50 protein-coding genes and 1 tRNA gene are annotated in these 57,671 nt (G+C 45.4%); 21 read left to right on the forward strand and 30 right to left on the reverse strand.

Going from position 1 to position 57,671, the window contains the following annotated elements; translation table 11 throughout:
* Positions 1-38: 38 nt before the first annotated feature.
* The 8 genes from ACFI6L_RS05390 to ACFI6L_RS05425 form a co-directional block, all read right to left on the reverse strand.
* A tRNA-Leu gene (locus ACFI6L_RS05390) sits at positions 39-125 on the reverse strand.
* A gap of 160 nt (positions 126-285) precedes the next feature.
* Positions 286-1,419 (reverse strand): HupE/UreJ family protein, encoded by a 1,134-nt coding sequence (locus tag ACFI6L_RS05395; RefSeq protein WP_462573605.1) that lies wholly within the window; start codon positions 1,417-1,419, stop codon positions 286-288.
* Positions 1,412-2,482 (reverse strand): hypothetical protein, encoded by a 1,071-nt coding sequence (locus tag ACFI6L_RS05400; RefSeq protein WP_305763698.1) that lies wholly within the window; start codon positions 2,480-2,482, stop codon positions 1,412-1,414. The genes ACFI6L_RS05395 and ACFI6L_RS05400 overlap by 8 nt, the downstream gene beginning before the upstream one ends.
* A 62-nt stretch (positions 2,483-2,544) precedes the next feature.
* Complete coding sequence (locus ACFI6L_RS05405; protein ID WP_283622779.1) at positions 2,545-3,123, reverse strand: Ig-like domain-containing protein; 579 nt, start codon at positions 3,121-3,123, stop codon at positions 2,545-2,547.
* Between the two features lie 11 nt (positions 3,124-3,134).
* The gene (locus ACFI6L_RS05410; RefSeq protein WP_014980197.1) at positions 3,135-4,727 is read right to left on the reverse strand and encodes a DUF4331 domain-containing protein; all 1,593 of its coding nucleotides are present in this window, start codon (positions 4,725-4,727) and stop codon (positions 3,135-3,137) included.
* 153 nt (positions 4,728-4,880) lie between these two features.
* Positions 4,881-5,618: an anti-sigma factor gene (locus tag ACFI6L_RS05415; protein WP_462573563.1), complete on the reverse strand. Its 738-nt coding sequence runs from the start codon at positions 5,616-5,618 to the stop codon at positions 4,881-4,883.
* The gene (locus ACFI6L_RS05420) at positions 5,615-6,148 is read right to left on the reverse strand and encodes a sigma-70 family RNA polymerase sigma factor (RefSeq protein ID WP_338852220.1); all 534 of its coding nucleotides are present in this window, start codon (positions 6,146-6,148) and stop codon (positions 5,615-5,617) included. The genes ACFI6L_RS05415 and ACFI6L_RS05420 overlap by 4 nt, the downstream gene beginning before the upstream one ends.
* Before the next feature lie 152 nt (positions 6,149-6,300).
* A complete protein-coding gene (locus ACFI6L_RS05425; RefSeq protein WP_462573606.1) occupies positions 6,301-8,376 on the reverse strand; it encodes a TonB-dependent receptor in 2,076 nt (691 codons plus the stop codon).
* Between the two features lie 175 nt (positions 8,377-8,551).
* Here ACFI6L_RS05425 and ACFI6L_RS05430 point away from each other — a divergent pair, with 175 nt between their 5' ends.
* A complete protein-coding gene (locus tag ACFI6L_RS05430; protein WP_462573564.1) occupies positions 8,552-9,136 on the forward strand; it encodes an RDD family protein in 585 nt (194 codons plus the stop codon).
* 98 nt (positions 9,137-9,234) lie between these two features.
* Here the strand turns inward: ACFI6L_RS05430 and lptG are convergent, their stop codons facing one another.
* Together lptG and lptF are read right to left on the reverse strand one after the other, a co-directional pair.
* Positions 9,235-10,296, reverse strand: a complete 1,062-nt coding sequence (lptG, locus tag ACFI6L_RS05435; protein WP_014977294.1) for an LPS export ABC transporter permease LptG — start codon at positions 10,294-10,296, stop codon at positions 9,235-9,237.
* Positions 10,297-11,397, reverse strand: a complete 1,101-nt coding sequence (gene lptF / locus ACFI6L_RS05440; protein WP_049588260.1) for an LPS export ABC transporter permease LptF — start codon at positions 11,395-11,397, stop codon at positions 10,297-10,299.
* 263 nt (positions 11,398-11,660) lie between these two features.
* Here lptF and pepA point away from each other — a divergent pair, with 263 nt between their 5' ends.
* The 3 genes from pepA to ACFI6L_RS05455 are packed head-to-tail and all read left to right on the forward strand — an operon-like array spanning position 11,661 to position 16,405.
* Positions 11,661-13,166: a leucyl aminopeptidase gene (gene pepA / locus ACFI6L_RS05445; protein WP_014950602.1), complete on the forward strand. Its 1,506-nt coding sequence runs from the start codon at positions 11,661-11,663 to the stop codon at positions 13,164-13,166.
* A 6-nt stretch (positions 13,167-13,172) separates the two neighbouring features.
* Entirely contained in the window at positions 13,173-13,595 is a 423-nt protein-coding gene (locus ACFI6L_RS05450) for a DNA polymerase III subunit chi (protein WP_462573565.1), read from the forward strand.
* Positions 13,596-13,630: 35 nt separating this feature from the next.
* Entirely contained in the window at positions 13,631-16,405 is a 2,775-nt protein-coding gene (locus ACFI6L_RS05455) for a valine--tRNA ligase (RefSeq protein WP_462573566.1), read from the forward strand.
* Positions 16,406-16,618: 213 nt separating this feature from the next.
* Here the strand turns inward: ACFI6L_RS05455 and ACFI6L_RS05460 are convergent, their stop codons facing one another.
* Both ACFI6L_RS05460 and ACFI6L_RS05465 read right to left on the reverse strand, forming a co-directional pair.
* On the reverse strand, positions 16,619-19,291 hold the full coding sequence (locus ACFI6L_RS05460; RefSeq protein ID WP_462573567.1) for a hybrid sensor histidine kinase/response regulator: 2,673 nt from the start codon (positions 19,289-19,291) through the stop codon (positions 16,619-16,621).
* 55 nt (positions 19,292-19,346) lie between these two features.
* Complete coding sequence (locus ACFI6L_RS05465; RefSeq protein ID WP_462573568.1) at positions 19,347-20,630, reverse strand: ABC transporter substrate-binding protein; 1,284 nt, start codon at positions 20,628-20,630, stop codon at positions 19,347-19,349.
* A 187-nt stretch (positions 20,631-20,817) separates the two neighbouring features.
* Here ACFI6L_RS05465 and ACFI6L_RS05470 point away from each other — a divergent pair, with 187 nt between their 5' ends.
* A complete protein-coding gene (locus tag ACFI6L_RS05470) occupies positions 20,818-21,666 on the forward strand; it encodes an SPFH domain-containing protein (protein ID WP_014950598.1) in 849 nt (282 codons plus the stop codon).
* 71 nt (positions 21,667-21,737) lie between these two features.
* Positions 21,738-21,947: a type II toxin-antitoxin system antitoxin gene (locus ACFI6L_RS05475; protein ID WP_014950597.1), complete on the forward strand. Its 210-nt coding sequence runs from the start codon at positions 21,738-21,740 to the stop codon at positions 21,945-21,947.
* A gap of 119 nt (positions 21,948-22,066) precedes the next feature.
* On the opposite strand, the gene ACFI6L_RS05480 is transcribed toward ACFI6L_RS05475, so the two are convergent.
* From ACFI6L_RS05480 to ACFI6L_RS05495, 4 genes are all read right to left on the reverse strand, one after another.
* Positions 22,067-23,542 (reverse strand): sensor domain-containing diguanylate cyclase, encoded by a 1,476-nt coding sequence (locus ACFI6L_RS05480; RefSeq protein ID WP_462573569.1) that lies wholly within the window; start codon positions 23,540-23,542, stop codon positions 22,067-22,069.
* Positions 23,543-23,709: 167 nt separating this feature from the next.
* The gene (locus tag ACFI6L_RS05485; RefSeq protein WP_283620299.1) at positions 23,710-24,525 is read right to left on the reverse strand and encodes a choice-of-anchor H family protein; all 816 of its coding nucleotides are present in this window, start codon (positions 24,523-24,525) and stop codon (positions 23,710-23,712) included.
* 116 nt (positions 24,526-24,641) lie between these two features.
* Positions 24,642-25,040 (reverse strand): ribonuclease E inhibitor RraB, encoded by a 399-nt coding sequence (gene rraB / locus ACFI6L_RS05490; RefSeq protein ID WP_014950594.1) that lies wholly within the window; start codon positions 25,038-25,040, stop codon positions 24,642-24,644.
* Positions 25,041-25,072: 32 nt separating this feature from the next.
* Positions 25,073-25,798, reverse strand: coding sequence for a 1-acylglycerol-3-phosphate O-acyltransferase (locus ACFI6L_RS05495; protein WP_014950593.1), 726 nt, complete (start codon positions 25,796-25,798; stop codon positions 25,073-25,075).
* Between the two features lie 205 nt (positions 25,799-26,003).
* On the opposite strand from ACFI6L_RS05495, the gene ACFI6L_RS05500 reads away from it, so the two are divergent.
* The gene (locus ACFI6L_RS05500) at positions 26,004-27,143 is read left to right on the forward strand and encodes an HD-GYP domain-containing protein (RefSeq protein ID WP_075176830.1); all 1,140 of its coding nucleotides are present in this window, start codon (positions 26,004-26,006) and stop codon (positions 27,141-27,143) included.
* 62 nt (positions 27,144-27,205) lie between these two features.
* Here the strand turns inward: ACFI6L_RS05500 and glnG are convergent, their stop codons facing one another.
* The 4 genes from glnG to glnA form a co-directional block, all read right to left on the reverse strand.
* Positions 27,206-28,615, reverse strand: coding sequence for a nitrogen regulation protein NR(I) (glnG, locus tag ACFI6L_RS05505; protein ID WP_014977284.1), 1,410 nt, complete (start codon positions 28,613-28,615; stop codon positions 27,206-27,208).
* Positions 28,605-29,690 (reverse strand): nitrogen regulation protein NR(II), encoded by a 1,086-nt coding sequence (gene glnL / locus ACFI6L_RS05510; protein ID WP_014950590.1) that lies wholly within the window; start codon positions 29,688-29,690, stop codon positions 28,605-28,607. Before glnL ends, glnG begins: the two co-directional genes overlap by 11 nt.
* A gap of 130 nt (positions 29,691-29,820) precedes the next feature.
* A complete protein-coding gene (locus ACFI6L_RS05515) occupies positions 29,821-30,447 on the reverse strand; it encodes a hypothetical protein (RefSeq protein WP_014950589.1) in 627 nt (208 codons plus the stop codon).
* 239 nt (positions 30,448-30,686) lie between these two features.
* Complete coding sequence (gene glnA / locus ACFI6L_RS05520; RefSeq protein WP_462573570.1) at positions 30,687-32,096, reverse strand: glutamate--ammonia ligase; 1,410 nt, start codon at positions 32,094-32,096, stop codon at positions 30,687-30,689.
* Between the two features lie 457 nt (positions 32,097-32,553).
* On the opposite strand from glnA, the gene typA reads away from it, so the two are divergent.
* From typA to ACFI6L_RS05535, 3 genes are all read left to right on the forward strand, one after another.
* The gene (gene typA, locus ACFI6L_RS05525; RefSeq protein WP_014950587.1) at positions 32,554-34,386 is read left to right on the forward strand and encodes a translational GTPase TypA; all 1,833 of its coding nucleotides are present in this window, start codon (positions 32,554-32,556) and stop codon (positions 34,384-34,386) included.
* A gap of 361 nt (positions 34,387-34,747) precedes the next feature.
* On the forward strand, positions 34,748-35,125 hold the full coding sequence (locus ACFI6L_RS05530; RefSeq protein WP_014950586.1) for a response regulator: 378 nt from the start codon (positions 34,748-34,750) through the stop codon (positions 35,123-35,125).
* Positions 35,126-35,388: 263 nt separating this feature from the next.
* Positions 35,389-36,564 (forward strand): MalY/PatB family protein, encoded by a 1,176-nt coding sequence (locus ACFI6L_RS05535; RefSeq protein WP_462557681.1) that lies wholly within the window; start codon positions 35,389-35,391, stop codon positions 36,562-36,564.
* 215 nt (positions 36,565-36,779) lie between these two features.
* Here the strand turns inward: ACFI6L_RS05535 and ACFI6L_RS05540 are convergent, their stop codons facing one another.
* Positions 36,780-37,976 carry an Nramp family divalent metal transporter gene (locus ACFI6L_RS05540; RefSeq protein ID WP_014977280.1) on the reverse strand — a complete coding sequence of 399 codons (1,197 nt, stop codon included), beginning with the start codon at positions 37,974-37,976 and terminating at the stop codon, positions 36,780-36,782.
* 254 nt (positions 37,977-38,230) lie between these two features.
* Between ACFI6L_RS05540 and ACFI6L_RS05545 the strand changes: the two genes are divergently transcribed.
* Entirely contained in the window at positions 38,231-38,932 is a 702-nt protein-coding gene (locus ACFI6L_RS05545) for a UPF0149 family protein (RefSeq protein ID WP_014977279.1), read from the forward strand.
* A 60-nt stretch (positions 38,933-38,992) separates the two neighbouring features.
* On the opposite strand, the gene ACFI6L_RS05550 is transcribed toward ACFI6L_RS05545, so the two are convergent.
* The 3 genes from ACFI6L_RS05550 to ACFI6L_RS05560 form a co-directional block, all read right to left on the reverse strand.
* On the reverse strand, positions 38,993-39,184 hold the full coding sequence (locus ACFI6L_RS05550; protein WP_014950582.1) for a hypothetical protein: 192 nt from the start codon (positions 39,182-39,184) through the stop codon (positions 38,993-38,995).
* Positions 39,185-39,380: 196 nt separating this feature from the next.
* Positions 39,381-39,809, reverse strand: coding sequence for a CopD family protein (locus tag ACFI6L_RS05555; protein WP_462573571.1), 429 nt, complete (start codon positions 39,807-39,809; stop codon positions 39,381-39,383).
* Between the two features lies 1 nt (position 39,810).
* Positions 39,811-41,487 (reverse strand): chloride channel protein, encoded by a 1,677-nt coding sequence (locus ACFI6L_RS05560; protein WP_039235311.1) that lies wholly within the window; start codon positions 41,485-41,487, stop codon positions 39,811-39,813.
* A gap of 106 nt (positions 41,488-41,593) precedes the next feature.
* Here ACFI6L_RS05560 and ACFI6L_RS05565 point away from each other — a divergent pair, with 106 nt between their 5' ends.
* On the forward strand, positions 41,594-42,301 hold the full coding sequence (locus ACFI6L_RS05565) for a DUF6776 family protein (RefSeq protein WP_039226369.1): 708 nt from the start codon (positions 41,594-41,596) through the stop codon (positions 42,299-42,301).
* A 58-nt stretch (positions 42,302-42,359) separates the two neighbouring features.
* Here the strand turns inward: ACFI6L_RS05565 and ACFI6L_RS05570 are convergent, their stop codons facing one another.
* Together ACFI6L_RS05570 and azu are read right to left on the reverse strand one after the other, a co-directional pair.
* The gene (locus ACFI6L_RS05570) at positions 42,360-43,595 is read right to left on the reverse strand and encodes a putative manganese transporter (protein ID WP_156086867.1); all 1,236 of its coding nucleotides are present in this window, start codon (positions 43,593-43,595) and stop codon (positions 42,360-42,362) included.
* A 342-nt stretch (positions 43,596-43,937) separates the two neighbouring features.
* Positions 43,938-44,387 carry an azurin gene (azu, locus tag ACFI6L_RS05575; RefSeq protein ID WP_014950577.1) on the reverse strand — a complete coding sequence of 150 codons (450 nt, stop codon included), beginning with the start codon at positions 44,385-44,387 and terminating at the stop codon, positions 43,938-43,940.
* A gap of 190 nt (positions 44,388-44,577) precedes the next feature.
* Here azu and ACFI6L_RS05580 point away from each other — a divergent pair, with 190 nt between their 5' ends.
* From ACFI6L_RS05580 to minE, 5 genes are all read left to right on the forward strand, one after another.
* On the forward strand, positions 44,578-44,916 hold the full coding sequence (locus tag ACFI6L_RS05580) for a hypothetical protein (RefSeq protein WP_014980170.1): 339 nt from the start codon (positions 44,578-44,580) through the stop codon (positions 44,914-44,916).
* A 153-nt stretch (positions 44,917-45,069) separates the two neighbouring features.
* Positions 45,070-46,443, forward strand: coding sequence for a class II fumarate hydratase (locus ACFI6L_RS05585; RefSeq protein WP_462573572.1), 1,374 nt, complete (start codon positions 45,070-45,072; stop codon positions 46,441-46,443).
* A gap of 352 nt (positions 46,444-46,795) precedes the next feature.
* Positions 46,796-47,578: a septum site-determining protein MinC gene (gene minC, locus ACFI6L_RS05590; RefSeq protein WP_427270562.1), complete on the forward strand. Its 783-nt coding sequence runs from the start codon at positions 46,796-46,798 to the stop codon at positions 47,576-47,578.
* 30 nt (positions 47,579-47,608) lie between these two features.
* The gene (gene minD / locus ACFI6L_RS05595; RefSeq protein WP_061486478.1) at positions 47,609-48,418 is read left to right on the forward strand and encodes a septum site-determining protein MinD; all 810 of its coding nucleotides are present in this window, start codon (positions 47,609-47,611) and stop codon (positions 48,416-48,418) included.
* Entirely contained in the window at positions 48,418-48,678 is a 261-nt protein-coding gene (gene minE / locus ACFI6L_RS05600) for a cell division topological specificity factor MinE (protein ID WP_014950572.1), read from the forward strand. Before minD ends, minE begins: the two co-directional genes overlap by 1 nt.
* Before the next feature lie 48 nt (positions 48,679-48,726).
* On the opposite strand, the gene ACFI6L_RS05605 is transcribed toward minE, so the two are convergent.
* Positions 48,727-49,560 carry a polyphosphate kinase 2 family protein gene (locus ACFI6L_RS05605; RefSeq protein ID WP_462573573.1) on the reverse strand — a complete coding sequence of 278 codons (834 nt, stop codon included), beginning with the start codon at positions 49,558-49,560 and terminating at the stop codon, positions 48,727-48,729.
* 248 nt (positions 49,561-49,808) lie between these two features.
* On the opposite strand from ACFI6L_RS05605, the gene erpA reads away from it, so the two are divergent.
* Both erpA and ACFI6L_RS05615 read left to right on the forward strand, forming a co-directional pair.
* Positions 49,809-50,153 (forward strand): iron-sulfur cluster insertion protein ErpA, encoded by a 345-nt coding sequence (erpA, locus tag ACFI6L_RS05610; protein ID WP_014950570.1) that lies wholly within the window; start codon positions 49,809-49,811, stop codon positions 50,151-50,153.
* A 191-nt stretch (positions 50,154-50,344) separates the two neighbouring features.
* On the forward strand, positions 50,345-50,917 hold the full coding sequence (locus ACFI6L_RS05615) for a glutathione S-transferase family protein (protein WP_239241709.1): 573 nt from the start codon (positions 50,345-50,347) through the stop codon (positions 50,915-50,917).
* 72 nt (positions 50,918-50,989) lie between these two features.
* Here ACFI6L_RS05615 and ACFI6L_RS05620 read toward each other — a convergent pair whose 3' ends face one another.
* Positions 50,990-51,982, reverse strand: coding sequence for a D-2-hydroxyacid dehydrogenase (locus tag ACFI6L_RS05620; RefSeq protein WP_462573574.1), 993 nt, complete (start codon positions 51,980-51,982; stop codon positions 50,990-50,992).
* Between the two features lie 155 nt (positions 51,983-52,137).
* Between ACFI6L_RS05620 and ACFI6L_RS05625 the strand changes: the two genes are divergently transcribed.
* The gene (locus tag ACFI6L_RS05625) at positions 52,138-53,949 is read left to right on the forward strand and encodes a trans-sulfuration enzyme family protein (RefSeq protein WP_462573575.1); all 1,812 of its coding nucleotides are present in this window, start codon (positions 52,138-52,140) and stop codon (positions 53,947-53,949) included.
* 201 nt (positions 53,950-54,150) lie between these two features.
* Positions 54,151-54,597: an SRPBCC family protein gene (locus tag ACFI6L_RS05630; protein ID WP_014950566.1), complete on the forward strand. Its 447-nt coding sequence runs from the start codon at positions 54,151-54,153 to the stop codon at positions 54,595-54,597.
* Positions 54,598-54,697: 100 nt separating this feature from the next.
* On the opposite strand, the gene ACFI6L_RS05635 is transcribed toward ACFI6L_RS05630, so the two are convergent.
* Positions 54,698-55,819, reverse strand: a complete 1,122-nt coding sequence (locus ACFI6L_RS05635; RefSeq protein WP_014950565.1) for an alkene reductase — start codon at positions 55,817-55,819, stop codon at positions 54,698-54,700.
* Between the two features lie 211 nt (positions 55,820-56,030).
* A complete protein-coding gene (locus ACFI6L_RS05640; RefSeq protein ID WP_014977269.1) occupies positions 56,031-57,350 on the reverse strand; it encodes a carbohydrate porin in 1,320 nt (439 codons plus the stop codon).
* Between the last annotated feature and the right edge of the window lie 321 nt (positions 57,351-57,671).

Genomic DNA, 57,671 nt, shown 5'->3' on the forward strand with positions numbered 1-57,671 from the left:
TAAAAGTCGGTTTCAGTATCTACTTCAACAAGAAGAGATGGTACCAGTGGGCGGACTTGAACCGCCACGCTATCGCTAGCAACGGATTTTGAATCCGTCATGTCTACCAATTCCATCACACTGGCATTGTGTATGGTTATCAACGTGGTGTTGATGCATGGCATTATAGCGATGCGGCGCGCCTATACAACAACTTTTTAAGCTTTTTGTGATTAAGTGCCGAAAGATTGTTCAAAAGCGTATTTTGCTTTATCTATTTCTTATTAATCAACAGAACGCACACTTTTACCAACGCTGAAGCGTCCAATTAATCGCTACTACCGCGATTACTGACGACGCAATTGGCATTATGGCTTTTGAATATAACCTTACGTTTCTAAGTAAGATGAGTAAGGGCAATAGCAGCGTAACTATGGCAAGTTGGCCCAGCTCTACCCCTATATTAAAAGCGAATACATTCATTACCAAGCTGCCCGACTGGGCGTTAAGGTCGCCAAACACGCTCGCAAATCCCATTCCATGGAGTAGGCCGAACCCAAAGGTAATAAATCCTAAACGCATGACGATAGGGTACACATTGTTAAGCGCAGTTATAGCCACTGATATAGCAATGCCTAGCTCAACAATACGGCTATCTAGCGTAATAAAATCCAGTGCTGTGGCAGTTAATGTAATCGAGTGCGCTAACGTAAACGTGCTTACTAATATCACCGTACTTTTTATAATGTGCCTTTTGCTTTCCTCTTTCACCCAGCTCTTATTTTCCCTGTAAAGATTAACGGTGAGCAACGTAGCAACCAAAAAAAGTATATGGTCTAGTCCAATGAAAATGTGCCAAATTCCCTGATAAACCATCTCCCCAAACTGCGAAATCCAGCTGTTTCCTGTAGCAGAAGCAGTGATAAAAGAGCGTTCATCGCTTAGTACATAAACACTTGTGTGGTCGTTTAACGTTACCGTTGTGAGTAGCTTGTGGGTGGGAAAATCGCTAATTATGCCAGTGTATTGTATCGATACTTCGTTTACATATACGCAGTTTACCGACAGCGGGTATACCAGTAATGACTCTGCAGATATATCTCGTATAGAAGGGGGAGCAATACTAACTGTACATCGCGTTTCGCTATCTCGAATCACTAGGTGGTTTTGGATATAGTCGTTTGCCATAGTGTGGTTTCTGTTGACTTCACCCCAGGTCAAATTACCGTCATTATTACTATCTAGCCCTGCTGCTTGTCCTATATCTTCAGGCTTTAGCAAAAGCTCGCCAGACAAAGTGTTATTTGAATCGTTTTTAAGCGTTAAGTAGCCGTTACTCAGTTCGTGTGAATGCGTGAAAACGCTGAAGGCGGCGAAGATGAAAAATGTGATAAATTTAATCATGACTCGTTTACTGAAGGGGTTGAGAACATTAGGCATTGGTCGATACTTCATTAGCCTGTCGAGCGCGCTCTAGGAGGTTTTTGTCATCCAATGACTGTGCGTATTGCCAGTTTATTTCGGCAAATTTAAGCGCCAGTGGGTAATCAGGTTCAATCTCTAAAAAGTAAGTGGCGACCTGTGCGGCGTGAGAACTGTCTTCTCGCCACACTCGAATTTCCATGTTCTTAGCAAGTTGAGTTTGCACTTCAGAGCGCACAATACCTTGCGCTCGTTCCGCAATTGCCCATTTAAGTAGTAAGCCATCGTCGGCTGTCAATATATCGGGTACGGAGTTGCTAAACCCAGAACTCACTGCCTTATAGTTATTCAACGCAAAATGTGCGTCGGCCCAAACTAACATGGCGCTTATAGGTAGCTTTTCGAATTCTGTTTGTGACAAATGCTCAAGCGCGGCTTCAGCGTTACCAAGTTGAAGCGACATGTCTGCAAGTACTTCATAAAACCACTGGCGCTCCGCAGGCCTCACTGTACTCGTGTAGGTCTCAAAAGCGCTAAGCTTTTTTAAAAATTTTACGTCTTTATTTTGTGAAAAATCAGCGTTAACCATACACGTGAAAGCGATTAAAAAACTTGTTTGCCCTACCAGCTTTTCACAGTTTTCTTTCGCCTTTTTAGCGTTACCTTGCTGAACGTTTATGTCTGCCAACAATAACTGTGCAGCTGGAGAGCGAAAGCGGGCTATTTTATTAAGGTGTTGCTTGGCTTGTTCGAACTTATGAATGCCTTGAAGTAGTCGAGCTTCTAAAACAACTAAACGCTCTTTTTGACCTGCGTTCAACGAATCGAATTTTTGTCGCATTATGTTCGTGAACCTAACAATACGCTCTCTCTCATCACCTTTTGCTTGAAGGTATCTACTTGAAGTTAAAATTTTTTCCGCTTCGTCGATACTTGCTATGGATAGCTGTTGAGGCTGCCAAGTTGCGATGACCGTATCATAATTGAGTTTTTCAGACTGAGCAGATACCGAACAGACTGTTAGGGCTGACAATACGCTCATTATAGGGAGTATGAGAGTACTGCTTCTCATCAACTTCATCAGAACTTCCTTTATAAAAGCCGTCCTTGGCTTTACGGTTGACACTGTGTACTGACCGTTCGTTATTGACCAATCAATAAATCATCGAACGTGGTGTCGTCAGCATCTTGGGTGAACTCGCGCCCGTTAATTGGCAGCGGTTCATCGGTCGGTGCTTGATTAAAGGCATCACGGGTATAGCTAGAGAACGATACCTGCTGTGCCTCAATCGTAACGCTAACGGTGGCCGTAACTTCTGGATTTACGCCGTCAGAAACGGTGAAGGTGAAGCTATCGCTACCCGTTACCTGAGCGTTAGGTGTGTACGTAAAGCTGCCATCAGCATTAACTTCTGCATTACCTAACGTACCGTTTTCACCAAGCCCGAAGGTGAGTGCATCACCATCGGCATCGGTTGCTGTCAACGTGCCATCAAACGCAATATCTGCTTGCGTCGTTAGCATTTCATCAACGGCTACGGGCGCTACATTTTCTTCTGGCGCTTGATAATCGTTATCGTCATCACTATCGAAACAACCAGTTAGCGCTAGCACCAATCCAGAAATGACCCACAACTTATGTTTCTGCAAAGGGGCTTGAGCCGACTTCATAGACGCGGGGGCATTTGGATTCTTGTTAAATAACCTAATCTTCATAGACATGATGGATCTCCTTATTCAGAGCCAGCAAGTGGTGTTTTTAGGTACGGAAATGATGAATCAATCATGCTTGCATCTACAGGTGCACCATCAGTGAAAGGCACATTACCCACGCTGGCGTCCTCTGGTGTACAAAGGCCAAGGTCTGTATCTTCACCTGCTACCGGGATGGGGTAGCACAAACGGCCCATGACTACGCGAAGGGCGATATCAACTACGTCATCACCAGGGCGGCGACCGTTAGGGAAACCCGCTAAGTCATCGCCTGCCACACCAAATGCTGACTGTGATTCGGCTGGTGTTGCTGGGATCCCAGTGTTTAGGCGCAGCATTTCTGATGCTGTAACCGTTGCTTGCTGGTTAACGCCTGGGAAACCTGTAAGAAACGCTGTTACTAAGTCCATACGCGGGAAGTTAGTCGGCGCAAGGGTCTCAATATCCGTACCCAGCGTAGTATTCACTGCATCTTTAAACAGAATGTTCAGTAGTTCTGGCAAAGAAGGGTGGGTTACATAATCAGCGAATTGACCGTCTGCACTTGGGTGAGAAGTAGAGAATTTGTCTTTATCGCCAATACCGATAACAAGCTCATTTACTAGCGGGCTACCTAAACGAGATACTTGAGTCATCGCACCACCATTAGTCTCAGGTTTCGCAAAAGTAGCATCTGGGTTTAGGATACGCGCTTGCGGCAAGCTTGCCGTGGTCCAGCTACCAATTACGCCATTACCTTCACCGGTAACACACGCCTTGGGTACTTCAATAGATAACGCTGTCACGTTTTTATCGGCTAAGTCATCATTCATGGCACTTTGCGTTATACCGCCAGGAAAACCTTCACCATCGCCTGCGCCCGGTGCGCTGTCGCCCTCAACAGGTACATAATTTACCAAGTCGAATGTTTTGCCTAAGTTAACCACGAAGGGGTCTTTACGCTGACCAACAAATACTTTGGCCATGTCATCGCACCCAGGGATGCTGAACGAATAAATAAAGCTTTCAGCATAGCGTGCGTATTCCGCTTCACTGGTAAACGTTTTATTACCAATGTAATCAAGCGGCTTTTTAAACATATCGCCCATGGCGGGAGTAAGAGTAGTGCGCGTGCCTGTCTGCATGTCGCCACTTACCATAGTAAGGCTGTACATTTCTGAGAAGTTTGCTGCGCTTGAATCGTCTGCGCTGATACCGCCTACATTCTTAAGCGGTACTTTCACCATTTTCTGTTCGCCTTCAGGGCCTATAGGCAAGGCGATACCTTCGTTATCGGCAGCAAGCATATTGTTAAACTTAAAAACAAAGCTTAAGTCTTCAACCGCGTCGCCATCACTATCAATATGAATGGCATAGTGCGCATTCGGGTCCATTGCAAAGTAGTTAGGACCACCATAAGCGTCTTGCAGTGGAATATAGTTTGCTATGAATGTCACATAATCTTCACGGCCTTGTTCATAGCTATTGAAAGCATAAAAGTCGGTGCTATCTAACGCTGGGTGGCGAGTGATATTCGGTGCTTCTCGGTGACTTGACGCTATTGCGCCAGCAGTTACGGCTGCACATGTCACGGCGACAGCCAGTGACAAAGTTTTGCGTTTGAATTGGATCATGTCGAGTCTCTCTGTTTTTTTATGAGTTCAAGAGACCAAACGACTGAGGTTTCACCTTAGATGCAAAAATATTTAAAAAATTAAAATAAAGTTTTTATAAAAAGTAAAAGGCCACGTTTCGTGGCCTTTTGGTGTGCTGCTTTGTGCGTAAAATTACACTGAAACAATTGGCGCTATATATAGCACTTCCGTTGGTGCGCCTGTTACCGAGCCGCCTGGTGCTTCTAAGCTCACTGCTAACGCCGCGATACTTTGATCTAGCAAGATATCTGGTGTCGCGCGCGTGTCGCCATTAACTTCAGGCATCAAGCCGAGAGAAATTGGCGCTTCGCCGTTTGCCGGCACCATCCAAAGCTCATAGTCTTTGTCTGCTAACGCCACAAATGCATCGGTGACCTTAACATTCATGGTTGTGTCAGAGACCTCTATCACCCACAATGGCGTGTTATCAGCATTATTGACGACGGCGATATGGGAAACCTCTGGGGTAGGCACAGGTTGCATCATGAAAAGCAATACGGCTAGCACCAATGCAGCAGCTGTGGATATGAACGATAAGTTCTTCCAGCGTTTCTGCTTTTCTTTTTCAAGATCAACTACATTGTCGCTACTGGGTGTACTATTAGTAGTCTGACCGACAAACTCTGTATCATTGGCCGCTTTGTGGCCAAGCTTCACTTGTATACTCTCCCACACGCTGTCAGGTGGTGTCACCGGAGGCAAGGTTTCAGCAAATCCAGTAAGGTATTGCTCCCATTGTGCGGTTGCATCGCTAACAGCCTGATACTGCATCATTAACTTTTGATAGCGCGTACGCGCTTTGCCGCGCAGCGTTCCAACTACATATTCAGCGGCGAGGGCGTTTAGTCGCTCTTCTTTTAAATAATTCATAGTGATAGGCACCTCTGCAAGCTTTGCAAACCTCGTCTTATCCAGCTTTTAATAGTTCCAAGTGGTGATGCCAAGTGAGTTACCACCTCTTGATGCGACATACCATTCACATAGGCTAAATGGATAGCCTGACGCTGCGGTCCATCAAGTTCATCTAGACAAGAGGCCAGTTTTGCTTGTTCTGCCTCTAACTTTATTGATTGCGTGGTTTCCATACCTGACGGTGCGTCATCATTTAATTCGACTTCATTTCTTACGTTGTGATAGCGGATTAAATCGAGCGCACGATAGCGAGCTATACTGACCATCCAGGTAAGTACCGTACCTTTGCCTCGTTGATAATTACCGGCGTTATGCCAAATTTTTATATAGGCGTCTTGTGTGGCTTCGTCAGCGAGCTCAGGGCGTTTCAAAAGCCTTAAAGCAACAGCGTAGAGCTGTGGACTTGTTATCTTATAAAGCTCTGCGAACGCTTTTTTGTCGCCGTCTGCGGTTTTACACAGCAGAGGAAACAGAATTTCGTGTTCCATTGTTGCTCCTATTTTTATCGTTGTAGTGCGGCCATTTGTTTATTGCTCTAACTATTTGGCGGCTACTTCTTAAAGTAGCATGTTTTATATACAACTGCCTGAATGGTTACCTAATCACTAGACAGACCCACAAACAGTAAAGCGTTTATGTATTAATACTTTATTGAAAAGGTAAGGCGAACATTTCTTGGCTCTACAGGGTGATAATGCAAATCCTCAATCCCTTCCTCTGGCTCTCCGGGCAGCCTAGATGCGTAAAAATAATCAATATCGTGATCGTCACTGTCTAGGGCATTGAGTACTTCTAACGTTACGTCCCAAGTTGGCTGGCGATAGGCAACTTGAGCATTCACTAAAAATGTTGACGGCGGTGAAATTTCATCGAAGCTTTCTACGGTGCGAGCACTTAAGTAGCGGCTTCGTAAGGTATAGCTGAACCCTAGTCGATTACTTCTTTGATAGTAGGTTAGCCCTGCACTCACCACACCTGGCACGGTGCCATCGATATGGCGACCTTCGCCTTCAACGCTGTCGCTAAATCGGGCTTTGGTCCACGCAGCTTCAATGTCTGTTGTTAGGTGATGGCTTATCCAGTAGTAGGCACTCACTTCAATGCCGTGTCTCTCGGAGGGGCGACTGGCTTCAGTAAAGCCTGCATCACCAACATATACCAACTCGCTATCAAGCTCTAGGCGCCACAAGGCAGCAGACAGGTTATAGGTTTTGTTATCGGTATAGTTAACGCCCGCTTCATAGCCAAGGCTCTTTGCTAACAAGGGAGCAGCTTCGGTGGCGTCACCACTTACCGGGTCTATATTAATGGTGGCTCCCCGTGCATCGTTGGAATGAAAGCCCTGCCCAACGTTGGCAAATGCGGTAAGTTGGTCTGATACACTGTACTTCAAGCCTGCTTTAAGGGTAAATAAACCGTCACTTTCGCTTCCTGAATTAGCACCAAGATTACTGGTAACGTCCACATCTAAGTAATCGTATCTGCCTCCTAATGAAAGGCTTAATGCGTCACTTAGCACAATGTTTGACTGGGCAAAAAGTGCATAGCTGTTACTGTCTATTTCGTCTTCTCGAATAGTGCCAAAGCGGGTTAAGTTTTGGGTGCGATACAAACCCACGTTTTCAATATCGTCGAAACGCCACTGGCCGCCTAAGGTAATACTGCTTCCATCCGTAAGCGCCAAGGGAAGGGTAGTGAATATTTCACCACCGTAAATTTTTCGGTCGTCGGCCTGTTCGAATTGATCGCCTCTCTCTGGGTTATCAAGGAAGTAAGTGAAATTAGAAAAAAGGCTAAGCGTTGTATCTATGGCATACAGTGCAGCATTCCATGTATCACTGGTATAGTTTGCGGAGAGACTATAGCGAGACGAATCGCCGCCAACTTGGGTGTCGATAGAGCCAAGACGGTCTATTAAGCCGCTTTCAATAGCGCGCTCAGGTACTTGGTCAGCACCGTTCCAGCTATTATCGTAGGCCATTCCTGTAATGGTGAGTTGGCCGTCTAACAAAGGCGTAATATAACGAATATGGGCGTTTTTCTTTTTTACATCTTCGTCAACGTCAGTCCACGGGCCGTCATAGGTTTGATATTCCAACGCTGTAACAACGCGGCTCTCTCCTGCTTCAAAGTGATTTAATGCAACAGCGCGCTTGAACCCATATTCTCCTAAGCCTAAGAACAACTGGTTTTGCTCAAGTGAATCTCTTAAATTGAAGAACGCCCCGCCAGCGCTAGAAAAATCGCCGATGTTGGCATAATAGGTGCCTTTGAAGTAGCTTAGATTGTCGATAAATTCGGGGATAATAAAGTTAAGGTCACTGTAGCCTTGGCCATGTCCGTGGCTTCGCATGTTCACAGGCATACCGTCTACACTCACCGTGAAATCCGTGCCATGGTCGAGGTTAAAACCGCGCAGGAAGTACTGGTTGGCTTTTCCCGAACCACTGTGTTGGGTCACCATCATGCCTGGGATGAATTCGAGTATTTCACCGGCGCGCAACATTGGGCGTTCAATCAAGGTGTCACCAGACACCCATCCCTGCGAAGCCGAGATAAACTCTCCGTCTTTTACAGATGAGTCACCACGTACTCGAATATGCTCAATATCACCTTCGGGGTCGTCTAACGCCATTGCAGCGCCCATACCAAGCGAAAATGAGCTAGCGAGAAGTGTTGTTACCAGAGTTTTTGCTGTCACCGTATTTACGTCCATTATCCGTTTGTAATAGCAATAACGATTAACAATGGTTAATGGATGCAAAAAGGTGGAAATCATTTTTCTTTGCTTATTGCGCTATTAAATGCCGTTAACTAAGGCTTATGTTGTTTAAGCGTTGTGGCGCTTGTGTCAAAATAAACGCTGTTGTTAATGAAGTGAAGAGAAGCCCGTGGCGAGACACGACAGAAAAGCCAAGAAGAAGTCCCCATCATCAAATCCTCTAAAAACGAAGGATGATAAAAACACGCCCAACTCAGAATCAGGCAGTTCATCACTTGAGCGAGCGGGGTTTGTGCGACGCTTGTTGGCAATGATTTACGATACGCTCGTGGCTACTGCCGTAGGGATGTGTGCGGCCATGGTCATGATCGTAACGCTGGTGGTAATGCTGAAAAATGGCGCCCTTGACCTACAAGGCTATGCTGAACCTGCCGATCTGATTCAGGCCTCTTTTGGTTATAAACTGCTTATTCAAACGTGGGTGGGCTTGTGGATAGCTGGTTTTTTCTTGTGGTTCTGGCGCAGGGGCGGGCAAACCCTAGGCATGCGTGCATGGCGTTTGCGAATATATAGTACGGTTGAAGAACCAATGACCTGGCCACGCTTGTTCATTCGCTTAATAGCATCGTTAGGTGGTTTAGGCACCTTACTTGTTTTGTTTGATCTTAAAAATAAACAGTCACTGCAAGATCGACTGGCAAAAACCGAAGTGCTGAAATTGACCAAAGAAGCGAACGACCACAAGAGCTGGTAAAGATGCCTTGTAAGGCGCTAAAAAATCACAAAAAAAGAGGCTGCAAGGCCTCTTTTTATTAGTTGTGACTGTTGAATTAGACGAATGTGATAGCTTGATCAACGCCTCAACATTACCCCTGCAATGGCCGCAAACAGTAAGCTAGGCAGTAAGGCGCCAAGGAATGGTGGCAGCTGATAGACTAAACTCACTGGGCCAAATACTTCATTAAGAATAAAGAAACCGAAGCCTGTCAGTACGCCCATAATCACGCGTGCGCCCATTGTAACGCTACGCAGCGGGCCAAAGATGAACGACAATGCCATTAACAGCATTACGCCTACCGAAATAGGTTGGAATACCTTGCGCCACAAGGCGAGTTGATAACGAGAAGGGTCTTGATCGTTATTTTCTAGGTAGTTCACGTAATCCAGCAGCCCAGTAATAGATAAAGCCTCTGGCTTAACTGCAACAATGCCTAATTTGTCCGGCGTCAGTGTTGAATTCCAACGCATGCGGTTATTTTCATCTACCGTAACATTCGTTTCAGTAAACTTGGTTACTTCAACGTCGCTTAGCCACCAACCGTCGCCGTCGAAGGCCCCATTTTTAGCGTGAGTAATGCTCTCTAGCGACAAGTCAGGGTTAAAGCTAAATATGCTCACATCTTTGAGAGAGTCTTGGCTTAACACCTGACCTATGCTTACGAATCGGTCGCCATCCTTTGCCCACACCAGCTTATCGGAAGAAAATAAACTACCGCCTGAAATGGCTTCAGTTCTTATCTGTTTTGCCTTGGTTTCACTGTACGGGGTTACCCACTCGCCAACGGCCATCACTAATAAGATCATTACAAGGGTCGACTTCATGGCTGAGTTTATGATGTTCCAGCGGCTCATACCTGCGGCCTGCATCACTACCAATTCGCTATTGCTAGCCAGTACGCCCATACCAATAAGGCCGCCTAGCAAGGTTGCCATAGGGAAGAACTGCTCTAAGTCGCGAGGCAAGCTTAGCAATACGTAGATAAAAGCGACCAGCATGTCATAGTCGCCTTCGCCAATTTTTCGCAGCTGTTCTACAAATTTAATAAGCGCGCTTAAGCCAATAAGTACACTAAGCGTAACGGTAATAGTGCCTAACAGCGTGCGGGCGATATATAAATCGAGGATCTTAAACATCTACTTTTTCCCCAATATCCAAGCGCGCAGCTCTGTGCCGGTTTTTCTGTCTCGCACAATCAACATGACACCAATGATCAGCATGATGGTGTGCACCCACCATAAGCCAAGCTGAGGTGGCATTTTGCCGTCTTCAAGCACTCGTCTACTTGCCAGTAGCAACAAGAAGTATCCCAAGTAAAGCAGGATGGCAGGGAACATTTTACCAAAGCGCCCCTGACGCGGGTCGACTGCGCTTAGCGGCACAGCAATTAGTACTAAAAACGGAATGGAAAGCGGTATGGCAATACGCCACTGAAGCTCGGCTCTGGCTTCAATACTGTCGTCTTCCCACAGTTCGTTAGTAGGCAGTACGCTTACCTTACGACGAGTTTCGTCGGCAGGTTTATCGGCAATCTGAATTTGGTATTCGTCAAATTCTACTTTGCGGAAAGCCTTTTCAGATTGCTTTCCTTCGTACTGTACCCCTTCTTTTAATACCAAGTTTCTAGTGCCGTCTGGGTTGTTAGCGACTTCGCCGGTTTGTGCATACACAACGCGCACGTCGCCTTCGCTATCATCCGTTTGATTTTGCGATAAAAACACACGTTGTAGCTTATCGTTGTTGTCTACATCGTGAACAAAAATAACCGCTTTTTCGTTACCGGTTTGCTGGAATCTACCTGGCATTAACGCCGAAATTCCCGCCTCATTTCTGGCTTTTTCTCGCAGCTGATATTCATTCTCTGCAGCCATTGGCGCGAAATAAAGGGTAATTGCGCCTGTGACTATCATAATAAGTACAGATAAGAACAGCATTACCCGCGTTACATACCATTCACTGATACCACAGGCTCGCATTACGGTCATTTCACTGTCTACATACAGCCTGCCATGTGCCAGCATAATGCCCAAATAGGCGCTGATAGGCAGCACTAATGAAGAGAGGATAGGGGCATATAAACCTAGGAAGCCAAGCACTAGCCCAGCGGGAATATCACCGTCCGAGGCGTCGCCCAAAACGCGCACAAATCGCAAGGTGACAAAAATTGCCATTAGGATAAAGAAAATCGCTAACTGAGATTTCAGCGTTTCCTTAAGTAAATAGCGGAATATCAGCATCTCAGCCCTTCCGGAAAATTAGGAATTTTAGTGAAAGAAAGCACAATTTTGTTTAAACTTACCGTTTTTACAAGTTTTGCCTGCAATCATAAACCGTTTGCATGGTGTTTTGACGCAAATTTAACCTATATTCAATAGGTCTTTAAGCGTGAATTGCAGCGAACTAAAAAGTTATGCTGCGTATTAAAACATAAAGCAGCGCGAAACGTTACGTGATTTTAGTCATCGTGCAAACCATAAACGACGAAAAGCGAGGTGATATCGTGGAGTTTAGTGTAAAAAGTGGCAGTCCTGAAAAGCAACGCAGCGCATGTATTGTTGTGGGTGTCTTCGAGCCGCGCCGCCTAACGGCAGTGGCTGAACAACTAGACGAAATCAGTGAAGGTTATATCAGCAACTTGTTACGCCGTGGCGACCTTGAAGGTAAAGCCGGCCAAATGTTGTTGCTACACAACGTGCCAAATGTACTAAGCGAGCGCGTGCTTCTAGTCGGTTGTGGTAAAGAGCGTGAGCTTGATGAGCGTCAGTACAAAAACATTATTGCCAAAACCATTCAAACATTGAATGAAACAGGCTCAATGGAAGCGGTATGTTTCCTTACCGAACTTCACGTTAAAGGTCGCGATACCTACTGGAAAGTACGTCAGGCAGTAGAAGCAACTGAAGACACGCTTTACACCTTTATGCAGCTTAAAACCAAGAAAGGCGAACCACGTCGCCCACTGCGTAAAATTGTATTTAACGTACCTACACGCCGTGAACTTACGGTGGGTGAGCGTGCAGTTGAGCACGGTTTAGCGGTTGCTCGCGGTGCGAAAGTGACCAAAGACGTGGCTAACATGCCGCCAAACATCTGTAACCCAGCGTACCTGTGGCAGCAGGCGCAGGAGCTTGCCAGCCAGTATGACAGCGTCACTGCTGAAGTCGTTGATGAAACCCAAATGGCTGAGCTTGGTATGCAAGCTTATTTGGCTGTAGGTCGTGGTTCAGACAACGAAAGCATGATGAGTATTATGCATCACCGTGGTGGCCCAGCTGATCAAGCCCCAATTGTACTTGTAGGTAAAGGCCTTACGTTCGATTCAGGCGGCATTTCAATTAAGCCAGGCGAAGCCATGGATGAAATGAAGTACGACATGGGTGGTGCTGCAGGCGTACTGGGTACTATGCACACTATCGCGGCGCTGAATCTGCCCATTAACGTTATTGGTGTATTGGCAGGCTGTGAAAACATGCCAGATGGCAAAGCGTACCGTCCGGGTGACATACTAACGACCATGTCAGGTCAAACCGTTGAAGTACTAAACACTGATGCCGAAGGCCGTTTGGTATTGTGCGACGCACTAACCTATGTAGAGCGCTTCGACCCAGAGCTAGTCATTGACGTAGCCACGCTAACTGGCGCAGCGATTATCGCGCTTGGTCACCATGCAACAGCGGTAATGAGCACGCATAATCCGCTTGCTCACGAACTACTTAATGCGTCAGAGCAAAGCTCAGATCGCGCATGGCGTCTACCGCTATGGGACGATTACCAAGAGCAGCTTGAAAGCCCGTTTGCCGACATGACGAATCTTGGTGGTCGCCCAGCAGGGTCAATTACTGCGGGTTGTTTCTTGTCGCGCTTCACTAAGAAGTACAACTGGGCTCACCTTGATATTGCCGGTACGGCATGGCGCAGTGGTAAGAACAAAGGCGCAACAGGCCGTCCAGTGCCTATGCTGTCTCAGTTCCTAATGAACCGCGCTGATATCAAGTTAGAGGACTAATCATTCATGCCACAAGTGATATTTTATCAACTTACCAGCAGTGACAATGGTGTGGCAGGCCGCGCCAGCGAAGTTATTGCATCAGCGTTTGCCAATAAGCAAAAGATTAGCGTGCTGTGCGATACACAGGCGCAGGCTGAAGACGTTGATGAATTGTTGTGGCAGCTGCCGGCTGACCGTTTTGTGCCTCATAACCTTTATGGTGAAGGGCTGCAATCAGGAACGCCGGTGGAAATTTGTTGGCGGCCAGAGCAGGTAGCCAGACGACAAATGGTGGTTAATGTGGGGTCCGGTATGGTGCCTTCACCCAACCAGCATCGTCAAATCATCGATTTTGTACCCGTGGACGAGAACGCCAAACAGGCCGCGCGGGTAAGATACAAAAACTATCAGCAAGCTGGATGCAACATGCAGTTCAAATTTGCATAAGTCATTCGCGTTTAGCTTCAATTTGAGAGTGTGTAATGGATAAAACCTTCGAACCGCAGTCCATCGAGCAGCAATGCTACAAGTCATGGGAAGAGGCGGGTTTATTTAAAGCTTCAGGTAGCGGCGACCCTTATTGTATTTTGCTTCCGCCACCAAACGTTACCGGTAGCCTTCACATGGGCCATGGTTTCCAACAAACCATTATGGACGCCTTAACCCGTTATCACCGCATGAAGGGCGACAATACGCTATGGCAAGTGGGTACTGACCACGCCGGTATTGCTACCCAAATGGTGGTAGAACGCCAACTTAACGCACAAGGCAAGACGCGCCACGATTTAGGTCGCGAAGACTTCATCAAAAAAGTATGGGAATGGAAAGAGCACAGCGGCGGAACGATCACCGGTCAAATGCGCCGTCTAGGTACGTCTCCTGACTGGTCTCGTGAAGTGTTCACCATGGACGAAGACCTGTCTAAAGCCGTAACAGAAGTGTTCGTTAAGCTACACGAAGAAGGCCTTATTTACCGCGGTAAGCGTTTGGTTAACTGGGATCCAGTGCTTCACACTGCAGTATCTGATCTTGAAGTACTAAACGAAGAAGAAGACGGCCACATGTGGCACATGCGCTACCCACTTGCAGATGGTAGCGGTGAGCTAGTGGTTGCGACAACGCGCCCAGAAACCATGCTAGGTGATACTGCCGTTGCGGTACACCCAGATGACGAGCGTTACCAAGCCTTTATCGGCAAAGAGATTAAGCTACCGATTACTGGCCGTTTAATTCCGGTTATCGCCGATGACTATGTCGATCAAGAATTCGGTACAGGCTGCGTGAAAATTACGCCTGCTCACGACTTCAACGACTACGATATGGGTAAGCGTCATAACTTGCCTATGATCAACATTCTTACCGACGATGCGAAAATTAACGACGAAGCGCCAGAAGCGTATCGTGGTTTAGATCGCTTCGACGCCCGTAAGCAAATTGTTGCTGATTTAGACGCACAAGGCGCATTGGTTAAGATTGAGCCGCACAAGCTTAAAGTTCCACGTGGCGACAGAACAGGTGCGGTAATTGAACCGTACCTAACTGACCAGTGGTATGTAGCGGTTGAGTCTCTTGCTAAACCTGCAATTGAAGCGGTTGAAAGCGGCGAAATTCGTTTTGTGCCAGAGAACTGGAACAAGACTTACTACCAGTGGATGCACAACATTCAAGACTGGTGTATTTCACGTCAGCTGTGGTGGGGACACCGCATTCCAGCGTGGTACGATGAAAACGGCAACGTTTTTGTTGGCCGTACCGAGGAAGAAGTACGTGAAAAACACGGCCTTGGCAGTGACGTAACGCTTTCACAGGACGACGATGTACTAGATACCTGGTTCTCAAGTGCACTATGGCCGTTTGCGACCATGGGCTGGCCAGAAGAAACGCCAGATCTAGAAACCTTTGTACCGTCTTCAGTGCTAGTAACCGGCTTTGACATCATCTTCTTCTGGGTTGCCAGAATGATCATGATGACCAAGAAGTTCACGGGCAAGATTCCGTTTAAAGACATCTACATTACTGGTCTTATCCGCGATGAGAACGGCGATAAAATGTCAAAGTCGAAGGGTAATGTGCTTGACCCAATCGACTTGATTGACGGTATTGATATTGAATCGCTTGTGACCAAACGCACTGCGGGCATGATGCAGCCTCAGCTTGCTGAGAAGATTGCTAAGCGTACCCGTAAGCAATTCCCTGATGGTATTCAGGCGTACGGTACAGACGCATTGCGCTTTACCTTTGCAGCTATGGCGTCAACCAGCCGCGATATCAACTTTGATATGGCCCGTGTTGAAGGCTACCGCAACTTCTGTAACAAAATTTGGAATGCATCGCGTTTCGTATTGATGAACACAGAAGAGCACGATACAGGTCGCGACGGTGGTGAAATGGTGCTTAGCATGGCCGATCGCTGGATTTGGGCGAAGTTCCAACAAACGCTGGTTGAGTTTGAAAAAGCGCTTGAAGACTATCGTTTCGACATTGCGGCGCAAACCGTTTACGAGTTCACCTGGAACCAGTTCTGTGACTGGTATCTAGAACTTACCAAACCTGTGCTTAATAATGACGCCAGCACCGAGGCTGAAAAGCGGGGTACACGTCATACGCTTATCAACGTGCTTGAAAGCCTGCTTCGCTTGTTGCACCCGCTAATGCCATTTATCACCGACACAATTTGGCAGCGCGTTGTGCCACTAAGTGCGCTTAAGGTGGAAGAGGGCGCAAGCATTATGGTTCAGGCATTCCCTGAAGTTGATGCAGCGAAACAAGACGACAAAGTACTTGCTGATATCGAGTGGGTGAAGAAGTTTATCGTGGGTATTCGTAATATCCGTGGTGAAATGGATATCTCACCAAACAAACCGCTAAATGCGCTACTTAAAAACGTAAGCGACGAAGACGCGCGTCGTCTTGATGCGGCTAAGGCATTCCTAGATAAGCTTTCTAAGCTTGAAACCGTAACTATTTTGAAAGACGGTGAAGAAGCGCCAGCCAGTGCGACAGCGCTAGTGGGCGAGATGGAAATTCTTATCCCGATGGCAGGGCTTATCGACAAAGACGCAGAGCTTGCTCGTATTACTAAAGCCATGGAGAAAATCGAGAAAGATGTTTCTCGTACTCGTGGCAAGTTGGGTAATGAGAAGTTTGTAAGCAATGCGCCTGAAGCGGTAATTGAAAAAGAACGCGCTAAGTTGGAAGAGGGTGAAAAAGCCCTAGCCAAACTTAAAGAGCAGTTCGAGACCATTAAAGCGCTTTAAGTGCAGCCCTTAGAACGGGGTTTATCGATACAAATTAGAAGGGTTACCGAAAGGTAGCCCTTTTTTATTAGCGATTTAACAGGCCCTAAACATAGCGCGTTTGTTCGTAAGCCGTTCCTGCATTCTCACACTTCGCTAGGAAACTTGCCAGCGCCTATTGAGTGGGTAACTATTTATGCGAACTGGTATACGAACCTATCTTTACGTTGGCGTTTAGCGCTGTTTGCCTAAGTACTGTTTTAACATGCCTATCAATGATTTTTGCTTTATTGGCTTGGTGAGGTAGTCGTTCATACCCGCGTCTATCGCGCTTTGTTTATCTTCCTTCATTGCATTAGCCGAAAGGCCGATAATAGGTACGCCAGTAAAGCCTTTTTCGCGGAGTTGTGTGGTTGCCTCATAACCGTCCATCACCGGCATTTGTACATCCATCAATATTAGGTCGTACTGCGGGGCATTTTCTACTTTTTGCACGGCTTGCTTACCGTCTTCTGCAATATCGAAAGTAAGCCCAAGATTGGTAAGCATTTCTCCGGTGACGAGTTGATTTATATTATTGTCTTCTACTAAAAGCACGTGGCCTTCTAGTGATGTTGCTTCCGCTTCTTCACTAAAATGATGTCCGTCATAACTTGCATCTTTAGATATCACCTGATGAACAAAACGCTCAAATTGCGCAGGTGTGAATGGATGCATGATAAGTGGGCCTTTCCATAGCGTGTCATATTTAGCTTGTAGCGCGCTGCCTGCACTTTCCATCACTAGGCCTACCGACTTCCCTTTTTCTAATAAGGCGTTTAACCAAGCAATATTCTGTCTGAATTCACTGAACTCATGGATATCTACAATGATATGTTCAGGTAAAGCGGCGATATTTTTGGCATCTTCTATTGATAGCGTTGATTTAGTTGGCAGCTGTATCTGGTTGCAATAAGCCGTAGGCAGCAATGCTGCTTCAGTAACATAAAGGCTATCAACAGGTAGCTGAGGTGTTTGTTCAAGCACGCCTGGTTGGTTTTTAAATGCTTTCAGCGGCAGTTCAACTTCAAACGTACTGCCTTTTCCCATAGTAGAAGTGGCATCAAGGCGGCCGTTCATAAGTTCAGTAAGCTGGCTTACAATCGCAAGGCCAAGGCCGGTACCGCCGTATTTTCTATTGGTTGAACCGTCTGCTTGAGTGAAAGGCTTAAATATTCTATCTAGCTGGGCTGCACTCATACCTATGCCGGAATCGGTGATTCGCATGGTAAGGTTTAACACGTTCCCTTTTTCGTTCAGGCTGCCATCAAACTCAATATCTATACGCCCTTGCTCGGTGAACTTCACAGCATTGTTGCCTATATTCATAATTATTTGGGCAATACGCAGTGGGTCGCCAATTACTTGCGGAGGTATCTTTGGATTTACCGTAAAGTGCACCGATAAGTTCTTTTCTTTTGCGCGTAGTGCAATGACAGCAATGAGGTTGTCGAACAGTGAATGCAAAGAAAAGCTCACTTCCTCAATCTTCAATTTACCCGCTTCAATTTTTGAGAAGTCGAGAATATCGTTAATTACGCTCAGTAATATTTGCCCAGAATACGCTGCCTTGTCGAGATACCCTTTAACAGTAGTGGACAGCTCTTGCTGTTGCGCCAGTTCTATTAGCCCGATAATGCCATTCATCGGCGTGCGGATTTCATGACTCATATTGGCTAAAAACATACTCTTTGACGCGGTTGCTTGCTCCGCTTTTATTTTCGCCTCAGTAATCGCTTTATTTAAGCTTTCAAGCTGAGAGTTCATGGTTCTTGCTTCATCTAGCAGTTTTTCTGTCTCTCGGTTTTTATCACTAAAAACAAGCGCCGCTTTTGCTAGCTTGCCAATCTCATCTTTTCGGCTGCTGCCAGGAATATTGGAAATTTGTACGCCTTGGGCAAGTTTGTTGAAAACTTGAGTGATAGAGCGGATAGGGCCCAATATGCGAAACATGGCAAACAGCGCTGCTGAGAGGGCGAGTAGAATGGCAACAAGAGAAAATAACTCTCCGTTACGCTGTGTGCTTTCAGCCAGTGTGTAGGTGCGTTGAGTCGCAATTTCAGAGTCTGTGGTTACTTTTTTGGCCAGCTCACCGCTTAAATAGAGAAATTCATTGGCAGACCCCGCCATGACTACGTTAACCAAGAATAAATTACCTTGGGTTATCTGGGTTAGCTTAACGAAATCGGCTTTAATTTTTTCCGACAATCGCTCCACTCTTTCCTGAAGGGATGTATTTTTCGTTAGCGTTAATTTTCGTAGTGAATCTGCGGCTTCGTTGAATGCTCGAATAAAACCCATGTCGGGTTTCATCAGATATTTCAACATCGCATTTTCTGCCCGAATAAGAAGCGTCTTTGCCTGTTCTTCAGAGGCAGCAGAGATATCTCCGTTTGTTTTAGCGTCACTCAGTATCTTTTCCAGTAACGTAATATCAGATAGTGTGCCTCTTGCTATAAGGTTATCTCTTTCAGAGCGCGCATCGACAACTTGAGTAAAATTCTCCTGATAGGCGTTAAGGTGCTCCTTCATTCTTGAAAGGATATGGTTGTCTTCCTGTATTTCCTTGTCTTCGTCTACCAGGGCTAACTTGTCGAGTTTGGTGTTAATAGTCACCATGAGTCGACTGAAGCGAGTAATGGCTGATTTGCTCGCATTCTCTTTGAATATGAGCACGTTGCGCTGTAAGTCCACCACATCCCGTTCAAGTTCCTTAACAAGTGCAACATCAACTACAGCCTTTGACGCTGATGCCACGCCTTTGTTTAGGACTTCTTGGTTTTCTCTAGCAATAAACCCCTGTGCCAATATAAGCGCTATAAGAGCGAGTAGCACGGTGATAAGCTGAATTCGAATTGACGATAACATGTGAACTAAAAAAGCCTTATTCCATTAACGTTATGGGTTTTTACTTAACGCAACATTATGCAGTGATGAATTCGTACCACTTCTGCAAACTGTATTCGTACGTTGGCATAACGGTATTCCATACGGCAACATTACTAAAACGCTCTTCATAACTCCCACCAGTGCGCTGGGCGCCTTGTCTAACACTAATATTTCCGTCGGGCCCTTTTAGCGGCTCTGATGCTACTTGCCCTTTGTACCAGTAATTCCATTCGGCGTCTGAAAGATATTGAGCTGAACGTTTAGGGTTGGAAATATAGTAGCCTTGTCTGGCAATAAATGCGCCAGGCCACCCCGACAGCCACCAATTCATATACTCATAAGCCACGTCCTTTATTCTACCTTGTGTGGCAGAGGACATGCACATTACACCGTGCCATCCGCGGTAGCCTTCTTTCGGTGCTGCAAACGTAACCGGAATATCTTGACCGTTCAGTGCAGAGACCGCAGGCGAGAACATGCTTTCGATTGCAACCCGTCCACTTTTCATGAACTCAACAGACTCAGGGACCGAGGTCCAGAATCCATTGAAATGGTTTAACTGAGTCAACTCTATAAGTAAGCTAAACAAATCATCAAGTTCATACTCGGTCATGGCACCGATGTCTTGGAATTGAATGAATCCTTTAGCTTGTGCGGCAAGTGCTAAATCGAAAAGTCCGATAGTGGGGTCGTTAACTATGCCCACTTTTCCTGAATAGCGACTGTCTAAAAGCCAGCCCCAGCTTTCTTCTTGCCCTTGCAGTTCGTTGGGTAACTTTGATGTGTCATAGCCAAAAGAGTCAACATTGTGCACATAAGGTAAAAAGCTAATTGTGTCAGTATGGTTGGCACCTAGTGTGCCGTCGTCCTGAACATTAATAATTTTATGCGGTGCGTCGCCAGCGCCCATTCGCGCGTTCTCGGTAAGTTTTCCGGTTTTGCTTAAATCGTTTATTTCTTCCCAATACAGAAGGCGTTTCTTCTCTATGGGCTGAATAGCATGAGCGCGCCACAATACATTAATGCTATTAGACCACTGCTCATAAAGGTCGAATGACGAGGGGTTCATCGACGCCTTTTGAAGAACGGTTGCACTGCCACCCGGCTCGAACTCAATATTAATGCCTAAGTCTTCCATGGCGCGCTGACGAATGGCTTCTTGAAGCGTGACATGGGTGCCTAATACGCGCAGCGTCGGTTTTTCTTTTCCGATTGAAAAAGGGGTAATGCCCGCAGTAAGACCAAAGGCGAGACCGCCCTTTAATAAGGTACGGCGCTGGAAAGAAGAAGCGACGTTTTTATCTGAGTTTGGAGGCATTAACGTACGTCCATAGTAAACGATGACCCTCCATTATTCTGGCATCTATTTCATAGAGTTACCAAAAAATGTTACCCCATAGTTAAAAATAAAATGTTGCTTTGACATATTTGGTAACACATCAAAATTAGCGAGTAGTTAAATTTTGTATTATAAAGATATCAAAATGATATCAAAGGTGAGTGATATGAAAGAAAAGAAAGGGTTTTCGGTAAACGGTTATTTGATGATCTGTGTTTTGCTAGTCGCACAGGTTGCTACGTTTTTCTATGCAGTGTCGGGTAACCCCGAAGCTGGTGTAATTCTAAGCGTTTTAGTGGGAAGTTTGTGGTTGGGCTATTTCATGGTGCAACCCAACCAAGCAAAGGTCATGACGTTTTTCGGCAGCTATGTAGGTACTGTCTCTGATGTTGGATTGCGCTGGACAATTCCTTTGTTCCGTAGAGCTAATATTTCTCTGCGCATAAGAAACTTTGAAAGTGCCAGAATTAAAGTTAACGACAATCAAGGAAACCCCATTGAAATCGCCTCTATTGTCGTGTGGAAAGTGAGCGATACTGCTGAAGCAATGTTTGACGTAGACGATTACGAAAGTTTTGTGCGAATTCAAAGTGAGTCCGCGATCCGCAATATGGCAAGTAGCTTTCCTTACGATCCACGTGACGACGAGCAAGCGGAAGTCGCACTTCGTAGCCACCCAATAGAGATATCAGCGCGTTTACAAGAAGAGATCCAAGCTCGCCTTGCGAAAGCTGGGATCACAATTTTGGAGTCTCGTATCAGCCACCTTGCCTACGCGCAAGAAATCGCAAGTGCCATGCTTCAGCGTCAACAAGCATCAGCTATTGTGGCTGCCCGGAAGCAAATTGTAGATGGTGCTGTGGGAACCGTAGAAATGGCACTTCAGCGATTAAATGAAAAGGGTGTAGTAGAGCTTGATGAAGAGCGTAAGGCGACGATGATAAGTAATTTATTAGTTGTGCTGTGTGGTGATAAGTCGACGCAACCGGTTATTAATACAGGTACAATCTACTAGCTCGTTTTTTTAATTTAAGTTTGAAATTGTAGTGCCGCAGTGATGCACTGCGGCACATAAGGTTTGTGATTTTGGCAAAGAAAAAAGCGTATCCACTTAGGATAAATGAAAATGTACTTGCCGCCATGGAGCGATGGGCTGCCGATGACTTGCGAAGTGTAAATGCGCAAATAGAGTATGTATTAAGACAAGCGCTAGTGAAGCAGGGAAGAGTGAAGCTGGTAGAAAAAGTGGTAGTAGAGGTTGAAGGTATTGAGCCGCCTGACGGGGGAGAAAACTGAGCAACGTGGCTGGACAGCCAAATCGATGCTGAGCTGATAAGCTAACGATTTAGGTTATTAAAGGTGAGCCGTAGTGAGCAATATGCTCATGTAGCGTTACCACGAATCAATATTAGCTTTTACGTAACATGATGAGGTTTAGAATGAGACTCTGTGCCAGCTCTACCATCTTCACAGGGTTCTAACCCTTCGTTATCGATATCGTCATAACATTCGCACTCTATGGTATTGCGACCTTTATTTTTGGCTCTATAAAGGGCTTCATCTGCATCGCAAAGTAGTTGCTTTATGCTTGCCTCTTTTAAGTCGCTTACATATACCGCCCCCAAACTAAGGGTAACTTGTCTTCCTTTCAACGGAGGATGGGTTTCATGGAGAATGCTGACTTTCTCGCGAAATCTGTCTAATAGTTGGCGAGGGGAGACTGGACTTGTTAGTACCATACAGAACGCAAACTCTTCGCCACCTATGCGCCCAATGGCATCTTCTTGACGAAAAAATTGCTGCATTGTTTGAGCAACGATGGTTAATACGTCATCGCCAAATCCGTGGCCATAACTATCATTAATAGCCTTAAAGTGATCTACATCGGCGATGCCAATCAACATTGCATGTCCATTGCGTTTTGCGAAGTTTAACGACTTTGCAAATGCGTCTAGAAATGCCCGTCTATTTGGAATGTTCGTGAGCGCGTCATAATATGCCAGTTTCTCTAATTTATGATTGGCTGAACGAAGCTCGCTGGTTCGACGGTTAACCAGGCTTTCTAAGTTCTGCTTTATTTTCTTAAGTTCTGCATTGCGCTTATCTAGCTGTTCAGATTGGAACTTCATTTCGCTAACGTTACGCTGAACAGCTGCAAAATGGGTTACTTCACCGAATTCATTGGTAAGCGGGAATATGTTCATTTGAACCCAGAAAGGTGTGCCAGACTTCGTATAATTTAAAAGTGTTTCGGTACATGGGCGTTGATCAATAAGTGACTGCCGAATACGCAGCGTAGAGGCTTTGTCGGTTAGGGCACCTTGAAAAATGCGAGGTGTCTCACCCAATAACTCCTCAAGACTATATTCAGTATGTTTACACAATGCTCCATTTGCATAGATGATTTTAGGAGAAAGCGGGGCATCGATATTCTGAGCTTCCGTTACCAAAATCATATCTTGTGAATGTTGAACAATATCTTTGTAAGAGAAATCACTAATCTTTGCCGTGATATCAGTGAAATAAACCACTACAAAAGACGGTGAACTGCCATTGACCTTGTACTTTTCGGGATATGCGTTGACATTAAACCACGTTATTTTATCGGTATCTTTATTTATCGTTCCCAATATTCGGTTATTTATAGCGGTGCTAGTAGCAAGCACCTGGGCAATGGGAAGTTCGTGGTAAGGTACTTTTCTGTTTTGCATGTCAATGAACTCCCAGGAGTCCACGTCTAAGCTTTTCTCTTTAAGTTTATCTATACTTAATCGAAGCAGCGTTAACGCAGCGGGATTGGCATACTCTACAACGCCAGTAGCATTGTGAATGACTACGCCAATTTGCGTATTTTCTAATAGATTGAACAAGTTAACATTGTCGATGCTCATTGCACTACACCAATTGAAAGCGTCAGTATGTACTGTTTTCCTTGGTACATTGGCGAATCAACGTTAATTGGAAAAGAAGGTTTATATTATATAATAGACTTTAGTATAAAAAATAGCCAAAAGCTGCAGGTGCATGCAGCTTTTAGCTGATTAACTTTCCAAGATAGTTAGCAGTGTCGGCGTCTAACAGTTCGTCTAACAAGTACAATGCCACCTAATAGACACAGTGGGAGTAAAGACCATGCTCCGCCATGCTCTTCTACTATGACTACCGTATCTTCAACCACATATTCATTATTTTCACTTTCAAGGGGAAGATAGGCGAGTGCACTGTCATCATAGGCATCGGTATACGCCACAAGCATTTCGGTATCTGCATCATAAAGCTCTAATAGAATGTCGTACTCACCGGGCGGATAGCCAGAAACTAATGTGCTTTCAATGGTAAAGGTATCTGTTGAGTCTTCTGAGTAAATGTAAAATTCAGACGACACGTGAATAGACTCGTACACGTCGTTTTTGCCCAAATACAGGACCGCGTATACTGGCGCGCGAGTGAAAATGGTGTCGGCGTCAAACTCAATCGAAAACGTAGAGTGATAACCATCGTAATCAATGTCTTGCTCAAGCGTTACCCAGCTTTCATAAATCCAAAACTCATTAATACTGCTGACTACGATATCGCTAGAGGACTTACTCACGGCTAAATGCTGTTGATGCTTACCCGCCTTGGGAAGGGACTGTTGATCAGTCTCAACGTCATCAACAGATTGAGAGATTGTTTCTTCGCTTGTCAATGCACCTGAGGTTTTAGGCAGCAGCGATTCAGCGGCAACAAATGGTTTGTCGTAACGGTATTCGTTAGAGGTAACGTTTTTGTTTTGTGCGCTATTTTCGGTACTGGCATGCACAGGTGACATAAGCGCAAGCTGTAATGTTGCAATAGCAGAATATGTAGTAAGTGAGAAAAGTAGCTTTTTCATCTGTCCATCCTTTTCCAATCGATAATGACAGTGTCATTGTTGACGGAAAAAGATGAACAAAAGCTGAAGGGTAACTTAACGCCTTCTCAGTTAAAACGGTGAGGGTGCCTTAGAGATCAGTCGTCGAAGTAGTGATCTTCTTCTTCGTATTCACCTTCTTCACGCGGCTCGAAGTAAGTACCCCAACCGTCGTAGGTTACATCATGCTTGTCGGCAATTTTAAGCAAGGTGTCAGAGTCCGCATTAAGCTTTTCAATATCTAGCTTTCGCTCTGCAACTGCGTCGAAGCAGAAAATGGTTTCGCCATCATCAAGAATAAGCTCTTCTGCGTCGGTGACTTCAAAACCAGCTTTAAACGCATCAACAGCTGCCTTTTCTAGCACGTCGAAGTCAGTGCTGGCGAAGTGGTGCTCAATGGTATAGTCGGCATCGGCTTGGCTGCCGTCTTCTAGAAGGGCATCAATAGTTTCTTGGTTAAACTCGTACCACTCTTCTCTTTCATCGAACTGGGTCATAATAAACACTCGTTAGCAATTTTGACGCAAGTTTACCTGCTTTTTTCCAGTTCATCGACCTGTGTATTAAGCGCATCAAACTTTTGTTTCATTTCATCGTTAAAATGCACCATCCACTCTTTAATTGTCTTGTCTTCGCTCAAAGCCTGAGGGGCAGCTATATCAATAAGCACAATGCCGTTATTCCAACGGTTCCATTTTACTTTATTGTGCAAATTGCTGGCGGTTACCATGACAACCGGTTCGTTGGTGGTCTTAGCTAGGCGAAACGCACCTTGTTTGAAAGGTAATATGCCTCTGCCATAGCTTCGTGTACCTTCTGGGAATAGCCATACCGACGTTTTCTTTTTCGCAATGCGTTTTGCAGCAATATCGAGTGTATTACGGGCTTTACCGGAATTCTTTCTATCAATCATGATATTGCCTGACAACCAATAGATTTGGCCGAAAATAGGGATCCACTTTAAGCTCTTTTTGCCAATGGTTACCACGCCAGGCAGTGCAGCTTTACAGATAGTGATAACGTCGAAACTGTTTTGATGATTGGCGATGTAAACGTAGGGCTCGTTTATTTTAACCGCAGGATCTTTCTTTATAATAATTTTGAGACCTACGACCTTAGCCATAAGTGAATACATACTACCCGCAATATGCACGTTATCTTTGTGAAAAGGTCGTGCGATACAAACAATTAGCAGAACGATGTTAATGAGTAAAAAGGCGATAAAAAGTGCCGGAATGCGGAATAAAGCGATCAAAACAACTCCTAGATACAATTGACGCGCGCAGTATAGATGAAGTTTCAGCGTACACTTGTCCGATGAGTTTTTACAGTGCGGAAGGTATAGTTGAGCAATAAGTTGGAAAAGTGGCTATGTTTCTCACCTTTAGTATGAGGAAATTTTGCCGATACCCAATTACAATAATAAAAAGCGCAATCGAACCTAACTCGGTAACCACTATATGCAGACATTTACTCCAGACGACCTAGAAGAAGATATTCTTGCTGACCTTATGGAGGAAATAAACGAACTCTATGAATCAAGTGAACAAACCTTGATTGAATTAGAGCTTCGTCCGGAAGACAACGAATTGCAGCGTGCTCTGTTTCGCTCAATCCACACCATTAAAGGTGATTTAGGCCTGGTTAACTTCTCTCCCATGATCCCGCTTTTGCAGCATGTAGAGGACTTGCTAGATTATTTGCGCAAAGGGCAGGTGGCCTACACAAGTACTATGAGTGACTTGGTATTGCTTACTATGGACAGAGTAAAAGCCTTTGTAGAGGCTGTAATGGCCAATGGCAAAGCCGAGTACGATGACAATCTTCACAATCAGCTGGTTTTAGCTATCGGTCGTGTGACACCTGAAAATACTGCTGAGCATGAAAAACGCCTTACCGAAGCGGTCTTATTACTTAACCCAGCGTTAGATATTGTTGCGGATGAAGACGACCCACAAAACGTTCAGATAAAGCCCCCTACGTTAGCGGCTACAGGTATCCCTAAAGATATTAGTAGTGAAAAGAAGCAAGATATTCTATTTTTCCGCGACTTAATGCAAACCATTGAACGCCGCTCCAACTACTGGTCTGGTCGTGGTGATCGCATTGCCAAACTGGCTATGTATATTAACGACGTGGCCGAAAACCCTATAGACGAAGATCAGCTTGCCGTAGCCAGCTATGTACATGACTTCGGAATGGCCTTCATGCCATTGAAGCTTTTGCACAAAGGCGATGCGCTAAGCGATATCGAATTTAATCTTATGCGCTCTCATGTGTATAAAAGTGCCCGTTTGTTAGAGCACCTGGATCAATGGGATATGGCGCGCAAAATTGTGATGCAGCACCATGAACGCACCGATGGAACAGGTTATCCATTGGGGCTAAAAGAAGACGATATATGTGAAGGTGCGAAGTTATTAGCCATTGTTGATACCTACGATGCAATGACACACCCAAGAGCGCACAATGAAGATAACGTACTTTCCAAAAAAGAGGCGGTGATAGAAATAAATCGAAGCGCCAAAGGCCAGTTTAGTATGAAGTGGGTAAGGCATTTCAATCAGGGAATGACTGCGCTACTGACGAAAGGACATTAGGTAGCAAGCCGCTCATAAGCTAGCAGTGAGTTCCCTGCTAGCTTACGGCGTAATCACTAGGGTTAGTTCACACCCAATTCTTTTAACTTTCTTGTTAGGGTATTTCTTCCCCAACCCAAGCGTTTAGCCGCATCTTGTTTGTGGCCATGAGTGTGCTGAAGTGCTCGCTCAAGCATAATACGCTCAAACGTCAGCATCGCGTCGTTAAGAATATTGTGATGGCCGTCGCGAAGCTGTTTATCGGTCCAGCTTGCCAACAAATCTGGCCACTCACCCGATTCAGCGCTAGGTTTTTCAATACTGCTATCGCTGTGAATTTCCGGTGGCAGATCGCTGGGCAGCACTTCTTGACCACTCGCCATTACCGTTAACCAGCGACACACGTTTTCTAGCTGTCTTACGTTTCCAGGCCATGGTAGCTGAGACATTACGCGCTCAGCGTCTTTCGATATGCTTTTAGCTTCTACATCAAGTTCTTTGGCTGCTCGGCGCAAGAAGTGACGGGTCAGTAATGGAATATCTTCGCGGCGCTCGTTAAGTGAAGGAAGGTGCACTCGGATAACGTTTAAGCGGTGGAACAAATCTTCCCTAAACTTACCTTCAGCAACCCTTTGTTCTAAATTCTGGTGAGTTGCAGCGATGATGCGTACGTCCACACTCACTGATTGATGGCCACCGACACGATAAAACTGGCCGTCTGCAAGCACACGTAAAAGGCGGGTTTGTACATCTAACGGCATATCGCCTATTTCATCTAAGAACAATGTTCCGCCGTCGGCTTGTTCGAAGCGGCCTTGGCGAGCTGCCTGGGCTCCGGTAAACGCGCCCTTCTCATGGCCAAATAGTTCTGATTCTACAAGGTCGGCAGGAATGGCGGCCATATTAAGGGCGATGAAAGGTTTACTTGCTCTTGGGCTGTGCCTATGAAGGGCGTGCGCCACAAGTTCTTTACCCGTTCCAGATTGCCCGTTAATTAGCACGCTAATTGAAGAGCGAGACAAACGACCTATGGCACGAAACACTTCCTGCATGGCAGGTGCTTCGCCAATAATTTCCGTTACTACGTCTTCAACTTGCGCTTTAGATACGGTGGACTGCTCTCTGGCATGTGCCAGCGCCCGCTGGGTTAAGGTTACTGCCTCGTCGATATCAAATGGCTTTGGCAAATATTCAAAGGCGCCTTTTTGATATGCGTTAACTGCGCTGTCTAAATCCGAATGCGCCGTCATAATGATAACGGGGAGCATAGGGTGCGAGGCATGCACTTCGTTCAGTAACGTCATGCCGTCCATTTGTGGCATTCTTATGTCTGAAATGATGACTTCAGGGGCTTGGCCGCTTTGAAGTTGAAGCAATAAATCTTCAGGGTTTTCAAAACTTAAGCAGCTGATATCTGCTGCTTGTAAGGCCTTTTGCAGCACCCAACGAATAGAACTGTCATCATCGACAATCCACACAGACTCATTCGTCATCGTCTGTCTCCTTACGATCTATTGGTATGTAAATTACGAACTCAGTGTGACCAGGGTAGCTATCTACATCTATTTTGCCGCCGTGGTGGTTTATAAGGGTCTGTGAAATAGACAAACCCAACCCAGAGCCATTTTGCTTGCTTGTGACCATGGGGTAGAAAAGTGTGTCTTTTACTTCAGCCGGAATACCCGGGCCGTTATCAATAATTTTTATTTTAGCTACCAGCGCGTGACGCTTCGTTTGAATTGTCATTTGGCGCTCTATTCGCGTAATTAACCTAATTTGTGGGTTGGGGGTTTGGCTCTCGGTTAATGCCTGAACGCTGTTGCGCACAATATTGAGCACCGCTTGCTGAATCATGTCAGGGTCTAACATAAGCGGTGGAATGCTGGGGTCATAGTCGCGAACTATGGTAATGGGATTGTCTGAGTCAAAGCGCATTAAGCTGCGTATTTTTTCAAGCGCTTGATGCACGTTGCTTTCTTCAAATCGAGGTAGTGAATTTGGTCCAAGCAATCGATCAACTAAGTTTCGCAGACGGTCAGACTGCTCAATGATCATGCTTGTAAATTCTTTATGCTCGTCAATCAGCTCTTTTTCTAATAGCTGTGCTGCACCGCGAATACCACCAAGAGGATTTTTGATTTCGTGTGCAAGGCCGCGAACCAATTCCCGTGCTGCGTAATGCTGCGCGTTTTGTAAAGTTTCTCGAGAAATTCGCTTTTGTTGGTCAATCTTTTTAACTTCAAATAGCAGTCGTGGGCCGTCTTCGAAGTGCAAGTTGGTAACGGTTAGGTCGGCAGATACATAGCGGTTATCTCGAAAAGCCAACTTAATTTCGTTTTCGGTGAAATCTTCACCTTTTCTGATGGCAGCTTTAAGTCGGGTGGTTTCTATTGTGCCCGGCAAGAAAAAATCTTGAAGTGGATGGCCAATAAGTTGTTTTAATCCAGTCTCAAACAAAGCTTCACCAGCGTGGTTGGCATAAACAATCGTAAGTTTGTTGTCTACCATTACCAGTGCGGTATTTAGGCTATTGATTAGCTGTTGTGTTTCTAACTCGGTGGAATGCATCCGAGCTCGTCTCCTTTGCACCATAATTGTGCATTGTAGCTTGCAATGATGCGTTGCGCGAATAAAGAGCTCAAGAAGAAATGTTCACTGAACCTCTATGGTGCGCATACATAACAATGGTTGCACGCTATTAGTTATTAATTAACGCCGATGCCTGATGCAGGTAAAGGGTTTGTAATGGAGACGATGCAAGAGTCTTGCCCGTATTGTTCGTGAGTTCAACTTTATAAGTATGTGCCCCACGATGGATACCAGTAAGCTTAAAGACGCCTGAACTATTGCTAGCTAATGGGGCGTCGTCAAAGATTAATCGGTAGATTGGCGCTTTGGGTGCACCAGGTTGTGCGGCAGAAATAGTGAATTCACCCAAGTTATTGCGAATTGTCGCTTCTGGTGCGGGTGACTTAATGACTACGCGATAGTTGGGCTTGGGGGCAGCCGGCTTCGCAGGGGGAGGTGGGGTAACCTTTGCCGCGGTTACTACGTTTTGCGTTTTTACATCGAAAGCTAGGGGTTCTGCGTTTTGCTGCGGCTTGTCGGTGTAAGTCACAGAGCCGTCTTTACCTACCACCTTGTATATGGTCATTGGAGAGGTAGCTGCGGCTGATGTTGCATTGCTGCTTTGTCCGGTTTCGCTTTCTTGTGCTTCTTGCTGGGTACTTTCTTGGCTCAGCATTTCCGCTTGCACAGGCAGTAAGCCATTGCCGCTACTTAGTAATAGCGAAATTAAGCAAATGTGTCGCGTCATGTAGTGCACGTGTCGTTACCTAATCAATGTGGTTTTGGCTAGCTGGCTAATTCATATAGCTTGCTATGTTTGGCTTATGGATAACCTTTCTAGTTGTATGCAGATGCAAGCGGGCAAAGCCCTGTGCGCAGTTGATACAGCATGAAAGAGTATTCATTAGCATAGCTATAAAAACATAGTAGATAAATCGTACGCATAAAAAAAGCCCGCAGAGCGGGCTTTAGTATAAATTGCTATACAGTGCGAAATTACACGCTGTAGTACATGTCGAACTCAACAGGGTGAGTAGTCATGTTAAGTTTCGTTACTTCTTCAGACTTAAGATCGATGTATGCATCAATCATGTCATCAGTCATAACGCCACCAGCTTTAAGGAAGTCACGGTCGTTATCAAGAGCTTCAAGTGCCATTTCTAGCGAGCTTGCAACTGTTGGAATTTCAGCAGCTTCTTCTGGCGGTAGGTCGTACAAGTCTTTATCCATTGAATCACCAGGGTGGATCTTGTTCTTAATACCGTCGATACCCGCCATAAGCATAGCAGTGAACGCTAGGTATGGGTTAGCTGTTGGGTCAGGGAAACGTACTTCAATACGACGTGCTTTATCGCTAGTTACGTGAGGAATACGAATAGATGCAGAACGGTTACGTGCAGAGTATGCAAGCATTACCGGTGCTTCGAATCCAGGAACTAGACGCTTGTATGAGTTAGTAGAAGCGTTAGCAAACGCGTTGATTGCGCGCGCGTGCTTGATGATACCACCAATGTAGTAAAGTGCTTCCTCAGAAAGACCTGCGTACTTGTCACCTGCAAAGATGTTTACGCCATCTTTAGAGATAGATTGGTGACAGTGCATACCAGAACCATTATCGCCAACAAGCGGCTTAGGCATAAAGGTAGCTGTTTGACCGTATGCGTGTGCAACGTTGTGAACAACATACTTGTAAACTTGAATTTCGTCAGCTTTCTTAACTAGCGTATTAAATTGGCAAGCAATTTCGTTTTGGCCAGCAGTTGCTACTTCGTGGTGGTGCGCTTCGATAACAAGGCCCATCTCTTCCATAACTAGACACATTGCAGCACGGATATCGTGAGCAGAGTCCACTGGTGGTACTGGGAAGTAACCGCCTTTAACGCCAGGGCGGTGTGCCATGTTGCCGCCTTCAAACTCTTCGCCAGAGTTCCACTTTGCTTCAGAAGAGTCAATCTTGTAGAAAGAACCCGCCATGTCAGTGTGGAAGCGTACGTCATCAAAAAGGAAAAACTCTGGCTCTGGGCCGAAGAAACATGTGTCACCGATACCAGTTGATTTTAGGAATTCTTCTGCACGACGAGCAACTGAACGTGGGTCACGCTCATAACCTTCCATTGTTGAAGGTTCAACGATGTCACAACGGATATTTACTTGTGTTTCCTCAGCGAAAGGGTCAACTACACAGCTTGTTGCGTCTGGAAGAAGAACCATGTCTGATTCGTTGATGCCTTTCCAGCCAGCGATTGAAGAACCGTCGAACATTTTACCTTCTTCGAAAAACTCTTCATCAACTAGGCCCGCAGGGATAGATACATGTTGTTCTTTACCTTTTGTATCGGTAAAACGTAAATCTACAAACTTCGCTTCACTTTCTTTAATCAGCTCTAATGCCTTTTCTACTGACATCGTGTCCTCCAGGTTTAATGTAAAAATGCGGAATGATCAGCTTCACTCCAACAGTGGAAAAAGTGAAAGCGATTATCATGCCATCTATATGTATACCGATTTCTGTGGCATAGACGGGCATCTATCACTTCCGTTTGAATTAAATTGCATTATATTGGTGCAATGTTGCACCAATATGGCGTTTTATGCTCATTTGTACGTCAATCAGCCTAGATTACTTTGTAGCGTATAGCCACCAAATATGATCAATTAGGTGCAACGGGGCTGGTTATTTGTTGAACAAGTGTTTGAAAACCAATAAAACTCGTTTCCATCAAAAAAAAGATGCGCAAACGTCGTGGTTTTTCTGTACAATCCGCGCAAATTTTTCTATCTGCATTTTTTTGCAACAAATCTAACGCATACTCCTTTCCACTGAATTGAAGTAGACGTTGATTTACACAGGCTCTATATAAGCATGAATACCACTGATATTAATAAATTGCGTAACATCGCAATCATCGCCCACGTTGACCACGGTAAGACCACCCTGGTAGACAAACTGTTACAGCAGTCTGGCACCCTTGAATCTCGAGGCGAGCAAGAAGAGCGCGTAATGGACTCGAACGACATCGAGAAAGAACGTGGCATTACCATCCTAGCTAAGAACACAGCGATTAACTGGAACGACTACCGTATCAACATCGTAGACACTCCAGGACACGCTGACTTCGGTGGTGAAGTAGAGCGTGTAATGTCGATGGCTGACTCTGTACTTCTACTTGTAGATGCGCAAGAAGGCCCGATGCCACAAACCCGTTTCGTTACGCAAAAGGCATTTGCTCAAGGTCTTAAGCCAATTGTTGTTATCAACAAAATCGACAAGCCTGGTGCGCGTCCTGATTGGGTTATGGATCAAGTTTTCGACCTATTCGACAACCTAGGTGCAACTGACGAACAGCTAGATTTCCAAGTTGTTTATGCGTCTGCACTTAACGGTTGGGCATCACTAGATGCAGATACTAAAGAAGACGATATGACGGCATTGTTCCAAACTATCGTTGACCAGGTTTCTCCTCCTGATGCAGATATCGACGGCGCATTCCAAATGCAGATCTCTCAGCTTGACTACAACTCATACGTGGGTGTTATCGGCGTAGGTCGTGTTAAGCGTGGTTCTGTTAAGCCAAATCAACAAGTAACGGTTGTTACTGCTGATGGCAAAAAGCGCAACGGCAAAGTAGGCTTAGTTTACGGCTACCTTGGCCTTGCTCGTCACGAAGTTGAATCTGCTCACGCGGGCGACATCATTGCAATCACAGGTCTTGGCGAACTTAAGATCTCTGACACCATTTGTGACATCAACACTGTAGAAGCACTTCCTCCACTTACGGTTGACGAGCCTACAGTAACCATGACGTTCCAAGTAAACACCTCGCCGTTTGCAGGTAAAGAAGGTAAGTATGTAACGTCACGTAACATTCTAGAGCGCCTTAAAGACGAACTAGTACACAACGTTGCACTGCGCGTTGAAGAAATGCCTGATCCGGACAAGTTCCGCGTATCTGGTCGTGGTGAACTTCACCTAGGTATTCTTATCGAAAACATGCGTCGTGAAGGTTACGAGCTTGCAGTGTCACGTCCAGAAGTAATTCTGAAAGAAGTTGACGGCGCAACGCAAGAACCATACGAAACCTTGACTATCGACTGTGAAGAACAGCACCAGGGTTCAATCATGGAACAGCTTGGTCTGCGTAAAGCAGAAATGACTGACATGTCTCCTGATGGTAAAGGTCGTGTACGTATCGACTTTATCATTCCAAGCCGTGGCCTAATTGGTTTCCAAACAGAATTCATGACGTTAACGTCGGGTTCTGGTTTGCTATATCACACGTTCGATCACTATGGTCCGTACAAAGGCGGTATCATTGGTAAGCGTAAGAACGGTGTTCTAATCGCTAACGCAAACGGTAAAGCACTAACTAACGCCCTGTTTAACCTTCAAGAACGCGGTCGCCTATTCATCGGTCACGGTGTTGAAGTGTACGAAGGTATGGTTATCGGTATTCACAGCCGTGACAACGACCTTACTGTTAACGCGCTTAAAGGTAAGCAGCTTACTAACGTTCGTGCATCGGGAACTGATGAAGCGCAAACACTTGTTCCGCCTATCAGAATGTCACTTGAGCAAGCGCTTGAGTTCATCGATGACGACGAACTAGTAGAAGTAACGCCTGAATCTATCCGTATTCGTAAGAAGCTTCTTACAGAAAACGAGCGTAAGCGTGCATCACGTGCACCTAAGTCTTAATAGCTTCTAAGACTTACATTGATTTTGAAAATGCCAGCGTCAGCTGGCATTTTTTTTCCATTTTGCCGATGAGTTTGGCCTGCAATCTTTCAACTCGTGTCTCAACTTACACACCGTCACTTCCTATCAAAAAAGCTGCTTTCTAGCATTATCACTAAAACGTTAGAAAAAGTTTAAATATCGACCAAAGGTTAGTGGTCAAAAGCGTTCAGAGATTCTATGCTTGGAAAATTAGTCCGCATAGATCAATACCCAGCGAGCATTTATCTATGCGGATTGGTACAATAGACTGACGCCTTAACACGTGAGCTAAGTCGTTGTAATATTTACGGCTAATGACCTAACAAAAAGGGGAAGGGTAGTGTTTTCTGTAGCAGTAGTTGAAGATGATCCTATCACGCTTGACCTTATCACTGACGCGTTGGAAACGCAGTTAGACGCCACCGTGTATCCATTTACACGTAGTAAATTTGCAAGGGATTTTTTGCTGCAACAAACCGCAGAATCTATCAGCTTGATCATCAGTGACCAAGTAATGCCGGATTATGATGGACTAAGTCTTCTAAAAACCTGCCAGTCTTCGGGTTTGGACGTTCCATTTTTACTCATTACTGCCGACCCTAACAAAGAGTTAGTGATAGAAGCGCGTAAGCTTCAGGTTACCGGTTTCCTTGCTAAGCCACTCAATATGGAAGAGCTAGTTCAAAAATCGAGAGAGGCGGTGTCGCAGGCCAGCTAAGCCTGTAGGTTGTATTTCATTTTATGCATCGCACGCTAAAGGTGTGCATGCGCGCCAAAAATCTACTTCGTGGTTAACGATGACAATGTAAAACAGGTTAGGACAGCAAAGCGCAATTTACCTTTGGCTTTAACGTGTTAATTTATCTCTATTAAAGTACATTTCGATATAGAAAATTCGGGTTAATTCATCTCACGCCCCTAGTTTATGAGGCGCTAAAATTCTACACTGTTGGCATAAGTTTTTATGCAACAGGATGTAATGTGAGCGCCTTATTCGATAATACCCCTCCCAGAAAAGACACATTTTCGTTTAAATGGCAAAAGTACAAAGGGAAAGACATCATTCCTGCGTGGGTTGCCGATACTGAGTTTCGTTGCGCGCAGCCAATTCTAGACGCCATTTCGGGCCAGGTTGAGCATGGCAACATGGGTTACATACTGCCTGCACATCACGAAGGCGCCATTCAGGCTGTAGTGAGATGGCTTAAAGATAAGCATAATTGGGAAATTCAACCCGAGTGGCTAGTGTGGACACCAGGCGTTGTGCCAGCGTTTAACGTAGCGTGTAAAGCCTATTGTGAACCCGGTGATAAAGTACTTATTCAAACACCTAATTATCCGCCTCTACTGGCTGCCCCAAAACTAAATGGTCTCGAACGGGTAGATATAGGCACGGTAGTGCAAAATGACGACGGCACAAGTTCTGATAATATTTCAGGTGTAGAAGGTGCGCGCTATACGTTAGATTTTGAAGCATTAGAAAGAGAAGCGGCTGATCCTAAATGTAAGCTGTTTATTCTTTGTAACCCAATGAACCCGGTAGGTTCGGTGCTTACTAAAGCTGAATTAGATCGCATTGCTGAAATTTGTAACGCGAACAACGTTAAGCTATGTTCTGATGAAATCCACTGCGACCTTATTCTAGAAGAAGGCAAACAGCACATACCGGCGGGCCGCGAGTCCAACCTTGCTGAAAATAGCGTCACGCTAATGGCTGCCAGTAAAACATTTAATATTGCTGGTTTGGGAACGTCTTTTGCCATCATCCCTAATCGCCAACTGCGTCAGGCATTTACCAATGCCGCAGCGGGCATCGTACCTTGGGTTACTGTATTGGGCTTAGCGGCTACAGAAGCAGCATTCACTCAATGCGACGAGTGGCATCAGCAGCAACTTACCTACTTGCGTGAAAACAGAGATATGGTGTTTAACACAGTAAACAGCATTGACGGGCTTAAAATGCTCAAAGCCGATGCGACGTTCCTTGCGTGGGTAGACGCCAGTGGACTAGGTGTAGAGAACGTCCAGCAGTGGGCCGAAGAGAAAGGCGTAGGCCCGTCACCAGGCATCGATTTTCACAAGGCGGACCATTTCAGAATTAACTTTGGCTGCAGCAAAGCGATGCTCCAGGATATTCTGCAACGCCTCGCCAGCTAAAAATTGGGGTCAGAGTACTTTTTCAGCCCCAAAGTGGGGTCAGAGTACTTTTTGCAGCTACGCTCTCTATTAAAAAGGGCCAAAGTATTACTTTGGCCCTTCTCATATGCAGTTATTTTGTTAGTAACGAAATTTCACTGTTACCTGCGAGTGCACACTATAATGACATACAAAGGGAGAAAATTACTCTGACCCCATTTTCGCCATTTTTGCAGCTAGCTAAATACGCCGATTAGCTTATACAGGCCTAAACCAATCACAGTACCCACTACTAGAAAGCCTGCCAGGTTACTTTTCCATGTGTTTCTAAATTCACCCAGTGCGGTGCTTTTATTCATAACGACCAATAGGAATATGGCAATAATCGGCAGTAAAAGAGCATTAGTCGCTTGAGCAAACAAGATGGCGGGTAGGGGCTTAAAGCCAAGTGCTGCAACGCTGACACCTACTACAATGATGATAAACCATACCGCTTTAAAGCTCTTGCTTTGCATATCGTCAGAAAGCCCCAGCGCTCCTGTTACCGCATAAGCGGCTGCTAGCGGCGCAGTGATAGCACTGGTTAAGCCTGCGGCGAATAACCCTAATGCAAAAAACCACTGAGCTTTGTCACCTAAAACCGGTTTAAGCTGCTCGCCCATGTTCGAAGCGTCCATAGTGGCAGCTTGATTGAAGAACGCCATCATTGCTGTTGCCATTACGATAAGCGTAATAAGCCCACCCATACTAATAGCTCTAGCAGACTGGTTTCGGCACGCGACGACCGCTTCTTGTTTATCTTGGCCTTTCGATGATTTTGCAACCAGGCTTGCGTGAAGAAACAAGTTGTAAGGCACGATGGTGGTACCAATAAGCGCCAGCACCGTAGTAATGGCGTCAGCGTCCAGCCGCGGAGACATTAACTGACTAAACATCGCGGCGATATCAGGTTTGGCTACTAACAGCGTGATAAAAAATACGCCAGCCATAATAAAGACGAGATAAACCAGTACTGTCTCTATCCACTTGTAGCTGCCCGACCAGAGTAAAACTATAGCGATCGTACCCAAAATACTTGCCCAGGGACCAATGCCTATACTGATAAATGCGTCTAGCCCGATTGCAGCGCCGGTTAGGTTGCCCGATTCATAGGCTGCGTTGCCAATGCCGATAGCACTGACAATAAGCACGATAAAAAGATTCTTTAGCCATGGCTTGTAAGCCATATTTTTCATTGCACTGGCTAGGCCTTGGCCGCTGGCCACACCTAAACGCGCAGCCATGTCTTGCAATACTATGGTTGCGAATATGGAGAAAAGGAGCGCCCATACTAGGTGAAAGCCAAAGTTTGCACCTGCCAGACTTGCTGTAGTTACTGTTCCAGGGCCAATAAAGGCGGCCGCGATGATGTATCCTGATTTATCTTTTGCCATTGCAACGACTCTTAGTTAAGTTTTGCTATCATGACAATAGGTAGGCGAGCACGCAACAGTACCGCTAAACCAATACAGTAACAGATTGGTTTTAAACCTATTGTCGCGTACCCAGTGTAGAAGTTTGTTGTTTACTCTTTACCTTATTTCCCCATTATTTTGGGTAGATAAAAGGTTACAAAACATGCCCTCTACAAAGTGGCCGCGCAGACTACCGTTTCATAAAAGAGAACGCAAATTAAAATAGGATGGTAATGGTGAAAGATGGGTTTCCAATAAACACAATCAGCGATATTGTTTCGCTTCCCAATTTCGAGAATGTGCTTCCGAATGCTTATTATGTAGATGGAATGATCTTTGCCGTTGCTTCCGCGCCTGAAATTCCCATGCCCGAACAGTGGATGCCGTGGCTCATACAGTCTAGTGACAGCCACCTTGTAGACAAAGATGTAGATAAGCTTGCTGATACATTAATGAATGGCCTGCGGGCGCATTTGGATTTTATGCGTCAGGAAAAGTCGCCCATGCCTAGTGAATTGAACGTTGCGATAGAGGTGCAAGGAACGACGAGGCCTTCGAAAGAGCTCGAAAGCTGGCTAAGTGGGCTTTTACACGTGCACAAGCAATTAGAACCTGTGTGGCAAAATGCGTGGAACCATTGGGAAAAGCATTTAGAAAAAAGTAAGGCGAACAAGAAAGACTGTGACAGTAACGAGCCTGAGAAAACAGAACCTGCAGAAGCTCGCCTGTCTCGATGTTTAAAGCTTTTCTCAACGCTTGCTAATATTGAATTAGCCTTGTCTTACAGAAACGACAAACAAGCTGCTCAGCTTGAAAGTAATATAAACATGCTTGTTAAACAGCTTCCTTCGGTGCTGGCAGATTACACTAAGTTGTCAGGAGAGCTAGCAGGCGCGTTACCCAATCAATTTGAAACCTTTAACAAAGTAACCTAGGGGAAAATTTGATAACTGGGAGCTGCAGGAGAAGCAAAAAACAAAAACGCTAATTCAAAATTAGCGCTGTCTTTGTTGTTGATGCCGTTGATTCAACGTGTGTTTAAGCGAAGCGGTATAGCTGTCTAATTCAAGCTTCGCCTTTTCGTATTGCTCGTTAAGAAGCCTTGAAGCAGGCTCCCTCATGAGCGCCTTAAAGGCAATGTCTGTCTGTTTGAGCAAATGCTTGAGGTGTTGATTACTGTCATCCATGTATAGCATTCCGATAAAAACAATTTGTTAAACCCGAGAAACAGCAGGTTCTGGGCGACTATGTGCAATGCTTACAACACTCTCAACAACAAGCTTAAAATTACTTCTCACACTACACAGCAGTACTGGTTCCTTGAGTACTGACTTTTCAATAACTTTGTACGTGCGCCTTTACTATTTAGTTTGGCTTAAACTTTTATAAAGGTTTTACCACAGCTAGGCAAACGATGGCGAGAATGATAAGCACCGGCGCTTCATTTAAAAAGCGATAAAAGCGCGGAGAGTGTCTATTTTCGTCGCGTGCAAATTGCTTCATTAACTTAAACAAATAGAAGTGATAGCCGTAAATAGCAAGAAGCAGCAGCAACTTTATATGAAGCCACCCCGACATTTTAAACCAAGTTCCACCATAGCTGACAATAAGCGCAACGCCGAATGCCAGAGTTAACAAGGCGAATGGAGTAATAAAGAACCACAGGCGGCGCTCCATGACCTTAAATTCGTCTTTTACCACTTGAGATTTCGTTGTCGCGTGATACACGAAAAGTCGCGGTAAATAGAAAAGTCCTGCCATCCAAGCCAGCATGAAAAAGATGTGCAGCGCTTTAAACCATAAAATGTACATACTAATAATGAGCCTTTTGTAAGAAGCTTTGTAAGATATTCCACGTTACTACGCCAATAATATCGTTTAGCTCCTGATCGTAAATATAAACTGCGCCAGAGCGCGAATTTTTAAGGTGTTCGTATACTTCGTGCAGTGTAGACTGCGCGCTAATACCTTCCATTTCGTAATAGTTTAACGCTGTTGCATCGTGTTCCAAACTCACATTGTATTGGACCAGCTTATACTGCACATCTATTTCAAATTTTAACTTCTGAATGACAATTTTTGTTGGATCGCTTTCTAAGTAGTTAATTAACGCTTGCTCCGGCGCATCGTGAAATAGCTTGTACTCAGTATTCATCGCTGCAAGTACGCCCGTTTTCTCAAGCGCTTCACGAATAGACGAGATAGCGTAAGGGAGATTTTGATAATCAAGCTGGCGTATGAAAATAGAGCGGTTGCCAAAGAACTGCGTAGAAGTCACGTAAGCAGGCACAATTACCAACATGGCTGGTAGAATAATTTGCGGGCTGTACGATAGTTCCATAACCGCGGAAAGCGCTGCAAGAGGCGCGTGCAATACTGCGGTCAACATGCCTGCTATGCCTAACAGGGCGAAGCTGTTGGTAAATTCGGGTACGTCAATAAAGTACGACAGTGGCAATAAAAGTACGGCGCCAGCAAGCATGCCAATAACCATCACAGGGCCGATGATCCCTCCTGGAATACCGAGGCCAATAGCAAATACCGCCAAGATAACTTTAAACACCAAAGTAGAAACCAACAGCAGCGCGCCGGGGGAGCTATCAAATAAGTGCTCAACATCGATAAAGTTGGCGCCAAGGGCTTCAGGTATAAACATACCAATGGTTCCGGTAATTAGCGCAGCAAGTATTAAGCGCCACACCATGGAAACCGGCCTGAACCACGTCATCACCCGCATGAGCTGGCTATTGAATAAAACGGCCAGCATGCCTAACAGAATGCCTAGTAGCACCAAGTAAAAATACATCCACTGGCTAAATGCATTAAACGATAAAAACGAAAGCTCGTTTACTTCCCCAAATACAATGCGAGTGAGCACCGAGCCACAGGCAGCAGCCAGCATGACAGGAACAAAAATATGTATTTTGTATTCCCTAAGTACCACTTCCATCACGAATATTACGGCAGCAAACGGGGTGTTGAAGGATGCGGAGATCCCTGCCGCAATGCCGCAGCCTGCAAGTATTCGAATACTGTTGTAAGGCAAGCGAAGCCATTGCCCTAAGAAACTACTGCCTGACGCGCCTAAATGAACGGAAGGGCCTTCTCGACCAACAACGAAACCACCGGCCAGGGCTAGCATGCCTCCAAAGAACTGGTTAATGGTGGTTCTAAATGGAATATGACCGTAATAGTACTTCACTCGATGAATAACGAAGGGAATACCTAAACGGTAGTGCTTGAAGCCCGTAAGAAAGGCGATAAATAGAATTAACCCTACACTGATAAATGGCATGATAAGCCAAACCAACCAGTCATAGGTAAGCACCGACTGAAGCGACGAAACGCCTGTTTCTTGTAGCCATTCTACGCACAGCCGAAACAGTATAATGATAAGCGCCGCGCATGTTCCCCCTACAATGCCCAGCATGCACAACTGAATGGATGTGCGTGGATGAGCTACTTCCTCTCTTAAAGCCTGCAAGCGCATGTTGTGGTACAGTAGATTAACGTAAAAAGAAGCTTACCATAAACACCTAAAATTCATAATGTTTAGAGCGCCTTAGCGCACGGTGTTTTTTGTTGATGTAGATATCATGACGACAGATCAGTTAAAAGAAGTTTTAGGCAACTACAAGTGGACACTGTTAGTGGCGCTTATTATGTTTGCCATGGTTGGGTTCGGCTATAAGCTAGCGCGAATTATTGACGAAGGCGACAGCAAGAAAGTACAGGCTCAGCAAGAAACTATTGCTATTTTGTCTGAAGAAAACCATGCGCTTACTACCAAAGTGAATCAGCTGGAAGTCGCCATGGAGCTTGCCACGCTCGAGACGGAGAGCATTACCAATACGTTAGGCGAACAAAAAAAAGAACTTGAGGCGCAACAGGAATTACTGAGTTTCTATGAACGCGTCGTGGCGCCTGAGAAAACCGACGAAGGTTTTGCCATTGAAGGGGTAGAAGTTTTTAAGTTAAGTGACAATACCTATCAACTTAGGTTGGTTCTGCTGCAGTCTAAACAGCAAAAAGCAGTGATAAATGGCAATTTAGATATCGCCGTAGTCGGTCAGCGAAACAGTGAAGCGATCACGCTGAAATCGGGCGAATCGAGCCTGCTGGCAGAAGATATCAAATACCGCTTTCGCTTTTTCCAAGCCGTTAACGTAACTCTCACTATCGAGGAAGATATAAACCCCGAATCCATTAGTTTTTCTACAACGGTCTATCAATACAAAACCCGTAAAGGCAACTATGAGATAAGCGTGCCGTGGAATGAAGCGCTTTCTGTCGAAATAGAGTAATCGCTGTGGGGCAGCGCTAGCCTATCCGTTAATTCAACCTTTTAACGCATCGAAAGCTTTATTCAAACAAATACCAGTAGCCATAACCCACAAGAAATGCAGGAATAGCAGAGTACACTGTGGCAATAAGCGCTGCTTTGGGTGAAAGCGCAATGGCGGGAAACAACGCGTCGCCGTCATTACTTATTGCATTGCCAAGTTGTGCTGAAAATGGAACTGCGCCATTAAGGTATAAGCTGGTTACCAATATCTGCGGACCGCAACCAGGTAAGAACCCGATGATGATCGCCAGGCCAACTAAGCCGGGACCCATGGATTGAAGCAGCCCTGCAATGTCTAGCCCAAACCAGACAACAGACAGCTCGAACATAAGAAAAGCGAGTACTACCCATGCCAATACAAACTGCGTGTCTAGTGCGGCTTTCTCTTGCCATTTAGGCGGAGGCGGAATTAAATCCTCTTTCGTAATCGAAGCGTATCCGCTTCCCGAACCACACAAAGACCATAGTCCAAGGCTCGAAATACATAACGCGGCACCAATCAGCGTTAGCGTACTTTCACTGATAGCAAGGTAACTGTGTACGGGAAGTTGAAAGGCCAAACCAAGCGCAATCGCCAACGAGGGTAAGCTCGCAATCATCCAGAATACTTTAGAAAGTGATATGGCTTTGTGGCTTACTGTTTTGGGTTTATCACAGTTTTGCGATTGTTGGAGCGCACCATCGGCTTCAGGAGCCTGGTAATTATGAAATTTATTGACCACTAGCCCCGTCATTGCACCCACCGTGACGCTGACGGCCATTACGGTTAAGGCATCTAACGGTGCTTGGGCGAGTAACAGAAATGCGGCATCGCCCATAGTGCTGGTTAGCACTGCTACCACAGCTCCAAAGCTTGTCACACCTCGCGTGTACTGAGTGACAACGATAATAGCACCGCCGCAGCCTGGCAGAGCACCAAGTAGGGCAGATAATCCTACCTCATGTACAGGGTGCGCTTTCATATAATTACCAATGGCTTCGGCCGAAACGCGTAACGTGGCGACGTAATAAAGCGCAAGCGATGCATATACAAACGCTGCCACTTGAAAAAATGCATCTGACAACACCGATAAGGTAATCGCACGGGTGCTGTTATAAGTAAGAAGAATGGCTATAAACAGCGGCATCAACAGCCGTTTATTGGTTAAGTGAGGAAAAAAAACGTTTCTTAATAGGGCGCTAGTAAAAGAAGGTAAGTGCTTATACCGGACCACCGCCTTAGCGCTTTTTGATGTGTGAGACGCCGTATCCATTACAACTACACCCTCGACCTACTGTTATCCATGTTTAAGGCGTGCCTAGGGCCTGTTGACCTTTGGTGTACGAATTTTGGTCTAAATGGAAGCCTTTTAATCGCGAAACAGTCCTGCAAGCCTAGCGGGCTAAGTTAAAGGACTGTGACAAAGAGTAAAAGGCTTCCATAACGACCCCTTCGGGCAGCGCCTTTGTGCCATCTATACTGCGTTGAATGTTCTCGATTTAGAACCACTAAACCGTCAAACATTCGCCTTGTCTAGATGGCACACAGACCGCTGCAAAAATGTACAACAAAGGTCAACAGGCCCTAGTTAAGCACGCCTAGTTTTCGCAACGCCTTAGCTCGAAAGCGTAACTGTGCCTTTCATGATGCCGATGTGACCAGGGAACGAGCAGAAAAACATGTATTCTTCATCTTTGCTTAACCCTTCAACAGAAAAGGTCGTTGAAGTTTGTTCACCGCCGCCAATAATGTCAGTCGCGCCAATTACGCGCTCATCGTCTGGCTTAACGTAATTGTTGTCTAAACCCGCACTCATACCGTCTGTTGCCACTGCTTGTCCGTTGGCTTTTGTTGTCATCACCCAGTTATGGCCCATGGCTTGTTTAGGTAACTGACCTGTGTGCTTTAAAGTCACGGTAAACTCGCTACAACTCGCCGGGATAACAACGTTCGACGTATTGAATTGCATGGCGTCGTTTGATTCCACAGTCACTTCGCATTCGTTAGCAAATGCACCAGAGGCCATAAGAAAAAGGGCTGTGCCACCAAGTAACTTCTTGATCATAAATAATGTCCTTTGAATTTTGGTTAACTTCACCTATCGGTGGAATTGGAAGATCCAATTTTCTTTACGAAAAAGAATAGCACTGGATCATTGTAAATGCTAACAATTATCATTTATATTGAGTGGTATATAAAGAAAGCGCTTTTATGTACATCGAGCTTTTTTGTTTTTTCACGCACAAGGGATGCACATGTCTTCGATACGAAATGCAGTTCAACACGTTCGATTTGGATACAACGACAATGAGCTGAACTCAACGCTTTTAAGAAACTATCTAGATGGCGTAACTTTCGTTGCCAACTTATTGCCAAGTGATAGAGACAAATTTTCTATCTATAAAAATGCGGTTGAGGTGCTTTATGAAACCCTGTGCGATCCGCAGGTCAGTCAGCAATGGCGGCATAGTTGTTTAGAGCATTTGTACAAGCCGTTACTTAAAGCTGAGCGCTACGCGTGTAACGAGAGTGATCGAATTGCGCTTGCGAGAATAAAAATAGACATGAACACCAGAGAGCCTGTTGATCTTTGATGTACAGCAAAGGTCTGCAAGCGCTAGTGCACCATTTTTTATAATTCACTTACCAGGGCCTAGTTTTCTAATGCCACTAGCCCTAATAGGATTCTGATAAAAGCGTGGCAACCACGCCGAAAAACTAGCTATATCAACACAAGGATACGAGTCATGACAGCAACACGCACAGAACGCGACAGTATGGGCGAGCTACAGGTCCCCGAAAATGCACTCTACGGCGCGCAAACTCAGCGTGCCATTCAAAACTTCCCTGTAAGCGGGCAGCGCATGCCCGAAGCCTTCGTACGCGCGTTGATTACAGTAAAAAAAGCCGCAGCACAAGCCAACATGAAACTCAAAGTGCTGGATAAAGATCGCGGCCAAGCGATAGTTAAAGCCTGTGATGAGCTGTTGGCACTTGATGATGTGATGCAGCATTTTCCCGTTGATATATTTCAGACTGGTTCAGGCACCAGCACAAACATGAACGCCAACGAGGTCATTGCTCGCTTAGCCTTTCGTTATTCCAGCGAAGAGGTTCATCCGAATGATCATGTAAATTACGGGCAAAGTTCAAATGATGTGATCCCTACCACCATTCATGTTAGCGCGGCTATTGCATTGTCAAACGAGCTTATACCGGCCGTTGAAAGTTTAGTTCGTACTATTGAAGTTAAAGCAAAGTCGGTAGCGCAATACTGCAAAACCGGACGCACTCATCTCATGGATGCGATGCCTGTAGGCATGGATCAAAGCTTACTGGCTTGGGCTTCTCAGCTTAAGCAGCAGATTAAAACCCTGCGCGCTGTGCAGCCAGCTATTCAAACCCTTGCCCAAGGAGGCACTGCCGTGGGAACAGGTGTAAACGCCCATGCGGATTTTGCTACGACATTTTCAGATACACTGGGGGAGCTGACCGACATTGCGTTTAAGCCCGCTGACAATTTCTTTGCATTGATTGGCTCTCAAGACACAGCAGTGACGCTTTCCGGTGCGACAAAAAGTTTAGCCGTCACCCTTATGAAAATTGCTAATGACTTGCGCTGGATGAATTCTGGGCCTTTGGCTGGTTTAGGTGAGATTGCGCTGCCTGCGCTACAGCCAGGTTCATCGATTATGCCCGGCAAGGTAAACCCGGTTATTCCGGAAGCAGTGGCGATGGCTTCAGCACAGGTAATAGGTAACGATACGGCGATTACTGTAGGTGGGCAGTCTGGGAATTTTGAGTTAAATGTAATGCTACCAATGATTGCCAGCAATTTGCTTTCAAGTCTGTCGCTAATGACCAACAGTGCGACGCTAATCGGCGAGCAGGCGATCGAGGGCTTTACTGTAAATCAAGATAACATTGAAGCTGCGCTTTACAGAAACCCCGTGCTCGTCACCGCACTCAACCCTGTTATTGGCTATGCTAAAGCCGCTGAAATAGCAAAAACAGCCTACAAAGAAAACAAGCCTGTTATTGATGTGGCTGAAGCGATGACAGATATCCCCAGAGGCGAGCTAGAATCACTACTAGACCCGAAAAAACTTACCACACCTTAAGCACTGTGAGAAAACGAAGATGATAAAAAGTGCGATCTATGATCGCACTTTTTTTGTCGTGAAAGAGACGTTTGTATACAAACAGGACGCACTAAAAACTCGCATAATTTACGCTTGATTAAAAACTGCTCAACGATTGGCACGTTCTTGGCTTGTTCTAGGGTTATTATCAGGGTAAAAGGTGTTTTAACCGGTATACAGTTGCTGTATGCGAACGGGATTTTTGATACAGTGACGCAATAAATAAATTGTATAGCTGCGTAAGACAGCAACAGACACTAGCGCTAATAGGTTTTGCTTATTGTCATGGCTAATTGCTATGAGGAAAGTGACGCCTTTTCGGGAAGAAAAAATGACAGAAACTTGCTTTCGCATGAAGGGCACTACGCTCACCAGTATTGTGTTAGAAGTAATAGATTTTGAGCCAGATAATTTTGAAGCTCAGTTATCTCAGAAGGTCGCGAGCGCGCCGCAGTTCTTTACCCGTTCCTCACTGATTTTACATTTGATAAAGCCTTTATCTGCCACAGAGTTCGAGCTGCTGGTGGCGCTATGTCGTCGACTGCAATTACAGCCCATGGCCGTGAAAGGTGAGGTGGCAGAGCTGAAGCCTACCATCAATGATTTGGGGTTAGCCGATGTAAGCCAAAGCAAATTTACAGACAGCGCCCTTCGTTCGCACAAAGCGAATGGTAGTGAAAACAATAACGGAAGCGGCGAAACCCCGTCTCAAACCGCACAACAAGATCAAACCGTTTCTGCGCCGCCAAAAAGTGAACCGGCTTCTGCAGCCGCAACCACGCTCAAACCTGCCAAAGTAATTAACCGTCCGGTACGTTCTGGTCAGCAAGTCTATGCCGAAGGCGGAGACTTGGTGGTAACGGCTTCTGTAAGCGAGGGGGCTGAGCTGCTTGCCGATGGTAATATTCATGTTTACGGCACCCTGCGCGGCCGCGCGTTGGCAGGCGTAAAAGGCAATACGGGAGCCCGTGTATTTTGCCAGTCGTTAGACGCGGAACTTATTTCAATTGCAGGGCAATTCATTATGCACGAAACCGTGAAAGGTGAATGCTGGAAGAAACCTGCACAAGTATATTTAGAAGAAGAAACATTACGTATAGAGCCGTTGGCTTAATGCTTTGTACGCACTAATAGGAAAGAATAGATGGCAAAGATTATCGTAGTAACCTCAGGAAAAGGTGGTGTAGGTAAAACTACATCGAGTGCAGCAATAAGTACGGGACTTGCGTTAGCAGGCCATAAAACGGTAGTGATAGATTTCGATGTGGGCTTGCGAAACCTAGACCTTATCATGGGGTGTGAACGCCGCGTTGTTTACGATTTTGTAAACGTCATTAATAAAGAGGCCTCACTTAAACAGGCACTAATTAAAGACAAAAGAACGGAAAACCTTTCCATTCTTCCGGCATCACAAACTCGCGATAAAGACGCGCTTACCGTTGATGGTGTGCAGGCCGTATTAGATGAGCTTAAGAAAGACTTTGAGTTTATTATCTGTGATTCGCCAGCGGGGATTGAGCAAGGCGCACAGATGGCGTTGTATTTCGCTGATGAAGCCATTGTGGTTACTAACCCTGAAGTATCGTCTGTACGTGATTCAGATCGTATTTTGGGTATTCTTCAAAGTAAATCGATGCGCGCAGAAAAGGGCGAACCGGTTAAAGAACACCTTTTATTAACCCGATACAACCCAAGTCGTGTTGAAAGTGCTGAAATGCTAAGTGTTGCAGACGTTGAAGAAATTTTGGCGATTCCACTATTGGGTGTTATTCCAGAATCTGAATCGGTGCTGAAAGCATCTAACCAAGGTCAGCCGGTTATTCTTGACGAAGAAGCTAATGCAGGACAAGCTTATGCTGACGCTGTAAAACGTCTGCTAGGCGAAACTGTTCCACATCGTTTCCTAGAAGCAGAGAAGAAAGGGTTCTTTAAGCGTCTGCTAGGAGGGAAGTAATGGGAATTTTCGACCTGCTCAAAAAGAAGCAAAAGCCAAGCACCGCAGCGGTCGCCAAAGAGCGGTTACAAATCATTGTTGCGCACGAACGTAAAAAGCGGACAGAGCCTGATTACTTGCCAATGATGCAGCAGGAAATTATTCAGGTAATTCGCAAATACGTGACGATTGCTGACGATCAAGTATCAGTACAGCTAGACAATAACGATGATTGCAGCGTACTGGAATTGAACGTGACTTTGCCAGACAGCAATAACTAAGGCTTAATCGCTTAATTAGTTATGGCTGCCTGCCAGCGTTCTTTCACCTTAGTCGCTCATTAGATCTTCATCGACATCTAGTTGTTTGGAGGCTAGCGCGATTAAACGCTCATCAAGTGGAGGCGGAGAGATATCTACGCCTTCACTGAGTTTGTCGATAACGGCGTCAAGCACGTTAACCCTTGCTTGCCACTTAAACTCTCCGTTAATTACATGCCATGGCGCACAACGCGTGTGGGTGTACTTGAACATGTCATTTGTAGCTTCTACGTAGGCGTTTCGCATCTTACGGTTATGCAAGTCTTCTTCGGTTAACTTCCAGCGCTTGAAAGGATTGTGCAGCCGCTCTTCAAACCGCTCCCGCTGTTCCCTTGACGAAATATGCATAAAGAGTTTGATAATACGAACCCCGCTGTCACTGAGCGTTTTCTCAAATGCGTTTATTTCTTCATAACCGCGCTGCCATACCTCTTCATCAACCAACTTATCTACTCTTTCTACAAGCACTCTTCCGTAGTGTGAGCGGTCAAATATTTTAAGTATGCCAGGGGAGGGGATGTGTTGCCAAAAGCGATAGAGAAAGTGTTTGTCTTGGTCTTCTTTTGCGGGCTTTGCCACAGGAAATACACTCACGCCACGAGGGTCTAATTTCTCAGTAATACGCCTTATAGCGCCGCCTTTCCCTGACGCATCCCATCCTTCAAACACAATAAGTGCTCGTTTTTTCTGATGAAAGTAAGATTGCTGAACGTGAAAGAGTTTTTCTTGCTGTTTTACTAACGCGTCTTTGTATTCTTCTTTGCTCGTAAAGCGAGACTGGCCGAAATCGTCAAACAGCACTGGGGTGGAAGAAGGTAATTGGAAGTTGTCGGTTGTACTCATATGCCGCCCCTTTATTCGTGTATCGTCAATATTTTAGATATGTTGACCACACTGCTATTTTCTATCTGTTAGTGTTAACTAGTTTACTTAACTTTTCTATCTCAACGTGTCACTTAACAGAAATGCCGTTAATGTGCAGTAACTTGAATCGTTAAGTTTTGCCCCAATAATTGCTAACTATCCGCAAGTATTAGATAATTGCGACCAAGCACAAAGTGCGAAAGCACGAGGTTAATGTAGAGGTGGGTATGTCTGTAGAAACGGCGTTGCCAATTGAGTTTTCAGACGCTGCAGCAGCGAAAGTGAAAGCCCTTGTTTCAGAAGAAGAAAATCCTGATTTGAAATTACGTGTATACGTAACAGGTGGTGGTTGTTCTGGCTTCCAATATGGTTTCACGTTCGATGAGAAGGTGAACGAAGGCGATATGACCATTGAAAAAGACAGCGTAACTATGGTTGTCGACCCGATGAGCTTACAATACTTGGTCGGTGGCATTGTCGATTATGTAGATGGTCTGGAAGGTTCACGGTTTTTAGTTCAAAACCCAAATGCCACGACGACTTGTGGCTGTGGTGCAAGCTTTAGCGTTTAAGGGCTTAAGCTATACACTACTACGCTTTTTAAGCGTTGAACGTTCAGCTTTGAGCGCTTGATGTTAATACGATAGGCATACATCGCATCATTTTGTATGCCTGTCGGTTGTCTTGTTCTCAACACTTCCTTTTATTTTCAAATTCCGGCTACACTGATTTCATAGAACGACTAAGGTTTAGGACAGCGTTTATGAAATTATATGGCTCCACCACTTCTCCCTACGTGCGCCGCATTCGCATCGTACTTGCGTCTACAGAACATGAATTTCTTAATCTTCAAATTTTTTCAGGTGAAGATCGCGAGTTGCTCGCCTCTCGCAACCCTACGCTTAAAGTGCCTTGTCTTGAAGATGACGGCCAAATGATTTTCGACTCTCGCATTATTTATAACTACCTTGCCGATAAGTTTGATCACGAAGGGTTAAGTTGGGAAGAAGAGAATCAACTAACCCTGATTGATGCAGCTAACGACTCCTTTGTTCAGCTTATGCTGCTGAAACGTTCAGACATTGATATTAGCGAAGACAAAATGTATTACCGTCTTCAAAACGAGCGAATTGAAGCTGTGTTAGATGCGCTGTCAAACCAGCTTGATGCGGGTGGATTTAGTGGTTGGACTTATCCCGAAATCTGTTTGTACAGCATGATTGACTGGGTACTTTTCCGTGAGCTACACAGCATGAAGGATTATCCTCAGCTGTTATCGTTTCATGAAAAGCACCATGATCGCATTGAGATAACGGCAACTGACCCTAGAATTTAAGCGTCAGCGTAACTAGCTACAGACAGGCTGTATTTTAGCCTTGAATGGATGACGAGAAGGGCTATTTAAACACTAATAGCCCTTTGCAAAATCAAACTGATAATTAAGCGATTCACCGTTGATGTAACGCAGCGCATTCTCTAAAAACACGTCGGCTACGTCGCTTGGCTGTGATTCCGCTGCAGTGTGAGCGGTTACTGAAATACGAGGGTGCTGCCAAAACGAATGAGCGGGGTCGAGAGGCTCGTTACGAAAGACGTCCAATACTGCATGGGCCAATGCGCCGTTGTCTAAAGCTTGCAAGAGCGCATCGTCGTCAACCGCACTGCCTCGCCCTGCGTTAATAAATACACTGTGGGGTTTCAGCGCACTAAAAAATTCGTGAGAAAGCATGTTTTGCGTAGATGGCGTGTCGGGCATTAAATTCACCACGTGGTCACATGCTCTGGCAAATGCTTCGATAGTGTTGGGTGTATAAACAGCATCGGCACCTTCCAGTGCTTGCCCGCTTCGGGTTAAACCCACAACGCTCATACCCAATGCGTGAGCAACGGGGATCAATGCTTGCCCAATACTGCCCAGTCCAGCAATGCCAAGCGTTTGTCCATTTAGCGGCATTCGCTTTGATGCTTCCCAAATTGGCTGAGCGGCACGCTGGTTTTGCTCAAAAGCCTTTACGTTTCTGGCATGCCCAAGCAAGTAAGCAAAAACATATTCCCGCATTAGCTTACCAAAAATTCCCTTTAGTCCGGTAAGTATGTAGTTCTTCTTATCGGCATTTAGAAGGGGAGCATTGCCTGCCCAGGTAGACTGACACCAGGTGAGTGCTGAACATGTATCAATAATTCGAGACGCAAGGTCGGGGTCTGCAAGCAGTACCGTAACGGTTTCTGAATTTACATCTTCAGGGCATTGAGCAATTTGTTTAAGTGTTAAAAGCGGGAGACCATCAGCGCCTATGAAGTCGTTATTATCTGCTATTCTTTGGCGAATCGCGTCGGCAATATCATTCGCCTCATCGCTTAAAATAGTCAGTTCAATCCTCTTTGAACTCCTTGCTGTCATTTGCTTAACACTCCTAAAGTAAACTTTTCTTTCCTCTGTCTGACTGCACAATCGTAATGCCAATTGTTCTAAAAATGTGATTTAAGTTTTACATTTTTGTAAACAGTGTTGGTGTCATGTACATGCACCTGAAGTCAATTTGCAACGGAATCGCTATGCAGTCAGAAAACAAATTCCAAAACTCAACAGATGTTGATGTAACGCACGCTAAGGTGCTTTCACCTAAGCGTAACACGACCCAAGCCGAAACAACGCAGGCTTTAGTTGAGGAACAATTATCTCATTTCGGTATAAATGCTGAGAGCGACTACGGTAGGGCACTCGCCAACACCGCTCATCACTTATATGGTGCTCAAGCAAGCGTTATGCAGCTATGGGATATTACGAGTAATACGCTACAAGGACTTGATAAAGAAGACAGACTGGCATATTTCAACGCTAAAAAGTTTCTGTCTTTTCAAATTGCGAAGATACTGGATACGCTGCAAAACCCATTTCGTGCCACGTACCAAAGTTTGTCGAGTGGCAATGGCTCGCAAGGGCACTATCCACTGTTCGACAATGTCACGGCACTTTTTTCTGCAACACCCGTGGTGGTAAGAACAGCGACTTATGTGTATGCCTGTACTGAATGGGTCGACGACGCGTTTCAAGGCAAAGAATTTACTCACCAAATTTATTCACGTCTGTTAAACCCAACGAATATTTCCCTTGCTAACGCCATTGTGGATATGGAAGCGGGTCCTTACGCTGCCGAATATCTAGCCTGGAACTTCAACTCGGGCATGGCTGCCATTGATGCGTGTTTATCAAATGTTCTTAGTCATGGCGATGTACTGATTGTTTCGAGGAACGTGTACGGCGGAGTGTACCAGCTACTTCATGATTATTTCGCCCGCAGCAACCGAATGGACATACAGATTGCGTGGTTTGACGGTTATGACGCACAGAGCTTTGCAGAGTTCATGCAGCAAACTAAAACTGAACATGCGTCGCGCTTGAACAATGGTGCGAAAATGCACGTGTATTTAGAGTCGCCTTGTAACCCACATGGTTACGTATTGGATGTGCCTGGGATCTGTGAATTAGCGCATGCACAAGATGCGTTGGTAATGTTGGACTCCACCCTTGCGACACCTGTACTGCACCAGCCACTTCAGCATAAAAACAAAGCTGCACGACCAGACTATGTGATCCACAGCTACACTAAAGATTTGTGTGGTAGCGGTGCTACCACAGCAGGCGTAGTTATTGGCGAAGGGCACCGCATGTTCCAGCCAAAAGGCAGTTCAGCAAATGGTGTTGATTGGTCACAGACCATGTTTTGGGATGTGTACTACATCAAAGGTGCGTTCTTAGATTCTGAAAAGGCCTTTGATGTATTAAACGGCATGAAGACCTTAGAGCAGCGCATGATGACCAAGGTCATCAATACGCAAGTGTTTACTGCATTTTTGAATGCCCACGATCAAATTCGCGTTAACTGTCACGCACTGCCTGAACACAGTAATGCCGGTTTGCGTGAAAAGCAGCATACACACGGCTGGCCGTGCACTTTATTCACGGTTGATATGGCGCCGGCAAACCTGCCTCGCGATGTATTTGTGCGGTTCTTCGATGCCCTAGAGCCTGCATTCAGCCACCAAGTGAGTATTGGCCAGAATAATACGATAATTTTATGCCCGGCGCTGACCTCTCACTCTGAGCTCAGCTCAGACGAGCAGAAGAAAGCAGGGATAGAACTGACGACTATGCGTATTGCCATGGGTACCGACAACGTTAAACAGCTCATTGCCCACTTTATGCTAGCCGCCAAACATTTTATCGAGCCTCATGCTCCAGGATTTTGTGAAAAGTTTATGGCAAATGCCGACATCGACAATCTGTATTTGTCGGTAAGTGAAAGAGTAAGTTCACAGCACTTTGGCAGCAAGGCCAGTATGGATTCACTGATGAAAGGTGCATAGGTTCATTTTTTAGCTCAAGAAGTTGCTTTGAGCTGTCGATAAAAAATATTGAGGATGTTCTCCTTCTCCCGGGCCTTTCCTTACGCGGGCTCGGGATTTTTTTATTTATAGCAAAGGTAAATGACGCTAGAGCGCCTAACTTTTGTTATAAGGTAAGATAGACACAGATCTTTAACGTCAAAGAATATCTAAGGCAGCCTTATGCACGAGTTTAAAATTGATGTAACGCTAGATGCATCATTGCCCTTTGTTTTTGCAGCATTTCACGAGCCTGAATATCTTAGTGAGTGGTTTGCACCGGGCGATTGTTCGGTCACACAAATCATGAGTGATTTCAAGGAAGGCGGTCGCTATCGCATAAAGATGATGGATCCCAGCGGTATTGAAATGTCATTAACTGGTGAGTATGTGACTATTTTAGCGAACGAGCAGCTGTCGTTTTCCTGGGCGTGGGAAGATGATATGGAAGAGTCGGTGATGACATCAGTAGACATTCACTTCGAAAAGACCGAAGAGGGGAATGTAAGGTTGGTGCTCATTCAGCAGGGCTTTCTCAATAAGCAAGAGTGCGATCAGCACAACTACGCGTGGATGTCGTGTCTAGAAAAACTTGCCGTATTAGCCGCTAAGAAAAAGTCGTTTAACTAAGGCCATACTAAAATAGTGAGAACGCGTTAGCATTACGCATCGTGTTATTTCAAATAACGCTTTTGAAAAGGGCAGAGCGCTAGGCTCTGCCCAAAGACAATTAGGTCAGCGAAGTCATCGCGTCCTTCCCACTCTTCTCGCGGTAGGTTTCAAAATCGTTGTAGCCTTCAACACCACCTCCGTACCACGACGATGGATCGTCAAAGGACTCGAGAGGGTAATTATGCTTAAATCGTGTCGGAAGATCTGGATTCGTGATCCAAGGCCTTCCAAACGCAATCATGTCACCATCGCCATCAGATAAACGTTTCTCGGCTTCTTCTTTGGTGTAGCCACAGTTTCCGATTATCATACCGTCGAATAGTGCTCTAAACTCAGCAAGGGTCATGGCTTCGCCTCGTTCATGGAAGCCAAAGGCCAAGCCATCCATTACGTGTAAATAACCTATCTCCAATTTGTTTAGCTGTTGGGCAACAAAGGTAAAGGTTTCACGAAAATCATCGGCCCCCATATCGTTAAATACACCGTTTGGCGATAATCTCACGCCAACGTGCTCCTTATCCCACACGCTCAATACTGCGTCCATCACCTCGGCCAAAAAGCGGTAGCGGTTATCGACACTACCACCATAATTATCGGTGCGCTGATTGCTGCGGCTATCCAAAAATTGATTGATGAGATAGCCATTTGCCGCATGAACTTCCACACCGTCGAATCCGGCTGCCTTGGCGTTAATGGCAGCTTTTTTGTAGTCTTGTACTGTGCGTTTTATATCGTCAAAGGTCATCGCCTTCGGCACTTCGTAGGACTTCTTGCCTTTAGGCGTGTGAATTTCGTCCCCTTCAATTTTTATTGCTGATGCAGACAGGGGCAAATTTCCATTGTGGAAATCGCTGTGTGATGCGCGTCCAGTATGCCAGAGCTGCAAAACGATTTTTCCCCCTGCCTCGTGCACTCTATTGACCACCGAGCGCCAGCCCTCGACCATTTTGTCGGTATAAATTCCAGGGGTATCAACCCAGCCAATGCCTTCTTCTGAAATGGCCGTTGCTTCAGTAATAATGAGCCCTGCATCTGCGCGTTGTACATAGTGATCGCCCATAATTTTATTGGGTATGCGATCGGCGCCAGCTCTACCTCTCGTCATAGGGGCTAATACCATGCGGTTTTGCAATGTATTCTCTGCCCAATCAAACGAGCTAAAAAGTACTGAGTCTGTCATTCTTATTCCTTATTCAACGTAGAATAGATTGATGTTGAAGCGCTAAGCGTATTGGTGCTCAAAACGCTATAAGATAGTAGTTAATACAGAGATAGCGAGAAGTTGGATTGGTAGAAAGTTGTCCTTGAAACTAATTAAACACAACGGCAGGGAATGGCATCGGTTTGAAAAAAAGCGCCCGAAGGCGCTGTAAAGTGTATTGCAGGGAGAATTAAAGTATCAAAGCCGCTAGGTTTACGTCGAACCTTAGGCCCAGAACAATCGCATCATCAAGTGCCATGGCTCTGTCGCGCTGTGCGAATTGGTCGGGATTGATAATGTAGTGAACGTTCGGCTGAATTCTTACGTGGTCATTGAGTTGATAACCATAACTTAGCTCTAACATGGTTTGGCTGCTTGCTGGTGTACCAACCCCGCCGTTTATGCTTCTTAATATACGCTGATCCTCTAGCGCTTCGTCACTGTACTGTTGACGGGTAAATACGAAGCCAATGGTATCGTCAGGGCGTGAGGCCAGTGTGCCTCGTAATACAAAGCCCGCTTTTATATAGTAGTCTTCAATCAGCTCGCCCGATGTACCGGTTAGCACGGCACCGAATAGTGTTAATCCTTCTTTCGTAAGTGGATTAGGACGTGTAACAGTTTGTTCAAAACGTGCGAATATACCCGAACGACCGTTTCTAACAGCGTAATCATTGCCTGACTGAGCCGCATAGTTGCCCTCCTCATCAAAGACTGGGTCGGTGTAGTCTGCGCCATCGTACCAACCGCCAATTTCGTAGCGTCTTGGAAGTTCGTCATTGTCCCACGTAGTTTGATAGCCCAGAGTGAAGGGCACAACAACACCTGTAGCCTCATTAGTCGCCCAGTCGAAGCCGTGATCGCCTAAGTCTTGATGACTGGTGTTATCTTCATAGACGCCGGTATGAAAGTATGTTTTTTGCGAAAGCCAGTATTTCGCATGGCCACCCCAACTTGAAACCGGCCACCAAGTAAAGTTACTGGTTCTAAATACAAAGGTTGGGTTCCCACAAGCAGCATTGGTTTGAAAGTACTGACAAAGTTCAGAGCCTAAAAAGCTGATATTCGCTACTGTGCGGCCACCTTCCAGTTCTAAATCGCCATCTAAAAACGAGGAAGAAATCGTAAACCGTGCAAGACGGGTATTTTGGCCGCCAAAGATTTCTTGTACGGACGTACTGTTACCAATGTAGTGCTCGGCTAAGTTTTTGCCGTGTCGGTTTGTCATGGCAATATGAATTTTGGTGTCTTTCCAGCCCGCTAGCGTATTTAAATCTAATTCCCCACCTACAAAGAGCTGACCAGCATAGGCACTGCCTCTGCGTTCACCACCGTCAATATTGGTGGCTGACTCACCCGTATAACTTGCTTGAAAGTCAAACGCGTCTTGAAACTTACTTTGTGATGCTGACGCAGTGGCGGCAACAATGGCGGTGCTTGCGAGGAGCGCTGTTTGCAAGCCTGTCTTACATCCAGAAAAGCGACGGGTAACTGTAGGTGTTTTCATCATTATTCTCTCAATTAAAAATGTTTATCAACCGCAGCTTGTTATAAGCGTGTGACTGATGACATCTACGCATTTGTTGCTAACTCCTTGTTGACGCGAGATAAATCAGAGTTAGCTAACGTTACAACGCGTTAACATATGCTTGTTTTGAACGAAATCTAACTAACCTTTGTTATTAAATCAACCTTGTTTATTTATTTATTTTGCTACATTTGTGTGTTTTTCGTTAATAGTTGGGGGATGCGATGGCGATATTTCAAGGTGAGTAGAAAACGTTCAGTGAGGCGTGCTATCTAGGTTATGTCATTGTCTATTAAGAAATTT

This window comes from Alteromonas sp. G4i35 (genome assembly GCF_054960375.1).

Coding starts and splice junctions, on each gene's coding strand:
- ACFI6L_RS05540 (WP_014977280.1), bottom strand. CDS start 37,976: ATGGCAAAAGATAAATCAGGATACATCATCGCGGCCGCCTTTATTGGC.
- ACFI6L_RS05550 (WP_014950582.1), bottom strand. CDS start 39,184: ATGGATGACAGTAATCAACACCTCAAGCATTTGCTCAAACAGACAGAC.
- ACFI6L_RS05570 (WP_156086867.1), bottom strand. CDS start 43,595: ATGGATACGGCGTCTCACACATCAAAAAGCGCTAAGGCGGTGGTCCGG.
- ACFI6L_RS05555 (WP_462573571.1), bottom strand. CDS start 39,809: ATGTACATTTTATGGTTTAAAGCGCTGCACATCTTTTTCATGCTGGCT.
- ACFI6L_RS05580 (WP_014980170.1), top strand. CDS start 44,578: ATGTCTTCGATACGAAATGCAGTTCAACACGTTCGATTTGGATACAAC.
- ACFI6L_RS05500 (WP_075176830.1), top strand. CDS start 26,004: ATGCAGACATTTACTCCAGACGACCTAGAAGAAGATATTCTTGCTGAC.
- glnG (WP_014977284.1), bottom strand. CDS start 28,615: ATGACGAATGAGTCTGTGTGGATTGTCGATGATGACAGTTCTATTCGT.
- lptF (WP_049588260.1), bottom strand. CDS start 11,397: ATGCTGATATTCCGCTATTTACTTAAGGAAACGCTGAAATCTCAGTTA.
- minE (WP_014950572.1), top strand. CDS start 48,418: ATGGGAATTTTCGACCTGCTCAAAAAGAAGCAAAAGCCAAGCACCGCA.
- ACFI6L_RS05400 (WP_305763698.1), bottom strand. CDS start 2,482: ATGAAGTTGATGAGAAGCAGTACTCTCATACTCCCTATAATGAGCGTA.
- ACFI6L_RS05605 (WP_462573573.1), bottom strand. CDS start 49,560: ATGAGTACAACCGACAACTTCCAATTACCTTCTTCCACCCCAGTGCTG.
- rraB (WP_014950594.1), bottom strand. CDS start 25,040: ATGACCCAGTTCGATGAAAGAGAAGAGTGGTACGAGTTTAACCAAGAA.
- typA (WP_014950587.1), top strand. CDS start 32,554: ATGAATACCACTGATATTAATAAATTGCGTAACATCGCAATCATCGCC.
- ACFI6L_RS05565 (WP_039226369.1), top strand. CDS start 41,594: ATGACGACAGATCAGTTAAAAGAAGTTTTAGGCAACTACAAGTGGACA.
- ACFI6L_RS05410 (WP_014980197.1), bottom strand. CDS start 4,727: ATGATCCAATTCAAACGCAAAACTTTGTCACTGGCTGTCGCCGTGACA.
- ACFI6L_RS05560 (WP_039235311.1), bottom strand. CDS start 41,487: ATGCGCTTGCAGGCTTTAAGAGAGGAAGTAGCTCATCCACGCACATCC.
- ACFI6L_RS05415 (WP_462573563.1), bottom strand. CDS start 5,618: ATGAATTATTTAAAAGAAGAGCGACTAAACGCCCTCGCCGCTGAATAT.
- ACFI6L_RS05630 (WP_014950566.1), top strand. CDS start 54,151: ATGCACGAGTTTAAAATTGATGTAACGCTAGATGCATCATTGCCCTTT.
- ACFI6L_RS05425 (WP_462573606.1), bottom strand. CDS start 8,376: ATGGACGTAAATACGGTGACAGCAAAAACTCTGGTAACAACACTTCTC.
- lptG (WP_014977294.1), bottom strand. CDS start 10,296: ATGTTTAAGATCCTCGATTTATATATCGCCCGCACGCTGTTAGGCACT.
- glnL (WP_014950590.1), bottom strand. CDS start 29,690: ATGCATTCCACCGAGTTAGAAACACAACAGCTAATCAATAGCCTAAAT.
- ACFI6L_RS05615 (WP_239241709.1), top strand. CDS start 50,345: ATGAAATTATATGGCTCCACCACTTCTCCCTACGTGCGCCGCATTCGC.
- ACFI6L_RS05635 (WP_014950565.1), bottom strand. CDS start 55,819: ATGACAGACTCAGTACTTTTTAGCTCGTTTGATTGGGCAGAGAATACA.
- glnA (WP_462573570.1), bottom strand. CDS start 32,096: ATGTCAGTAGAAAAGGCATTAGAGCTGATTAAAGAAAGTGAAGCGAAG.
- ACFI6L_RS05480 (WP_462573569.1), bottom strand. CDS start 23,542: ATGAGCATCGACAATGTTAACTTGTTCAATCTATTAGAAAATACGCAA.
- minD (WP_061486478.1), top strand. CDS start 47,609: ATGGCAAAGATTATCGTAGTAACCTCAGGAAAAGGTGGTGTAGGTAAA.
- ACFI6L_RS05545 (WP_014977279.1), top strand. CDS start 38,231: ATGGTGAAAGATGGGTTTCCAATAAACACAATCAGCGATATTGTTTCG.
- ACFI6L_RS05470 (WP_014950598.1), top strand. CDS start 20,818: ATGAAAGAAAAGAAAGGGTTTTCGGTAAACGGTTATTTGATGATCTGT.
- ACFI6L_RS05460 (WP_462573567.1), bottom strand. CDS start 19,291: ATGTTATCGTCAATTCGAATTCAGCTTATCACCGTGCTACTCGCTCTT.
- ACFI6L_RS05640 (WP_014977269.1), bottom strand. CDS start 57,350: ATGATGAAAACACCTACAGTTACCCGTCGCTTTTCTGGATGTAAGACA.
- ACFI6L_RS05420 (WP_338852220.1), bottom strand. CDS start 6,148: ATGGAACACGAAATTCTGTTTCCTCTGCTGTGTAAAACCGCAGACGGC.
- erpA (WP_014950570.1), top strand. CDS start 49,809: ATGTCTGTAGAAACGGCGTTGCCAATTGAGTTTTCAGACGCTGCAGCA.
- azu (WP_014950577.1), bottom strand. CDS start 44,387: ATGATCAAGAAGTTACTTGGTGGCACAGCCCTTTTTCTTATGGCCTCT.
- ACFI6L_RS05405 (WP_283622779.1), bottom strand. CDS start 3,123: ATGTCTATGAAGATTAGGTTATTTAACAAGAATCCAAATGCCCCCGCG.
- ACFI6L_RS05625 (WP_462573575.1), top strand. CDS start 52,138: ATGCAGTCAGAAAACAAATTCCAAAACTCAACAGATGTTGATGTAACG.
- ACFI6L_RS05585 (WP_462573572.1), top strand. CDS start 45,070: ATGACAGCAACACGCACAGAACGCGACAGTATGGGCGAGCTACAGGTC.
- minC (WP_427270562.1), top strand. CDS start 46,796: ATGACAGAAACTTGCTTTCGCATGAAGGGCACTACGCTCACCAGTATT.
- ACFI6L_RS05450 (WP_462573565.1), top strand. CDS start 13,173: ATGCCACAAGTGATATTTTATCAACTTACCAGCAGTGACAATGGTGTG.
- ACFI6L_RS05485 (WP_283620299.1), bottom strand. CDS start 24,525: ATGAAAAAGCTACTTTTCTCACTTACTACATATTCTGCTATTGCAACA.
- ACFI6L_RS05465 (WP_462573568.1), bottom strand. CDS start 20,630: ATGCCTCCAAACTCAGATAAAAACGTCGCTTCTTCTTTCCAGCGCCGT.
- ACFI6L_RS05455 (WP_462573566.1), top strand. CDS start 13,631: ATGGATAAAACCTTCGAACCGCAGTCCATCGAGCAGCAATGCTACAAG.
- ACFI6L_RS05620 (WP_462573574.1), bottom strand. CDS start 51,982: ATGACAGCAAGGAGTTCAAAGAGGATTGAACTGACTATTTTAAGCGAT.
- ACFI6L_RS05395 (WP_462573605.1), bottom strand. CDS start 1,419: ATGCCTAATGTTCTCAACCCCTTCAGTAAACGAGTCATGATTAAATTT.